Annotated in this window: 62 protein-coding genes (2 of these 62 only partly in view); all 62 read left to right on the forward strand. The window is 40.8% G+C overall.

All coding sequences use genetic code 11. The features are described 5' to 3' along the window. A protein-coding gene (locus ACIQ0C_RS09680; protein ID WP_048684915.1) for a KH domain-containing protein crosses the window boundary here: on the forward strand, positions 1 to 226 show its 3' portion. 5 nt of this gene lie to the left of the window's left edge; 226 of the gene's 231 nt are visible here — the last part of the coding sequence; the start codon falls outside the window, past its left edge; it ends in the stop codon at positions 224 to 226. 221 nt (positions 227 to 447) lie between these two features. Beyond that, entirely contained in the window at positions 448 to 834 is a 387-nt protein-coding gene (locus ACIQ0C_RS09685) for a YlqD family protein (RefSeq protein WP_034313711.1), read from the forward strand. 10 nt (positions 835 to 844) lie between these two features. Then, positions 845 to 1363, forward strand: coding sequence for a ribosome maturation factor RimM (gene rimM / locus ACIQ0C_RS09690; RefSeq protein ID WP_402839554.1), 519 nt, complete (start codon positions 845 to 847; stop codon positions 1361 to 1363). Beyond that, positions 1363 to 2097 carry a tRNA (guanosine(37)-N1)-methyltransferase TrmD gene (gene trmD, locus ACIQ0C_RS09695; protein ID WP_403059266.1) on the forward strand — a complete coding sequence of 245 codons (735 nt, stop codon included), beginning with the start codon at positions 1363 to 1365 and terminating at the stop codon, positions 2095 to 2097. Before rimM ends, trmD begins: the two co-directional genes overlap by 1 nt. Positions 2098 to 2227: 130 nt before the next feature. Next, positions 2228 to 2575 carry a 50S ribosomal protein L19 gene (gene rplS, locus ACIQ0C_RS09700; protein ID WP_034313702.1) on the forward strand — a complete coding sequence of 116 codons (348 nt, stop codon included), beginning with the start codon at positions 2228 to 2230 and terminating at the stop codon, positions 2573 to 2575. A 216-nt stretch (positions 2576 to 2791) separates the two neighbouring features. After that, positions 2792 to 3352: a signal peptidase I gene (gene lepB, locus ACIQ0C_RS09705; protein WP_239860673.1), complete on the forward strand. Its 561-nt coding sequence runs from the start codon at positions 2792 to 2794 to the stop codon at positions 3350 to 3352. Positions 3353 to 3369: 17 nt separating this feature from the next. Continuing rightward, a complete protein-coding gene (gene ylqF / locus ACIQ0C_RS09710) occupies positions 3370 to 4242 on the forward strand; it encodes a ribosome biogenesis GTPase YlqF (protein ID WP_403059269.1) in 873 nt (290 codons plus the stop codon). Between the two features lie 154 nt (positions 4243 to 4396). After that, the gene (locus ACIQ0C_RS09715) at positions 4397 to 5179 is read left to right on the forward strand and encodes a ribonuclease HII (protein ID WP_403059450.1); all 783 of its coding nucleotides are present in this window, start codon (positions 4397 to 4399) and stop codon (positions 5177 to 5179) included. 13 nt (positions 5180 to 5192) lie between these two features. Further along, positions 5193 to 7112, forward strand: a complete 1920-nt coding sequence (locus ACIQ0C_RS09720; protein WP_403059271.1) for a hypothetical protein — start codon at positions 5193 to 5195, stop codon at positions 7110 to 7112. Then, positions 7109 to 7381 carry an EscU/YscU/HrcU family type III secretion system export apparatus switch protein gene (locus tag ACIQ0C_RS09725; protein WP_403059273.1) on the forward strand — a complete coding sequence of 91 codons (273 nt, stop codon included), beginning with the start codon at positions 7109 to 7111 and terminating at the stop codon, positions 7379 to 7381. Before ACIQ0C_RS09720 ends, ACIQ0C_RS09725 begins: the two co-directional genes overlap by 4 nt. A gap of 475 nt (positions 7382 to 7856) precedes the next feature. After that, entirely contained in the window at positions 7857 to 9017 is a 1161-nt protein-coding gene (sucC, locus tag ACIQ0C_RS09730; protein WP_402839538.1) for an ADP-forming succinate--CoA ligase subunit beta, read from the forward strand. A gap of 18 nt (positions 9018 to 9035) precedes the next feature. Further along, positions 9036 to 9938 carry a succinate--CoA ligase subunit alpha gene (gene sucD / locus ACIQ0C_RS09735; RefSeq protein ID WP_402839536.1) on the forward strand — a complete coding sequence of 301 codons (903 nt, stop codon included), beginning with the start codon at positions 9036 to 9038 and terminating at the stop codon, positions 9936 to 9938. A 117-nt stretch (positions 9939 to 10055) separates the two neighbouring features. Further along, positions 10056 to 10922, forward strand: a complete 867-nt coding sequence (gene dprA / locus ACIQ0C_RS09740; protein WP_403059275.1) for a DNA-processing protein DprA — start codon at positions 10056 to 10058, stop codon at positions 10920 to 10922. 266 nt (positions 10923 to 11188) lie between these two features. Beyond that, the gene (gene topA / locus ACIQ0C_RS09745; RefSeq protein ID WP_402839532.1) at positions 11189 to 13264 is read left to right on the forward strand and encodes a type I DNA topoisomerase; all 2076 of its coding nucleotides are present in this window, start codon (positions 11189 to 11191) and stop codon (positions 13262 to 13264) included. 424 nt (positions 13265 to 13688) lie between these two features. Further along, positions 13689 to 14996 (forward strand): FADH(2)-oxidizing methylenetetrahydrofolate--tRNA-(uracil(54)-C(5))-methyltransferase TrmFO, encoded by a 1308-nt coding sequence (trmFO, locus tag ACIQ0C_RS09750; protein ID WP_403059277.1) that lies wholly within the window; start codon positions 13689 to 13691, stop codon positions 14994 to 14996. Positions 14997 to 15055: 59 nt separating this feature from the next. Continuing rightward, on the forward strand, positions 15056 to 15958 hold the full coding sequence (gene xerC, locus ACIQ0C_RS09755; RefSeq protein WP_402839529.1) for a tyrosine recombinase XerC: 903 nt from the start codon (positions 15056 to 15058) through the stop codon (positions 15956 to 15958). Between the two features lie 20 nt (positions 15959 to 15978). Beyond that, positions 15979 to 16506: an HslVU peptidase proteolytic subunit gene (hslV, locus tag ACIQ0C_RS09760; protein WP_403059279.1), complete on the forward strand. Its 528-nt coding sequence runs from the start codon at positions 15979 to 15981 to the stop codon at positions 16504 to 16506. Between the two features lie 12 nt (positions 16507 to 16518). Beyond that, positions 16519 to 17928, forward strand: coding sequence for an ATP-dependent protease ATPase subunit HslU (gene hslU, locus ACIQ0C_RS09765; RefSeq protein ID WP_402839525.1), 1410 nt, complete (start codon positions 16519 to 16521; stop codon positions 17926 to 17928). A gap of 107 nt (positions 17929 to 18035) precedes the next feature. Continuing rightward, complete coding sequence (codY, locus tag ACIQ0C_RS09770; RefSeq protein ID WP_034313657.1) at positions 18036 to 18815, forward strand: GTP-sensing pleiotropic transcriptional regulator CodY; 780 nt, start codon at positions 18036 to 18038, stop codon at positions 18813 to 18815. A 753-nt stretch (positions 18816 to 19568) separates the two neighbouring features. After that, on the forward strand, positions 19569 to 19964 hold the full coding sequence (flgB, locus tag ACIQ0C_RS09775) for a flagellar basal body rod protein FlgB (protein WP_403059281.1): 396 nt from the start codon (positions 19569 to 19571) through the stop codon (positions 19962 to 19964). Continuing rightward, positions 19964 to 20422 (forward strand): flagellar basal body rod protein FlgC, encoded by a 459-nt coding sequence (gene flgC, locus ACIQ0C_RS09780; protein WP_403059283.1) that lies wholly within the window; start codon positions 19964 to 19966, stop codon positions 20420 to 20422. The genes flgB and flgC overlap by 1 nt, the downstream gene beginning before the upstream one ends. A gap of 22 nt (positions 20423 to 20444) precedes the next feature. Further along, entirely contained in the window at positions 20445 to 20753 is a 309-nt protein-coding gene (gene fliE, locus ACIQ0C_RS09785; protein ID WP_403059285.1) for a flagellar hook-basal body complex protein FliE, read from the forward strand. Between the two features lie 92 nt (positions 20754 to 20845). Further along, the gene (gene fliF / locus ACIQ0C_RS09790) at positions 20846 to 22444 is read left to right on the forward strand and encodes a flagellar basal-body MS-ring/collar protein FliF (protein WP_403059287.1); all 1599 of its coding nucleotides are present in this window, start codon (positions 20846 to 20848) and stop codon (positions 22442 to 22444) included. A 12-nt stretch (positions 22445 to 22456) separates the two neighbouring features. Beyond that, positions 22457 to 23476 (forward strand): flagellar motor switch protein FliG, encoded by a 1020-nt coding sequence (gene fliG / locus ACIQ0C_RS09795; protein WP_403059289.1) that lies wholly within the window; start codon positions 22457 to 22459, stop codon positions 23474 to 23476. Then, positions 23469 to 24233: a flagellar assembly protein FliH gene (gene fliH / locus ACIQ0C_RS09800; RefSeq protein WP_403059291.1), complete on the forward strand. Its 765-nt coding sequence runs from the start codon at positions 23469 to 23471 to the stop codon at positions 24231 to 24233. Before fliG ends, fliH begins: the two co-directional genes overlap by 8 nt. A 2-nt stretch (positions 24234 to 24235) precedes the next feature. Further along, positions 24236 to 25555 carry a flagellar protein export ATPase FliI gene (gene fliI, locus ACIQ0C_RS09805; RefSeq protein ID WP_403059293.1) on the forward strand — a complete coding sequence of 440 codons (1320 nt, stop codon included), beginning with the start codon at positions 24236 to 24238 and terminating at the stop codon, positions 25553 to 25555. Positions 25556 to 25557: 2 nt separating this feature from the next. Next, the gene (gene fliJ, locus ACIQ0C_RS09810) at positions 25558 to 26004 is read left to right on the forward strand and encodes a flagellar export protein FliJ (RefSeq protein ID WP_402839759.1); all 447 of its coding nucleotides are present in this window, start codon (positions 25558 to 25560) and stop codon (positions 26002 to 26004) included. Between the two features lie 4 nt (positions 26005 to 26008). After that, positions 26009 to 26626 carry a MotE family protein gene (locus ACIQ0C_RS09815; RefSeq protein WP_403059295.1) on the forward strand — a complete coding sequence of 206 codons (618 nt, stop codon included), beginning with the start codon at positions 26009 to 26011 and terminating at the stop codon, positions 26624 to 26626. Between the two features lie 25 nt (positions 26627 to 26651). Continuing rightward, on the forward strand, positions 26652 to 27959 hold the full coding sequence (locus tag ACIQ0C_RS09820; protein ID WP_403059297.1) for a flagellar hook-length control protein FliK: 1308 nt from the start codon (positions 26652 to 26654) through the stop codon (positions 27957 to 27959). An 8-nt stretch (positions 27960 to 27967) separates the two neighbouring features. Then, positions 27968 to 28603 carry a flagellar hook assembly protein FlgD gene (flgD, locus tag ACIQ0C_RS09825; protein ID WP_403059299.1) on the forward strand — a complete coding sequence of 212 codons (636 nt, stop codon included), beginning with the start codon at positions 27968 to 27970 and terminating at the stop codon, positions 28601 to 28603. An 11-nt stretch (positions 28604 to 28614) separates the two neighbouring features. Further along, positions 28615 to 28785 carry a hypothetical protein gene (locus ACIQ0C_RS09830; protein ID WP_403059301.1) on the forward strand — a complete coding sequence of 57 codons (171 nt, stop codon included), beginning with the start codon at positions 28615 to 28617 and terminating at the stop codon, positions 28783 to 28785. After that, complete coding sequence (locus tag ACIQ0C_RS09835) at positions 28782 to 29006, forward strand: hypothetical protein (RefSeq protein ID WP_403059303.1); 225 nt, start codon at positions 28782 to 28784, stop codon at positions 29004 to 29006. The genes ACIQ0C_RS09830 and ACIQ0C_RS09835 overlap by 4 nt, the downstream gene beginning before the upstream one ends. A 72-nt stretch (positions 29007 to 29078) precedes the next feature. After that, entirely contained in the window at positions 29079 to 30344 is a 1266-nt protein-coding gene (locus ACIQ0C_RS09840) for a flagellar hook protein FlgE (RefSeq protein WP_402839500.1), read from the forward strand. Between the two features lie 26 nt (positions 30345 to 30370). Continuing rightward, positions 30371 to 30607, forward strand: a complete 237-nt coding sequence (locus ACIQ0C_RS09845) for a flagellar FlbD family protein (RefSeq protein ID WP_403059305.1) — start codon at positions 30371 to 30373, stop codon at positions 30605 to 30607. Then, a complete protein-coding gene (gene fliL, locus ACIQ0C_RS09850) occupies positions 30604 to 31032 on the forward strand; it encodes a flagellar basal body-associated protein FliL (protein WP_403059307.1) in 429 nt (142 codons plus the stop codon). Before ACIQ0C_RS09845 ends, fliL begins: the two co-directional genes overlap by 4 nt. Before the next feature lie 52 nt (positions 31033 to 31084). Further along, a complete protein-coding gene (fliM, locus tag ACIQ0C_RS09855) occupies positions 31085 to 32083 on the forward strand; it encodes a flagellar motor switch protein FliM (RefSeq protein WP_403059309.1) in 999 nt (332 codons plus the stop codon). Further along, the gene (fliY, locus tag ACIQ0C_RS09860; protein WP_403059311.1) at positions 32073 to 33287 is read left to right on the forward strand and encodes a flagellar motor switch phosphatase FliY; all 1215 of its coding nucleotides are present in this window, start codon (positions 32073 to 32075) and stop codon (positions 33285 to 33287) included. The genes fliM and fliY overlap by 11 nt, the downstream gene beginning before the upstream one ends. A 16-nt stretch (positions 33288 to 33303) precedes the next feature. Beyond that, positions 33304 to 33666 carry a chemotaxis protein CheY gene (cheY, locus tag ACIQ0C_RS09865; protein WP_323598855.1) on the forward strand — a complete coding sequence of 121 codons (363 nt, stop codon included), beginning with the start codon at positions 33304 to 33306 and terminating at the stop codon, positions 33664 to 33666. Between the two features lie 15 nt (positions 33667 to 33681). Continuing rightward, entirely contained in the window at positions 33682 to 34338 is a 657-nt protein-coding gene (locus ACIQ0C_RS09870) for a flagellar biosynthetic protein FliO (protein ID WP_403059313.1), read from the forward strand. Next, entirely contained in the window at positions 34335 to 35000 is a 666-nt protein-coding gene (gene fliP, locus ACIQ0C_RS09875; RefSeq protein ID WP_063596265.1) for a flagellar type III secretion system pore protein FliP, read from the forward strand. The genes ACIQ0C_RS09870 and fliP overlap by 4 nt, the downstream gene beginning before the upstream one ends. Before the next feature lie 14 nt (positions 35001 to 35014). After that, positions 35015 to 35284 carry a flagellar biosynthesis protein FliQ gene (fliQ, locus tag ACIQ0C_RS09880; protein ID WP_101224658.1) on the forward strand — a complete coding sequence of 90 codons (270 nt, stop codon included), beginning with the start codon at positions 35015 to 35017 and terminating at the stop codon, positions 35282 to 35284. A gap of 3 nt (positions 35285 to 35287) precedes the next feature. Then, complete coding sequence (fliR, locus tag ACIQ0C_RS09885) at positions 35288 to 36064, forward strand: flagellar biosynthetic protein FliR (RefSeq protein WP_403059315.1); 777 nt, start codon at positions 35288 to 35290, stop codon at positions 36062 to 36064. Between the two features lies 1 nt (position 36065). Beyond that, positions 36066 to 37148 (forward strand): flagellar biosynthesis protein FlhB, encoded by a 1083-nt coding sequence (gene flhB, locus ACIQ0C_RS09890; protein ID WP_403059317.1) that lies wholly within the window; start codon positions 36066 to 36068, stop codon positions 37146 to 37148. Positions 37149 to 37189: 41 nt separating this feature from the next. After that, complete coding sequence (gene flhA, locus ACIQ0C_RS09895; RefSeq protein ID WP_403059453.1) at positions 37190 to 39226, forward strand: flagellar biosynthesis protein FlhA; 2037 nt, start codon at positions 37190 to 37192, stop codon at positions 39224 to 39226. Further along, the gene (gene flhF, locus ACIQ0C_RS09900) at positions 39223 to 40380 is read left to right on the forward strand and encodes a flagellar biosynthesis GTPase FlhF (protein ID WP_403059319.1); all 1158 of its coding nucleotides are present in this window, start codon (positions 39223 to 39225) and stop codon (positions 40378 to 40380) included. The genes flhA and flhF overlap by 4 nt, the downstream gene beginning before the upstream one ends. Then, a complete protein-coding gene (locus tag ACIQ0C_RS09905) occupies positions 40364 to 41230 on the forward strand; it encodes a MinD/ParA family protein (protein ID WP_403059321.1) in 867 nt (288 codons plus the stop codon). The genes flhF and ACIQ0C_RS09905 overlap by 17 nt, the downstream gene beginning before the upstream one ends. Before the next feature lie 10 nt (positions 41231 to 41240). Beyond that, positions 41241 to 42338, forward strand: a complete 1098-nt coding sequence (locus tag ACIQ0C_RS09910; RefSeq protein WP_403059323.1) for a protein-glutamate methylesterase/protein-glutamine glutaminase — start codon at positions 41241 to 41243, stop codon at positions 42336 to 42338. Positions 42339 to 42359: 21 nt separating this feature from the next. Further along, a complete protein-coding gene (locus ACIQ0C_RS09915; RefSeq protein ID WP_403059325.1) occupies positions 42360 to 44402 on the forward strand; it encodes a chemotaxis protein CheW in 2043 nt (680 codons plus the stop codon). Positions 44403 to 44507: 105 nt separating this feature from the next. Beyond that, the gene (locus ACIQ0C_RS09920) at positions 44508 to 44963 is read left to right on the forward strand and encodes a chemotaxis protein CheW (protein ID WP_402839474.1); all 456 of its coding nucleotides are present in this window, start codon (positions 44508 to 44510) and stop codon (positions 44961 to 44963) included. Between the two features lie 4 nt (positions 44964 to 44967). Next, the gene (locus ACIQ0C_RS09925; protein ID WP_403059328.1) at positions 44968 to 45606 is read left to right on the forward strand and encodes a chemotaxis protein CheC; all 639 of its coding nucleotides are present in this window, start codon (positions 44968 to 44970) and stop codon (positions 45604 to 45606) included. Next, positions 45599 to 46102 (forward strand): chemotaxis protein CheD, encoded by a 504-nt coding sequence (locus ACIQ0C_RS09930; RefSeq protein WP_402839470.1) that lies wholly within the window; start codon positions 45599 to 45601, stop codon positions 46100 to 46102. Before ACIQ0C_RS09925 ends, ACIQ0C_RS09930 begins: the two co-directional genes overlap by 8 nt. Before the next feature lie 110 nt (positions 46103 to 46212). Continuing rightward, positions 46213 to 46977 (forward strand): FliA/WhiG family RNA polymerase sigma factor, encoded by a 765-nt coding sequence (locus ACIQ0C_RS09935; RefSeq protein WP_403059330.1) that lies wholly within the window; start codon positions 46213 to 46215, stop codon positions 46975 to 46977. Between the two features lie 253 nt (positions 46978 to 47230). Continuing rightward, positions 47231 to 47860 carry a DUF6115 domain-containing protein gene (locus ACIQ0C_RS09940; RefSeq protein ID WP_403059332.1) on the forward strand — a complete coding sequence of 210 codons (630 nt, stop codon included), beginning with the start codon at positions 47231 to 47233 and terminating at the stop codon, positions 47858 to 47860. A gap of 154 nt (positions 47861 to 48014) precedes the next feature. Then, positions 48015 to 48728 carry a 30S ribosomal protein S2 gene (gene rpsB, locus ACIQ0C_RS09945; protein ID WP_034313644.1) on the forward strand — a complete coding sequence of 238 codons (714 nt, stop codon included), beginning with the start codon at positions 48015 to 48017 and terminating at the stop codon, positions 48726 to 48728. A gap of 309 nt (positions 48729 to 49037) precedes the next feature. Beyond that, on the forward strand, positions 49038 to 49922 hold the full coding sequence (gene tsf, locus ACIQ0C_RS09950; protein ID WP_402839464.1) for a translation elongation factor Ts: 885 nt from the start codon (positions 49038 to 49040) through the stop codon (positions 49920 to 49922). 125 nt (positions 49923 to 50047) lie between these two features. Next, positions 50048 to 50770: a UMP kinase gene (gene pyrH / locus ACIQ0C_RS09955; RefSeq protein WP_034313639.1), complete on the forward strand. Its 723-nt coding sequence runs from the start codon at positions 50048 to 50050 to the stop codon at positions 50768 to 50770. Between the two features lie 3 nt (positions 50771 to 50773). Beyond that, complete coding sequence (gene frr, locus ACIQ0C_RS09960; RefSeq protein ID WP_252280415.1) at positions 50774 to 51331, forward strand: ribosome recycling factor; 558 nt, start codon at positions 50774 to 50776, stop codon at positions 51329 to 51331. A gap of 399 nt (positions 51332 to 51730) precedes the next feature. Continuing rightward, the gene (locus ACIQ0C_RS09965; protein WP_403059334.1) at positions 51731 to 52504 is read left to right on the forward strand and encodes an undecaprenyl pyrophosphate synthase; all 774 of its coding nucleotides are present in this window, start codon (positions 51731 to 51733) and stop codon (positions 52502 to 52504) included. A 25-nt stretch (positions 52505 to 52529) separates the two neighbouring features. Continuing rightward, positions 52530 to 53327 (forward strand): phosphatidate cytidylyltransferase, encoded by a 798-nt coding sequence (locus tag ACIQ0C_RS09970; protein WP_403059336.1) that lies wholly within the window; start codon positions 52530 to 52532, stop codon positions 53325 to 53327. A gap of 43 nt (positions 53328 to 53370) precedes the next feature. Then, the gene (gene dxr, locus ACIQ0C_RS09975; protein ID WP_403059338.1) at positions 53371 to 54531 is read left to right on the forward strand and encodes a 1-deoxy-D-xylulose-5-phosphate reductoisomerase; all 1161 of its coding nucleotides are present in this window, start codon (positions 53371 to 53373) and stop codon (positions 54529 to 54531) included. 7 nt (positions 54532 to 54538) lie between these two features. Beyond that, positions 54539 to 55807, forward strand: a complete 1269-nt coding sequence (gene rseP, locus ACIQ0C_RS09980) for an RIP metalloprotease RseP (protein ID WP_403059340.1) — start codon at positions 54539 to 54541, stop codon at positions 55805 to 55807. A 267-nt stretch (positions 55808 to 56074) separates the two neighbouring features. Beyond that, a protein-coding gene (locus tag ACIQ0C_RS09985; protein WP_403059342.1) for a proline--tRNA ligase crosses the window boundary here: on the forward strand, positions 56075 to 57671 show its 5' portion. Its footprint extends 104 nt past the window's final position; only the first 1597 of its 1701 coding nucleotides appear in the window; the start codon lies at positions 56075 to 56077; its stop codon lies off the right edge, out of view.

Genomic DNA, 57671 nt, shown 5'->3' on the forward strand with positions numbered 1-57671 from the left:
AGCACTTATTGAAACGATTGTTTCAGCACTTGTGGATTATCCGGAAGAGGTCATCGTGACCTCCAAGGAAGAATCCGACCGGATCGTTTATATCCTCTCTGTTCATAAAGAGGACATGGGCAAGGTGATCGGTAAACAAGGGCGTGTTGCTAAGGCGATTCGGACTGTGGTATATGCAGCAGGATCTTCACAGCAGAAGAAAATCTATTTGGAGATTTCCGAATAAGGAGGGTTAATACCCCTCCTTTTTTTGTACTTCAAGAAAGTGAAATTTCGACTTGGATCCTAATTGAATAGACCCGGACTTTAAACTTTACGCCTTTTTAAGACGCATCTTTTACCGATTTACGTTATACTTAAGAGAATGACCCCCATTTCAAAAAGATTACCCCATCATACATATTTTTTGAAGGAAATAAGAAATCATAGATAATAGGAGGTGCTGGAATGAAAATTCTCCAAAATGTAATCGTTAACCAAGTATTAACGGAATCCAGCAAGAATCAGCTCCTCGAGAAATACAAGTCAAAACGCCTTCAGCTTCAAAAAGAGAGTGAACAGCTTCGCTTTGAACTGAAAAAACTTGAAAAAACAAGAACTCTCCAACCTGCTAGTCTCCGTGCTCATTTTGAAAAAGAAATAAACCAGAGGCAAGAAAAAATTAAACTGCTTGAATTTCAAATGGAGCAGTTGGAGATCCTTCCCGCAGGTAGTGAATTGAAGGAACGGGAAGTTCAAAGTATCATTGATGTGGAAATTGGGGCAGATTGGGACGAAATCATGGCAACGAAGACCATTGTCATTAAAGATGGAATCGTCTCGGAAATTCGTTAGAGGTGAAAGAATGGAAAAATGGTTTAATGTAGGTAAAATTGTCAACACACATGGTCTTTTAGGAGAAGTCCGTGTTATTTCTTCAACAGACTTTCCAGAAAAACGATACAAAGTGGGAAATACTCTGTATTTGTTCAGGGACACGGAAAAAAAACCTTTGCCCCTCATCATCAGGTCGCATCGCACACATAAAAACTTTAACCTATTGACGTTCGAGAATTATTATAACGTCGGACAGGTCGAGGCTTTTAGAAACGGTGTCCTGAAAGTGAAGGAAGCGCAGCTTGGTAAATTGGACGAAGGTGAGTTCTACTTCCATGAAATCATCGGCTGTTCGGTATTTACGGATGAAGGCATGGAAGTTGGGGAAATCGTTGAGGTTCTCACGCCTGGGGCCAATGATGTTTGGGTCATTAAGAAAGCTGGCAGTAAGGACATCCTGATCCCGTATATTGAACAAATTGTAAAAGAAGTGGATATTTCCGCTAAAAAGGTCATCATTACACCGATGGAAGGACTTTTAGACTGATGAAAATCGATGTGCTTTCGCTTTTTCCAGAAATGTTCGAAGGGGTATTTGGTTCGTCAATCTTAAAAAAGGCTGCGGAAAAGCAGGCTGTCAGCTATAAGGTGACCAATTTTCGGGATTATGCAGATAATAAGCATTCGACGGTAGACGATTATCCTTATGGCGGCGGTGCCGGAATGGTATTAAAGGCACAGCCGATCTTTGATGCCGTGGAAGCTCTTAAAGGGCAAAGTGAGCTAACCCCAAGGGTAGTCCTGCTTTGTCCCCAGGGAGAGCGTTATACGCAGAAAAAAGCCGAAGAGTTTGCTGAAGAGGAACATCTCATTTTCATTTGCGGGCATTATGAAGGGTATGATGAGCGCATCCGGGAGCATGTCGTAACTGATGAAATATCTATTGGTGACTTTGTGCTCACTGGCGGGGAATTGGGCGCAATGGTCATTATTGACAGCGTCGTTCGCTTGCTGCCGGGCGTTTTGGGAAATGTTGACTCCCCGATCCTTGATTCCTATTCTTCTGGTTTGTTAGAGCATCCCCATTATACTAGACCTGCAGATTTCCGGGGGATGAAAGTTCCCGATCCGCTAATATCCGGGAATCATAAAAAAATCGATGAATGGCGGATGAAGGAATCTCTGCGCAGAACTTGGATTCGGCGTCCGGATTTGCTCGAAAGTTATGAACTATCGGAAGTTGAAAAAAAATTATTGTCCGAGATTAAAAAAGAAGACTGATGTCTATTGCATCGACGTTTAGAGTATGATAGGATATACCTTGTGACTTGGGCAAAATGCTCAGTCTTATAACGATGTTCCGCTGCAAACAATAAGTATTTGCAAGAGCGTCCAGGAGGAGTTGAAATCGATGCAAAATCTTATTAACGAAATCACAAAAGAACAACTTCGCTCAGATCTTCCATCATTCAGACCTGGTGACACAGTACGTGTACACGTAAAGGTTATTGAAGGAACTCGCGAACGTATCCAGTTGTTTGAAGGCGTTGTAATCAAACGTCGTGGCGGCGGAGTTAGTGAAACTTTCACAGTACGTAAGATCTCTTACGGCGTTGGAGTAGAACGTGCTTTCCCTGTTCACACACCAAAAATTGCGAAACTAGAAGTTATCCGTCACGGTAAAGTACGTCGTGCGAAACTTTATTACCTACGCGAACTTCGTGGTAAAAAAGCACGTATTAAAGAAATTCGTCGTTAATTCTTCGAATATCTTCATGCGGGTTTACCATGATCCACATAAGGTGAATAACCAAACAGTATCATGCAAAAAAGGGAGCTTGTTTATCAGGCTCCCTTTTTGCACTTTAAGAAACGATGAATGCACATACGGTGAAAACTATATAGAATCCTGCTCGCTATAGCATCCACAACATGTTAAAATATTGTTGATATGCTTCAAAAAGGGTGGGTAAGGATGGCGAAAAAGAAAAATGAATTGTGGGAATGGACAAAGGCGGTCATAATCGCGGTTATAGCGGCGACGCTGATTCGTTATTTCCTCCTGGCTCCTATTGTTGTGGACGGTAATTCCATGATGCCGACATTAAAGGATACGGACCGCATGATCGTAAATAAAATCTCCTATTCGATTGGCGAACCAAAAAGATTCGACATTATCGTTTTCGAAGCCCCAGAAGGAAAAGATTACATAAAGCGGGTCATTGGATTGCCAGGGGAAAAAGTGGAATATAGAAATGATACTCTTTACGTGAATGGAAAAGCTTATGATGAGCCATACTTGGATGAATATAAGAAACAATTGATTGATGGCGGGGCTTTGACGGAACCTTTTACATTAAGTGATGTCATAGAACAAGGAACGGTACCTGAAGACCACCTATTTGTCCTGGGGGATAATCGCCGTTTTAGTAAGGATAGCCGCCATATTGGGGTAGGTGTCGTTCCTTACGATAAAGTGTTAGGAAAAACTAAATTAGTTTATTGGCCGATTGAAGACTTTCGATTGGCGGAATAGTAGGAAGGTGGATTCCATTGACAATACAGTGGTTCCCTGGCCATATGGCCAAAGCAAGACGGGAAGTAACAGAGAAATTAAAACTGATCGACATCATCTTTGAACTTGTGGATGCCCGGATTCCGGCATCTTCACGAAATCCGATGATCGATGAAATCATTCAGCATAAACCGAGGGTTATCCTTTTGAATAAAGCAGATATGGCCGATCCGGCAAAAACGAATATGTGGCTTGAACATTATAAATCGCAGGGGAAAACGGCGATTGCCATTAACTCACAGGCAGGAAACGGTTTAAACCAGATTACAGCTGCATCCAAAAACCTTTTAAAAGAGAAGTATGAGCGGATGGAATCAAGAGGAATAAAGCCGAGGGCGATCCGTGCCATGATAGTCGGCATTCCGAACGTGGGGAAATCGACTTTAATCAATCGACTTGCCAAAAAGAACATTGCCAAAACAGGAAATACACCTGGCGTCACGAAAGCGCAGCAATGGATAAAAGTGGGTAAGGAATTGGAATTGCTCGACACGCCGGGGATTCTCTGGCCGAAATTCGAGGATCAAGAAGTAGGTTTGAAGCTTGCGTTGACAGGTGCGATCAAGGATACGATTTTAAACTTGCACGAAGTCTCATTATACGGCCTTCGCTTTTTGGAAAAAGAATATCCGGATAGATTGAAATCCCGTTATAACCTGGGTGTAATTCCGCAGGAGACGCTCGAATTGTTTGATGCTGTCGGAAAGTTCAGGGGCTGTTTAGCATCTGGGGGCTTCATCGATTATGACAAAACCGCAGAGTTGGTCGTACGTGAAATCCGTTCAGAAAAGATGGGCCCGCTTACGTTCGAGGTTCCTTCGGATTATGAAGAGGATGATATCCCCGAATAAGATTAACATTGACTTGATTGTTGTACTACGGAGCTGGAGTTGGGTGTCGAAAAGATTTTTTCTTTTTGATGTCTCTTTTCCGCTCCGTATTTTTGTCTGAACTGTAGAAAGAAGCAAGACTGCCGATAATTAAAATGATGGGTGATATAAGATGATAACTGCAATGAGTATTAAGGAAATCTCCTCAAAGTTAAAGACAATAAGAGAGCCCGATGATATATTTTTACAGAAATGCCGGGAGGATGGACGAAAGGGAGTAACCGACTTAGTAAATAAATGGCAAAGAACTTATGAAAAAGAACAACAGGTAAGGGATGCTTTCACGGAAATGACAGAGTTTGAAAGACAATTACGTAAACAGGGGTTTTCCATTCTGGCTGGTATCGATGAAGTGGGAAGAGGACCGCTGGCAGGACCGGTTGTGACGAGTGCAGTCGTCTTGCCTGATTCTTTTTATTTGCCCGGGCTTAATGATTCTAAAAAGATTCCGGAGTCAAAAAGGGAACTGTTTTATGAGATGATTTTTAAGGAAGCGTTATCCGTAGGTGTAGGTGTCGTACATAGCGAAGTAATTGATGAAATCAATATATATCAAGCCACGAAAAAGGCAATGGTGGCAGCAGTGAACGATCTGTCAGAACTTCCGGATCATCTGTTGATCGATGCGATGGAACTGGATGTGCCGATTCCGCAGCTGTCGCTCATAAAGGGGGACGCAAGAAGCATTAGCATCTCTGCGGCCTCCATAATAGCGAAGGTGACTCGTGATAGGATGATGAAGGAATATGGTCAAAAATATCCGGAATATGGTTTTGAAAAGCATATGGGTTACGGAACAAGCCAACATTTAGAAGCCCTCGACACGCATGGGCTTACACCATGGCATAGAAGAAGTTTTGCACCAGTTAAGGAAATCGCTGCACGATCGAAGGATTAAGGGGGGATGAGTGGTGCAATCCATAACAAGCAGTCAACCCGTATCTTCACCCATTGAAATAAAAGGAACTGCGAGTTTGAAAAACGGGCAAATCCTTTTCGGGAAGGTGAATAAGGTTTTTCTTAACCAAACGGCCGAGGTACAGATTGGCCATCAAAAAATGGTTGCCACTCTCGATATCCCGCTTCGGACAGGAGAAAAGTATTGGTTTCAAGTGCAGCACCCAATTGAGGGGGGTGTCGTGTTAAAAGCTTTAGATTCCCCCAGTTTGAACGTTTCCGGCTTAAAGGGAACAGCTGCACAATTGATAGCCCATCTCGGCATAAAACCCGAACCTTCCGCAACCAGGCTTTCCGAATACCTCCTGACAAATCGCCTCCCGATAACCAAGGAAACTTTTCAATCCGCTTTGCAATGGTTAAAGGCTGCTGATGCTGCAGAAGTTGGTCTGCCTGTAATAAAAACAATGTTCATTCAGCAACTGCCTTTTGTAAAAGCTGTATTTGATGCATTATATACGCAGTCCAAAAGTGAACCTTTCCACAAACTCCTCAGTGGCTTCAAGCAGCAGCTGCAGGATGGTGGGGCAGTAACGAAGACTGCCTCCAAGCTAATGGGTGTATTGGACTCTTTACATATTGCCAAACAGAACCAGCTTCAACAAAACGGTTTGCAAAAACTAGTGACCATTTGGCTGAATTCCGATTCAACGCCAGAAATGAAATCCGGTGCATTTTCCTTGCTTCAAAAGACGGGTTTCGTTCCAAAGGGAATGACGGAATCCGTCTTTATGGAAAGTTTAATTAATGGAGCTGAGGTTAGGTACGGCTTTCCTAAGAATTCAGCGATTGATAAATTACACCAAGGATTTCAGCTGCTTTCCGAGGCGAAAGGCGGAGCATTTGCAAAAGTTGAAGAAATCGAAATTGCTATTAATCGCATATTGAGTAGTCATGATCATGAGAAGGAAAAACTGCCAATTGTCATCCACTCGATGCAGAGAAAAAACATTTCTGCAGAAAAACTTTCCCCTCTTGCCTTTCATTTTCTCCAGAATGCTTTTGCCGAAGCGACAGCTAAAAAGGCAATAGGCGGAAAAACAGAAGTGAATGACCTTATAGGCTACTTGAATAAGGACACAGAGCAAGTAGATGAGTCGAGGGGGAAGGTAGCTGAATTGCTGTTTCGGTCGCTTAATAAGCTTCCGGAGGCCCAATACGCTAGGATTAATGAGAAGCTGGTCCTTTCACATGTATTGGAAGAGGAGTTTCAAACAATCGATTTCACCAATGGACCTTCTGTCGCACACCAACTGAAAGAAATGACCAAGATCCTTGGACTTCAGCTGGAACATGCACTCATTAATCTTCCTGGAGATGATATGGCGGATTTCCCGAAGGATTTAGAGACACTTAAACCGCTGCTGCTTAAATTGCTGAATGAGCAAATTCCGGCATCTATCAAGGAGATGGCAGAACAAATCCTAAATCGGATAACTGCACAACAGATCCTTTCACAAGAAAACGGGCCGATTCAGAATTTACTCCTTACACTTCCACTCAATCTGGGATCTATTCAAACGGATCTGACGTTACAATGGAGCGGAAGGAAAACAAAAGAAGGAAAAATAGATCCGGATTACTGCCGAGTCCTATTTTATTTAGAATTGGAGCGCCTTGAAGAGACGGTCATCGACATGCAGGTTCAAAACCGAATCATAAAAGTGACGGTCATCAATGGGCATGGTGCAATCCTTGAAGAGGCGGCCGGTCAATATCTTGACATCCTGAGAGAGAATCTTGGGAAAATGGATTACAGATTATCAGGAGTTTCATTTGTAAATCCCGTGAATGAAAAAGAGCGGGAACTTAAGGTGAACCGGCTTCCTTTTCTAGAAGCCGGTTCATATAGTGGAGTGGATATTCGAATATGATAAATGGTAAAAGAAAAGAAGCCATTGCCTTAAAGTATGATCAAAAGACATCCAAAGCGCCCGTCATATTGGCGAAGGGGAAAGGTAAAACGGCTGAAAATATTCTGGAAAAGGCCATGGAACTCGATATACCGGTCCAAAGGGACGAATCGCTTGCTGCACTTTTAGGCCAATTGGATATAAATCAAACGATTCCGGAAGAATTGTATGGAGCTGTTGCAGAAGTATTTGCATTCATTTATAAAGTTGACCAGGACATGAATCGGTAGGAGACTAACCATATGATTTCACCAAATGGGATTCTGTTGGTTTATGTAGAATATTAGGGAAATCACTGACGATTTTTCATTATATTAAAAAAATACTAAACTATTTGCAAAAGGACAAAGCCGTGGCTTTGTCCTTTTGCTTTTCCTTTGAACCAAGACCAGGATAACCGTGATTTTTCATGAAGATATCTCTGGGTTAATATATTGAAAAGGCTTTCATAGTAGTGTTTTTTAGAATTATGACTCTTTTTATAATAGAGTTTCAGAGTCAAAATAAATGATATTAGTAAGAAAAAAACACAACGGCGAAGAAGGTTTTTTCTATTTTACACAAGGGTATGGAAGTATATTATAATAATATTTTAAAAATTATGTGAAAGAATATTATGCACGAAGGAGAATTTTGTTGTAATATGATAGAGAAAACACGCATTAAATTTAAAAGTTGTTTTTTAGTAGATAAGGAGGATGGGAAATGAATATCCATGAGTATCAGGGGAAAGAGATATTGCGACAATACGGGGTATCCGTTCCAAATGGCCGGGTTGCCTTTACTGTTGATGAAGCAGTTGAAGCAGCGAAGGAGTTAGGTACGGAAGTTGTTGTCGTCAAAGCTCAAATTCATGCGGGCGGCCGCGGGAAAGCCGGCGGAGTCAAGGTAGCGAAGAATCTTGATGAAGCACGTACATATGCAGAAGAGATTCTTGGCAAGACATTGGTGACCCATCAAACGGGACCTGCAGGCAAGGAAGTTAAGCGTTTACTTATTGAAGAAGGCTGCGACATTACGAAAGAGTATTATATCGGGCTTGTCCTTGACCGTGCTACGGATAGTGTCGTATTGATGGCTTCTGAAGAAGGCGGTACGGAAATTGAAGAAGTGGCCGAAAAGACGCCAGAGAAAATTTTCAAAGAAGTAATCGATCCGGTTGTAGGCCTGACTGGTTTCCAAGCACGGAGAATTGCATTCAATATCAATATTCCGGCTTCACTTATAAATAAAGCTTCCAAACTGATGGTTAACCTATATACAGCTTTCGTTGATAAAGATTGCTCAATCGCAGAAATCAACCCATTAGTGGTAACGGGCGACGGCGATGTAATGGCGCTTGATGCTAAATTGAACTTCGATGATAATGCGATTTACCGCCATAAGGACATCGCGGAGTACCGTGATTTGGATGAAGAGGATGCGAAAGAGATTGAAGCATCAAAACATGGCCTTAGTTACATATCGCTTGACGGAAATATCGGATGCATGGTTAATGGTGCCGGGCTTGCTATGGCGACGATGGACATCATTAAACATTATATGGGAGATCCGGCTAACTTCCTTGACGTTGGTGGCGGCGCCACTGAGGAAAAAGTAAAAGAGGCTTTCAAAATCATCCTTTCCGATCAAAATGTTAAAGGCATCTTCGTTAATATCTTCGGAGGAATCATGAAATGTGACATCATCGCTACAGGCGTCGTGGCTGCTGCTAAAGAGCTTGGCCTGGATGTACCTCTCGTTGTTCGTCTTGAAGGAACGAATGTGGACCTTGGCAAAAAGATTCTAAAAGAGTCAGGTTTAAATATTACGGCTGCTGAATCAATGGCAGATGGAGCACAAAAAATAGTATCACTTGTAGGATAATAGGCAGGGGGGAACATAATGAGCGTTTATATTAATAAAGATACGAAAGTGATCGTTCAGGGAATCACTGGTGCAACAGCATTATTTCATACAAAACAAATGTTGGAATACGGCACGAAAATCGTAGGAGGAGTCACTCCGGGTAAAGGTGGAACAGAAGTGGAAGGGGTGCCTGTATTCAATACAGTTTCCGAAGCTGTCACTGAAACCGGAGCGAGTGCATCTGTTATCTATGTACCGGCTCCATTTGCTGCCGATGCAATTCTTGAAGCCGTAGACGCAGAACTTGATCTTGTCATATGTATCACGGAACATATTCCTGTCCTGGATATGGTCAAGGTGAAGCGCTACATGGAAGGTAAAAAAACTCGCTTGATCGGTCCGAACTGCCCAGGTGTCATTACTCCTGAAGAGTGTAAGATTGGTATCATGCCAGGGTATATCCATAAAAAAGGCCATGTTGGCGTAGTTTCTCGTTCTGGAACGTTGACGTACGAAGCTGTTCACCAATTATCGCAAGCTGGCATCGGGCAATCATCGGCTGTCGGTATCGGTGGAGATCCCGTTAACGGAACGGATTTCATTGATGTTTTAAAAGCGTTCAATGAAGATCCCGAAACACATGCGGTAATCATGATCGGGGAAATCGGCGGGACGGCAGAAGAAGAAGCAGCAATCTGGGTGAAGGAAAATATGACTAAGCCAGTTGTTGGTTTCATTGGTGGCCGTACCGCTCCTGCAGGTAAACGCATGGGACATGCTGGTGCCATTATCTCAGGAGGAAAAGGGACTGCTGACGAGAAAATCCGCGTTATGAACGAATGTGGAATTAAAGTTGCCGAAACCCCATCCGTAATGGGAGAAACATTGATCTCCGTCTTGAAAGAAAAAGATATTTACGAACCTTGTAAAACACATTGATTTAAGCTGGGCCGACCTTTTTTGGGTCGGCCTTTATTTCCTCGAAATTCCTCGGGAGAGACCAAGCGCATCACTATCAACCTACCTTTAAAAATATCCGATTAGGGGCGTTTCCAATTGAATAAAAAAGAAAAGTTAATCCATCTCCATCATTGCCGCGGAGCAGGGTGGAAAACAATCCAAGCAATCATGTCCAAAGACCCATCATTATCTTCCCTGTTCACGACGAATTACGTTGAATGGGCAAAAATGCTCCCTATCCCTTCAAATAAGCTTAACCTCTTTCTCAATGATTTACATTCATTCAATTCCATCGAAAAACTTAAAAAATACGAAGATAGCCAAATCCATTGTTTGACGGTCTTCGATGATGAATATCCTTTTTTGCTAAAGCAAATATTCGATCCTCCGTGGGTTCTTTATTTTAAAGGTGATAAGAAGCTTTTAACAAGGAAGAATACCCTAGGTGTTGTTGGAACACGTAAGCCAACCTCGTATGGTCTGGAGGCCTTAAAAACGATTCTATTACCGCTTGTAAAGAAAAAGTTCGTGATCATAAGCGGAGTGGCGGCTGGAATCGATGCAGAGTCACATAAGATCACATTAAGGGAAGACGGAGAAACGATTGGGATTTTAGGTGGGGGGCTTATGCAAATATATCCGAAATCCAATTTTACCCTTGCTGAAGAAATCATCAATAAAGGCCTGCTTATATCTGAGACTCCGCCGGAAGTGAAGGCGGAACCATGGATGTTTCCACTCAGAAATCGAATCATCAGCGGATTATCACAGGGAGTATTCGTGGTAGAGGCAAAAGAAAGAAGCGGTTCCCTTATTACGGCACAAGCCGCTTTGGAACACGGCAGGGAGGTTTTTGCGCTTCCTGGTAATGTTACCAGCCCTGAATCACTGGGAACCAATCAATTGATTTCCGATGGTGCCAAACTTGTTTTAAGCTCCAGGCAAATCGAGGAAGAGTTTTGAACAATATAATATAGAAGATAGACGGAGAATCAAACGGGAAAATTGAAAAAATAGGTGCTTTTTTAGAAGAGTGGGTTGAATTATTAGACAAAAAGGTTGAAAATATTGTAAAACTGTTATAAGTTTTGCAAATGGCACCTCTTGCCAGAATACCTATAGATAAATGAATCAGCATGCTTTGAAAAGTAAAGAGGTGTTGACAAATGATTTTTGAATGATTAATAATAGTGAAGATTTATATTACCTCTTTGAGGAGGATTTATTGGATGTCAGAATACTTAGTGATTGTGGAATCGCCCGCAAAGGCGAAAACAATAGAACGTTACTTGGGAAAAAAATATAAAGTAAAGGCTTCCATGGGGCATGTACGCGATTTGCCTAAAAGTCAAATGGGTGTCGATGTTGAACATGAATATGAACCTAAATATATAACTATCCGCGGCAAAGGCCCGGTTTTAAAAGAATTGAAAACCGCTGCAAAAAAAGCGAAAAAAATCTATCTCGCGGCTGACCCCGACAGGGAAGGGGAAGCAATTGCCTGGCATTTGGCTCACAGTCTTGATGTTGACGTTAACTCAGATTGCCGCGTGGTATTCAACGAGATTACTAAAGAGGCTATCAAGGAATCATTTAAATCACCGAGGCCAATAAATATGAAATTGGTTGATGCTCAGCAGGCAAGAAGGGTCTTGGACCGTTTGGTCGGATACAATATAAGCCCGCTTTTGTGGAAAAAGGTGAAAAAAGGCTTAAGCGCGGGACGTGTCCAATCGGTTGCTGTACGGATGATCATTGACCGGGAGAAGGAAATCAAAGATTTTGTCCCGGAAGAGTATTGGACAATCAAGGCTGATTTTGTAAAAGGAAAAGAACAGTTTGAAGGTTCTTTCTTCAGCCTTGGCGGCGAGAAGAAGGAATTAAATACCGAAGAGGACGTCAAAAAAGTGCTCGCTTCTTTAAATGGCGGCGAATTTACGATAGGAGCTGTGGCTAAAAAGGAAAGAAGGCGCAATCCGGCTGCACCTTTTACAACTTCTTCCCTGCAGCAGGAAGCGGCACGTAAATTGAATTTCCGTGCGAAGAAAACCATGATGCTTGCTCAGCAGCTTTATGAAGGAATCGAGCTTGGCAAGGAAGGTACAGTCGGGTTAATCACTTATATGAGAACCGATTCGACCCGTATTTCAGATAGTGCCAAAGATGAAGTCCATAACTTCATTCAAAATAATTATGGTAAAGAATATGTTCAGGTTGAACAGCGCAAGGAGAAGAAACAAACTAATGCCCAGGACGCGCATGAAGCAGTCAGGCCAACAAGCACATTACGTGAACCGGGTGTGGTCAAGGAGTTCTTATCCAGAGATCAATTCCGTCTTTATAAATTGATTTGGGAACGATTCGTTTCTAGTCAAATGTCTTCAGCGGTCATGGATACGATGAGCATCGACCTGCATAACGGGGATGTCATCTTCAGGGCAAATGGTTCAAAAATTAAATTTCCGGGTTTCATGAAGGTATATGTTGAAGGGTCCGATGACTCGGTGGAAGAAAAGGAAAATGCACTTCCGGATGTGAAAAAGGGAGATCAATTCTTTTCAAAAGATATCGAGCCGAAGCAGCATTTCACACAGCCTCCGCCACGATATACTGAAGCCCGTTTAGTCAAGACCCTAGAGGAACTGGGAATAGGCCGTCCGTCTACATATGCCCCTACCTTGGATACGATTCAAAAACGGGGCTATGTTACCTTGGATAATAAACGGTTCATCCCGACAGAGCTTGGTGAGATCGTTCTTGAATTGATACGCGAATTCTTCCCGGATATTCTCGATGCAGAGTTCACTGCCAAGATGGAACAGGAATTCGACAGCGTTGAGGAAGGCAATATTGAATGGATAAAGGTCATTGATGAATTTTATAAAGAATTTGCAATTCATTTGGCTAAAGCCGAAGTCGAGATGGAGAAAATTGAAATCAAAGATGAACCTGCAGGTGAAGATTGCGTGGAATGCGGACATGGGATGGTCTTTAAGATGGGACGTTATGGAAAGTTCATGGCATGCAGTAATTTCCCGGATTGCCGTAACACCAAACCAATCGTCAAAGAAATCGGTGTCAAATGCCCAAAATGTAAGGAAGGAAATATCATTGAAAGGAAAAGTAAAAAACGCCGCATTTTTTACGGGTGTGATACCTACCCTGGATGTGACTTCATATCTTGGGATAAACCGCTGCCGCGGAGTTGTCCAAAATGTGAAGGTACACTTGTTGAGAAAAAACTCAAAAAAGGTGTCCAGGTCCAGTGCATGGATTGTGATTTCAAAGAAATGCCCCAAGCATAGAAAAGGCCGTGAAATCGTTTACTTTCCCTTTGATCTATCGAAAAACCCCAAATATAAATTGACTCGGCATCTGCCGGGTTTCTTTATGTTCAGGAAAGTATGATATTATGAAGTTATGTGGATTTACTTCCAAGAAGAAAATGGATAAAGCTTGAAACTTTTTTATTTAGGCCATGTGATGTAAAATTCAGTGGACAAGTACATTCTTTTAAAGATATAATTCCTATTTGTGTCCGTTACCCTTAAAGTAAATATGGATTGCAGGAAGAATGCTGGCTTTGTGGCATATTTTTAAAAAAATCGTTAGCAGGAATGAGTATTTCGGGTATAAATACATAGATATCGTTAAAAATGAAACTTTTAGAAAGCAGTTTTAATGATAAATGATCCTGTCTTATCATATCTATACATGGAGGTTCGAAAAATGAAAGAAACAAAAGTAAGTGTAATCGGTGCTGGGCTAGCTGGAAGTGAAGCGGCGTGGCAGTTAGCTAAAAGAGGAATTAAAGTCGATCTATACGAAATGCGCCCTGTAAAACAAACGCCAGCCCATCATACCGATAAATTCGCTGAACTTGTTTGTTCCAATTCACTTCGGGCAAATACGTTAACAAATGCAGTTGGTGTATTAAAAGAAGAAATGCGTATACTGGATTCGGTCATCATGTCCGCAGCGGATGCTTGTGCTGTACCGGCTGGCGGTGCATTAGCTGTCGATCGTCATGAATTTGCCGGTCTTGTTACGGAAAGGGTCAAAAATCATCCTAATGTGACGGTTATAAATGAAGAAGTGACGGAAATTCCGGAAGGTCCTACCGTCATTGCAACCGGCCCGCTTACAAGTCAGTCACTATCTGATAGCTTAAAGCAAATCATGGATGAAGAATACTTGTACTTCTATGATGCTGCCGCACCAATTCTTGAAAAAGACAGCATCAACATGGATAAAGTATATTTGAAATCCCGTTATGATAAAGGTGAAGCAGCTTATTTAAACTGTCCGATGACGGAAGAAGAGTTTGACCGCTTTTATGATGCATTGATTGCTGCTGAAACAGTCCCGCTTAAAGAATTCGAAAAAGAAATCTTTTTTGAAGGCTGCATGCCGATTGAAGTGATGGCATCACGTGGGAAGAAAACGATGTTATTTGGTCCATTGAAGCCTGTTGGCTTAGAAGACCCAAAAACGGGAAAACGTCCTTTTGCCGTAGTTCAATTGCGTCAGGATGATGCGGCAGGAACACTTTACAATATTGTTGGTTTTCAGACACATTTGAAATGGGGGCCGCAAAAAGAAGTATTGCAGCTCATACCAGGATTGGAAAATGCAGAAATTGTCCGTTATGGGGTCATGCACCGAAACACTTTCATAAATTCACCTAATGTTTTGAAGCCAACGTACCAATTCAAGAATCGGGATGATTTATTCTTTGCCGGTCAGATGACTGGTGTCGAAGGGTATGTTGAATCGGCTGCATCGGGACTTGTTGCAGGTATCAATGCTGCAAGGATCGTCCAAGGTTTGGAGCCTATCATTTTCCCTGCGGAGACTACGATGGGCAGCATGGCAAGGTACATAACGTCGACGAATGGTAAGGGCTTCCAACCGATGAATGCCAACTTTGGATTGCTTCCAGACCTTGAAGTGAGAATCAAATCCAAAAAAGAACGGAACGAAACGCATGCAAAACGCGCTTTGGACACAATTCAGAACTTTGTGAAAAATTTGTAAAATATTTGCCTGCTGTTTTAAAGTATGATACTATTTATTAGCCTTTGCGAGGTGTTTCCATGATTAATCAAAAAAAGGCATTATCATCCTTCATCGAATATTTGCAAATTGAAAAAAACAGTTCACAATACACCATTGAAAATTACAAACGTGATATACACGAATTTTTTCTGTTCCTTAATGAACAGGGCATTGAGGATATCACGTCCGTTGAATATTTTGATGTCCGGTTATATTTAACGAGTTTATATGAGAAAAAACTTTCTAAGCGCACTGTAGCAAGAAAAACTTCTTGCTTGCGGAGCCTTTATAAATTTTTACTGCGTGAAGGTGATGTGAAGGATAATCCTTTTTCTCTGGCTTCTTTACCTAAAAAGGATCAAAGATTGCCACGTTTTCTTTATGAGAAGGAAATGAACCAGTTGTTTTCTACTTTAAAGAAAGATTCACCGATAGGAATAAGGAACAATGCCTTGCTGGAATTATTGTATGCTACAGGCATTCGCGTAAGCGAATGTTGTGAGATTAAACTTCAGGATATTGATCTTTCCTTAGGGACAGTACTGATCCATGGAAAAGGAAAAAAGGATCGCTACGTTCCGGTTGGTAGATATGCACAGGAAGCAATAGATTTATACATACGTACAGCCAGGATGGATTTGACTTCGTCTGAAGCCAAGGCGCATGTTTATTTATTTGTTAATTTTCGTGGAGACCCTCTGACACCTAGGGGAGTTCGCTATATATTGAATGAATTGATTAAAAAGTCAGCCGCAGATGGAAGTCTTCATCCCCATATGCTAAGGCATTCGTTTGCTACACACCTATTGAATAATGGGGCGGACATTCGCACGGTTCAGGAATTGCTTGGTCATTCTAAAATTTCATCAACGCAAGTGTATACGCATGTTACAAAAGACCAATTGAAAAAAGTCTATAATGCATCACATCCGCGGCCTTAAATGTTGAAAGGGGACACTTTATGACAACGATATTTGCAGTGCATCATAAAGGTGAATGTGCCATGTCCGGTGATGGGCAGGTTACTTTAGGAAATTCAGTAGTGATGAAGCATACAGCGAGGAAAGTAAGAAAAATCTTTAATGGTAATGTTCTTGCAGGTTTTGCTGGTTCCGTTGCAGATGCATTCACTTTATTTGAGATGTTTGAAGCCAAACTTGAGGAGTATAATGGCAATCTTCAGCGTGCTGCCGTCGAAATGGCAAAACAATGGAGAAGTGACAATGTATTGAGAAAGCTGGAAGCCATGCTAGTCGTGATGGATAAGAACCATTTGCTGCTCGTTTCCGGTACCGGGGAAGTAATTGAACCGGATGACGGAATTCTCGCCATAGGATCGGGAGGGAATTATGCACTGGCTGCCGGCAGGGCATTAATGCGGTTTTCCAGTGACCATTTAACGGCAAAGGAAATCGCTCAATCATCTTTACAAATTGCAGCGGAAATTTGTGTATTTACGAATACGAATATAATCGTGGAAGAGTTGTAAGGAGGAGCGCAAATGTCAAAAAAAGCTAATTTAACACCGAGGCAAATCGTTGAAAAACTGGATCAGTATATCGTTGGGCAGCGTGAGGCAAAACGGGCAGTGGCAGTGGCTCTTCGGAATCGCTACCGACGTTCCCTTCTCTCGGATCAACTTCGTGATGAAGTCGTTCCGAAGAATATATTAATGATTGGACCGACAGGTGTTGGGAAAACAGAAATAGCTCGGAGAATGGCTAAATTGGTAGGTGCTCCTTTTGTAAAAGTTGAAGCAACGAAATTTACGGAAGTCGGGTATGTCGGCCGGGATGTAGAGTCCATGGTTCGTGATTTGGTGGAGACTTCCGTCCGCCTCGTGAAGGAAGAAAAGATGGCCAGCGTAAAGGAACGGGCAGAAGAAAATGCAAATCGACGCTTAATAGAGCTATTAGTGCCATCAACAAAAAAACAGAGTAATTTCAAGAATCCTCTTGAAGTCTTTTTTGGAGGCAATAACAATCAAGACGATCAGGATTCGGAAGAAAATTCCGAAGATTTAAGTTTGCAGGAAAAAAGAAAAATCGTCGCTGAAAAGCTGGCTAATGGTGAGTTGGAAAGTGAAATGATAACGGTCGAAGTGGAAGAACAGGCTGCTTCGATGTTTGATATGCTCCAAGGTTCGGGAATGGAACAAATGGGGATGAATATGCAGGACGCTTTAGGAAGCTTGATGCCGAAAAAAAGCAAGAAGCGCAAATTGAAAGTAAGTGAAGCGAGAACCGTTTTAACAAATGAAGAAGCGGCAAAACTGATTGATATGGATGAAGTAACTTCAGATGCAGTATACGGGGCTGAGCAAAATGGGATTATCTTCATAGATGAAATAGACAAAATTGCCAGTAAGCAATCTGGAAGTTCATCAGCGGATGTATCAAGAGAGGGTGTCCAAAGGGATATCCTGCCAATAGTTGAAGGTTCAACAGTAGTGACTAAATATGGTTCAGTTAAAACGGATCATGTCCTATTCATTGCAGCAGGGGCCTTTCATATGGCTAAGCCATCCGACCTTATCCCTGAATTACAAGGTAGATTCCCAATTCGTGTAGAATTGAACAAACTGACCGTAGACGACTTTGTACGGATTCTTCATGAACCGGATAATGCCTTATTAAAACAATATGTTGCTTTATTGGAAACTGAAGGTATAGAAATTGAATTTTCTGACGATGCTGTTCGTAAGATAGCAGAAGTGGCCTTCGAAGTAAATCAAAACACAGACAATATTGGTGCAAGAAGACTTCATACCATCTTGGAACGGTTGCTTGAAGACTTATCTTTTGAAGCCCCGGAAATAACGATGGAGAAGATTACAATTACGCCCCAATATGTCGAAGGTAAGCTTGGTTCTATCGCCCGGAACAAAGATTTAAGCCAGTTTATCCTTTAATTAGAAACAATTTTGGCAATGATTTGCCTACGCAATGAACATAAAATTACGGAAATACAACTTCATAGTTATTGTGAACCATGGTATTTTTAGGAGGAACAAATCAAATGAACTTATTAGCAAAAACAAGAAAAATCAATGCAATGCTCCAAAAAGCAGCAGGTAAAGCAGTTAACTTCAAGGAAATGGCTGAGAGTTTAAGTGAAGTTATCGAAGCGAATGTATTCGTCGTCAGCCGCCGCGGGAAATTACTTGGCATAGCGGTAAGTCAGCAAATTGAAAACGAACGCATGTACAAAATGTTGGAAGATAAACAATTCCCTGAAGAGTACACAAAAAACCTGTTCAATATTCCTGAAACCTCTTCGAATCTTGATATCGAAAGCGAATATACTGCTTTCCCAGTCGAAAACAAAGAGCTTTTCTCAACTGGATTAACAACCATCGTACCGATTATGGGTGGGGGAGAACGTTTAGGAACATTGGTTCTTGCCCGTTTACAAGAAAAATTTCACGATGATGATTTAATTTTGGCTGAATATGGTGCGACTGTAGTCGGTATGGAAATCCTTCGTGAAAAATCAGAAGAGATAGAAGAGGAAGCACGTAGTAAAGCTGTCGTACAAATGGCGATTTCCTCGTTATCTTACAGTGAATTGGAAGCAATAGAGCACATCTTTGAGGAGCTTAAAGGTAATGAAGGTCTGCTTGTAGCATCAAAAATTGCGGACCGTGTTGGCATCACCCGTTCAGTTATCGTAAATGCCCTAAGGAAACTGGAAAGTGCAGGAGTCATTGAATCACGCTCCCTTGGAATGAAAGGTACTTATATCAAAGTATTGAACGATAAATTCCTTCTTGAATTAGAGAAGCTTAAAAATAATTAACATATAGAAAGGCAGTCCTTGAAAAGGGCTGCCTTTTTTTGTGATATTTGGATGTGTTGCTGTCTGGGACTAACAGGCAAATGCGGGTGAATGACATGGGTATTAAGGGAAAAGAGGTAATTCGGATTAAATGGAAATGTGAATATAGGCATGTTTTCTATTAGAAGTAGAAGAAATAGTTAAATATTTCTTGAAAAGGGTAATTATATTATTATAACTGTCGGAATGATGTAAATGAACGTTGTTGTAAGTTTTTAATTTTTTAAAAGTCTATTGATAACCGTTTTTCCCACTGGAGAATTTTGTCGAAAGGTTCACCACTTTGAAAAAAACGTTTTTTTTTAAAAAAGAAAATAAGCAATTATCTGTTGTTTTCTTATGAATCCTTTATTTTAAAGGGTGAAATCAACTAAAATAAAATAAATATTTGAAAGTAAATTTGAAAATTAGTTCTAAAGTATCAGGTATATGGATTGGTTTTTCGGTATGATATAAAAGCTAATGGAAGTAAAATTTGGTTAATATGTAGAATATCATATTAAAATGTAATATTACGTAATTTAATCCTATAATCATACTAAAAAAAGCGACAAATTTGAGCAATTTGTGACAATTTTCGACGATAATAGGTCTAAAGTCTATGTATTGTTTATGGACATAGTTATAATGTTTCTTTAAAATTAAAACGTAAATGCACTGGGTTAATTTATTGATAAAGTGATTATCTGTTAATTATAGAAAGGGGTGATCGATGTGGAATTATTTTCAAATACTTTTCAATCACTAGAAAATGCCCTTGATTATTCTAATGCAAAACAAAAAGTCATTTCACAGAACATAGCCAATTCGGATACGCCTAATTATAAAGCTAAAGAGGTCGACAAAACACAATCCTTTAAGGCAGAGCTGGAATCTTCCCTCGAGTCATATCGTACCGATGAAAGACATTTTACCTTCAAATCAGAGGGGGGGCATGATTCTCACATCGTTACGCAGAAAAATGTCCGATATAACAACAATGGAAATAGCGTGGACGTTGATAAGGAAATGACGGATCTTGCTGCCAATCAGATTTATTATAATGCAGTGACCGACAGGCTTTCAGGTAAGTTTCAATCATTGCAGAATGTAATTAGAGGAGGTAAGTGATGGGAATCTTCCAAAGTATAAACATGACTGGATCTAGCCTGACGAGTCAAAGGGTAAGGATGGATGTAATCTCTGCTAATATGGCTAATGCCGATACGACCAGGGCGGAATATGACGCCGGATCGAAAACATGGAAGCCATACACAAGAAAATCGGTTGTGCTGCAAAGTAAGGAAAACGGTTTTTCGGGTTTCTTAAACGCAGCATTCGGAAAAACGAGAGAGGTAGGGAATGGAGTGAAGGTGACTGGAATCGTAAAAGATAAAACACCTTTTGAACTGGATTACAATCCCGAACATCCTGATGCCAATGAAGATGGTTATGTTGAAATGCCAAATGTCGACCCGCTTAGGGAAATGGTTGATTTAATGAGTGTCACACGTTCATACGAAGCGAATGTGACAGTTTTAAATGCATCAAAGGGAATGATGATGAAAGCTTTGGAAATCGGAAAATAAAATTTTGAAAGGAGATGTTGTTATGGAGGGGATTTCTCTTTCGGCAGTGACCAATGCAAGTAATGTACTGAAAAAAGATCAAAGCAATACTAATACACCATACGAAGCACAGCGGAATTTTGCGTCGGTATTAAAAGAATCAATGAATAAAGTCAACGAAACACAAGTGGCATCTGATGACCTTACAACCAAATTGGTTAATGGAGAGGATGTTGAGCTTCATTCGGTGATGATAGCTTCACAAAAAGCCAGTGTTACCATGCAGGCTACATTAGAGGTTCGGAATAAGGTTGTCGAAGCCTACCAGGAAATGATGAGAATGAGTATATAGCATTCATTTTTTAACCTCATAATATAGAGAAAAGTGACTAGGGGGAATAGAATCCCCCAATCATAAATTCAGAGACTGACCGGGGGATTTAAATGAATGAAGTACTAGTGAATTTTAAGAACAAGATAACTGCTTACTGGACAGGCCGCAGTAAAAACCAAAAAATCATGATGGTTGGTTCAGCGGCATTAATTATCATCATCATTACGGCAGTTTCAATTTTAACCACGCGTACGACGCTGGTGCCCTTATATTCCAACTTAACTCCATCGGAAACGGGGAGCATTAAAGAAAATTTAGACAGTCAAGGGATTATGAATGAAGTTTCTGAAAATGGAACGACCATAAAAGTTCCTGAAGAAAGACTGGATTCACTTAAAGTGGAACTGGCAGCTGAAGGAATTCCGGAATCAGGCAGTATTGACTATTCCTTTTTTAGTCAAAGTGCCGGTATCGGAATGACTGAAAATGAATTCAATGTCATTAAATTGGACTCGATGCAAACGGAATTGGCCAGTTTAATAAAAAAGATTGATGGAGTGGAAGATGCCAGTGTAATGATCACTCTTCCTGATGAAGGAGTTTTTGTCAGTGATTCAGCTGGGGAAGCGTCAGCATCCATTGTATTGAATACGAAACCCGGTTATAAATTTGAAGAAAGTCAAATCAATTCCCTTTATCATCTTGTCTCAAAAAGTGTTCCGAATCTCCCTACAGATAATATCGTCATTATGAACCAAGAGTTTGAGTACTTTGATCTTGAAAATCAAAATTCTTCTTTTGCGTCCGCATTTGCTACTCAAAACGAAATAAAAAAAGAAATAGAACGCGATATTCAAAGACAGGTACAAAATATGCTTGGAACGATAATGGGAAGAGACAAAGTTGTTGTTTCAGTCACGACAGACATTGATTTCACTCAAGAAAATCGGGAAGAGAATTTAGTTGAACCGGTCGATGAAGAAAATATGGCTGGGATTGAGATTTCTGCGCAAAGAATCAATGAATCGTATAGTGGTGACGCAGCAGGTGCAGGAGGCGTTCCGCAAAGTGAGGATTCCTCAGATTCATTGGGAACCCAATATGTTGAAGGCACAAACGGTTCCGGTGATTATGAAAAAGTGGATGAAACGATTAATAGTGAAGTAAACCGAATCAAGAAAGAAATAGTCGAAAGCCCATATAAAGTTAAAGATTTAGGTATTCAAGTCATGGTCGAACCGCCCACAGCTGACGATCCGAATTCTTTATCTCAACAGAGTGTGGATGATATTACACAAATCCTAGGTACGATAATACGCACGACAATCGAGAAAAAAGCTGAAGGGGAAGAACTGACGGAAGAGGAGCTTAATAATAAAATTGCGATTTCAGTTCAGCCGTTTAACGGAAAAATGAAGTTGCAAAAAGATGAAACGAATCTTTCTTTACCAATATGGGCATACATCGTCGGCGGAGTGCTGATACTTGCCATTATCATTCTATTAATCTTATTCCTCCGGTCCCGAAAACAAGCTGAAATGGAAGAGGAGTACGTGGTTGAAGAGGAAGAAGTCGTATTCGATGTTCCGGATTTGAACAAAGAGAAGGAAACGGAAGCATCTTTAAAAAGAAAACAATTGGAGAAGCTTGCAAAAGAAAAGCCGGATGAATTTGCAAAATTATTAAGAAGCTGGATAGCGGAAGACTAGGAGGCTTGGAAAGTGACAGAAAGAAAAAAAAAGGCCGGATTGACTGGCAAACAGAAAGCTGCCATCCTCCTTATTTCCTTAGGCCCGGATGTTTCTGCATCCGTATATAAGCATCTTACTGAAGAGGAAATTGAGAGATTGACCCTTGAAATTTCTGGAGTGAGAAAAGTGGACTCCCATGATAAAGAAGAAATCCTGGAAGAATTCCATAATATTGCTTTGGCACAGGATTACATCTCGCAAGGCGGAATAGGATATGCGAAGCAGGTACTTGAAAAGGCATTAGGCAGTGATCAGGCAACCGCCATCATTAACCGTTTAACATCATCGTTACAGGTTCGTCCATTCGACTTTGCCCGAAAGGCAGATCCTGGACAAATCTTGAATTTCATCCAGAACGAGCATCCGCAGACCATTGCATTAATCCTGTCTTACCTTGATCCCACACAGGCTGGACAAATATTGTCTGAACTTCCGCAGGAGGTGCAGGCCGATATTGCAAGAAGGATTGCATTAATGGATAGCACTTCTCCGGAAATCATCAATGAAGTGGAGCAAATACTCGAAAGGAAACTTTCTGCGACCGTAACCCAAGATTATACACAGACTGGTGGAGTTGAAGCTGTTGTAGATGTGTTGAATGGTGTTGACCGTTCAACGGAAAGAACGATTTTGGACGCACTTGAAATCCAAGATCCGGAGCTTGCTGAGGAAATCAAGAAACGAATGTTTGTTTTTGAAGATATCGTGACCCTTGATGGCAGAGCGATTCAGCGAGTAGTCAGGGAATCTGATAACGAAGACCTTAAACTTTCCCTTAAAGTGGCTAGTGATGAAGTGAAGGAAATCGTTTTCCAAAACATGTCAAAACGTATGGTAGAAACGTTCCAGGAAGAAATGGAATATATGGGACCAGTACGTTTGCGTGATGTGGAAGAAGCACAATCAAGAATTGTCGCCGTCATCCGAAAACTGGAAGAAACTGGTGATATTGTGATTGCCCGCGGTGGAGGGGATGATATCATTGTCTAGGATTATCAAATCCCAGCAGGCTAACCAGGAGAAAAGCAAAAAGATTGCAATAAAAGTTCGTCCTTTCGACTTTCTTCAAAATGATGATGCAGATGAGCGGAAAAACCTTCATTATATTCAATCTTATGAATTTCTCAATGATGCTAAACAGGAAGCGGAAACGTTATTGCTCGAAGCTAAACAAAAAGCCCAAGCGATTGATGCTGAAATCCAGCTAGACCGAGAAAAATGGGAGAATCAAGAGAAAGCGAAGTTTATCGAACAAGCTCAAAAAGAAGGCTATCAGCAGGGAGTCGAAGATGGGATTCAAAAGGGTTATAACGAGATTGCAGCGGAAATAGCCTTCGCAAAAGAAGTGGTAGAGTCTTCTAAAAAAGATTATCGGGACCACATTGAATCATCTGAAACGGTTATTTTGAATCTTGCCATGAAAGTGGCAGAGAAAATTATCGGGCAACAGCTTGAAAAAGATGAAGATTCTTTTTTATCCATAGTCAAAAGAGCCATCAAAGAGGTGAGGGATTACCGTGAAGTGCAATTACATATCCACCCGATCCAATATCAATCGATTCTTTCTCATAAAGATGAGTTGATGGCAATCTTTCCGAAAGATACCGAGTTGTATATCTTTCCGGATGATGATCTTGAAAAAAGCAGCTGTATCATTGAATCCGAAAACGGAAGGATGGAAGCCAGTGTCGACAGTCAGCTGCAGGAAATAAAAGTGAAACTAACTGAATTGCTGGAAGGGGAGTAAAGATGAAAACTAGAGACCTATTGCCCTTGGTTGATGAAGTTGATCCTTTCAAACATTATGGACGGGTCAAACGTGTCGTGGGGTTAATGATAGAATCTCAAGGCCCTGAAAGCTCTGTAGGTGATGTTTGTTATATCTATACAGGTATACAAAAAAAGAAAAATCGAATCTTAGCTGAAGTTGTCGGATTCCGTGATGAAATGGTTATTTTAATGCCATTTACAGCAGTTAGTGATATTGCACCGGGGTGTATTGTGGAAGGGAGCGGACGGAGCCTTGAGATAAAGGTGGGAAGTGGGCTGATTGGCAAAGTAGTCGATCCAATGGGACATCCCATTGATGACTCAATGCTTCCCAAAGGTCTCGCGACAATTTCCGTGGATCAAGATCCGCCAAATCCGATGAAACGACCTCCCATTAATGAACCGATAGATGTAGGAGTTCGGGTGATTGATAGTTTATTAACAGTTGGAAAAGGACAACGTGTCGGTATCTTTGCAGGGAGCGGTGTCGGGAAAAGCACGTTGCTTGGTATGGTGGCAAGGAATACGACGGCGGACTTAAACGTAATCGGTCTTATTGGGGAACGTGGCCGTGAAGTTCGAGAATTCATTGAGAAAGACCTTGGACCAGAAGGGCTGGCACGATCAATCGTTGTAGTGGCGACATCTGACCAGCCAGCGTTGATGAGGATAAAGGGTGCTTTGACGGCAACTGCCATCGCGGAATATTTTCGTGATAAAGGATTGAATGTGATGCTGATGATGGATTCTGTCACGAGGGTTGCGATGGCCCAAAGGGAAATTGGGCTTGCCATCGGGGAACCGCCGACGACCAAAGGGTATACGCCATCCGTTTTTGCCATCCTTCCAAGGTTACTCGAAAGAACGGGAACAAATCAGCTCGGTACCATTACAGCTTTTTATACGGTTCTCGTTGACGGTGATGACATGAATGAACCGATTGCTGATGCTGTCAGGGGAATTTTGGATGGTCACTTCATACTGGACCGCAACTTGGCCAATAAAGGACAGTTTCCAGCACTCAATGTATTAAAGAGCATTAGTCGTGTCATGAACAATATTATTGGTGAAAAGCATAAAAACGCCGCAGAAATATTGCGGGCAAGTTTATCAACCTATATGGAGTCGGAAGATTTGATAAATATAGGAGCTTATAAGAAGGGTTCTTCCAAACAAATTGATAACTCAATTACACGCTATCCAGAAATCATTTCATTTTTAAAGCAAGGAACCCATGAAAAAGCTTCTAAAGATAATAGTATCAACGCCCTTGTCGAATTGATGGAGAAAGGTGATTAATGATGATTTATCAATATAAATTCGAGAAGATCCTGTCCATCAAAGAAAAAGAAAAAACCGATGCACTAGCTAAATATAATGCTGCTTTAAAAAAATTTGAAGAAGTGGCAGAAAAATTATATAAGCTTTTAAAGAAAAAAGAAGAGTTGCTTGAGTTTCAACAGGAGAAGCTGCGAAATGGATTATCCGTTCAGGATATTCGTCATCATCAGTTATTTATGGACAACTTGGAAAAACTCATAACCCTCTGTCAAGAGGAAGTCATTGAAGCGCGATACAAGATGAATATTCAACGGGATATATTAATGGAAAGAAATATCGAGGTTAAAAAGTACGAGAAAATGAAAGAAAATGATTTTCTTGAATTTCTCGATGTCATTAAGGAAGCTGAGAACAAAGAAATGGATGAAATATCTATCCGGCAATTCTTAAGTAAAGGCGTAAGGTGATGGAATGCGTAAAAAAAGTGAATCTAATGGATTGGAAGAATTGGAAGAAAGGAAGATAAGCAAGTTTCAATGGTTTCTTGTCATCTTCATTCCATTAATCTTTGCGGTAACTGTAGCGTTGATCGTTTTTACAGTTGCAGGGGTGAATGTAGTGGAAAAGGCAAAGGAAATGTCTGCGAAAATACCCTTCATTGAATCGGATCAAAAGGATGAAGAGAATGGTAAACCAGCGAAGAATGATGAGAAAGTTTCCATGAAGCTCGAAAAATTAGAAACCGAGATTGAAAATAAGGAAAAAGAGATAGAAAAGCTTGAGGGCATCATTGATACACGTGACAAGGCCATTGCGAAGGCAGAAGCGGAAAAACAGCAGTTTCAAACAGAAATGAATCAACTTAAGGATAGTCAGAATAATAGTAAACAAGCGTTCAAAGATATAATCCGTACTTATGAAACGATGGCTCCCAAGAGAGCTGCACCTATCATTACAGAAATGAATGATGAAGATGCAGTGGAAATTCTCTCAAGTATGAAAGCAGCCACTTTAGCTAAGGTTTTGGAGCAAATGACAACGGCTGATGCTGCAAGATTAACGAAGAAACTAACGGAACAAAGTTCTTAAGTGGAAAGAGTGAGGAGGTGGATATATGAATTCAGCCATTAATTCTTTACTTCCCTTGGCATCATTAAGTCTAAAGGTACCAATTAAGGCAAATCAGCAAACTAATTCAGGGTTCGGTTCCATCCTTCAGTCAGCCATGGGGGCAGAACCCTCCATTCCACCGGATATGACTGGCATCACTGAAGGAAATATGTCTGTAATAAAGGATTTGCTTGGTTTCTTGAAACTTGAAAGATTGAGTGACACAGTGGAAGATAGTTTTGCCGAAGCTCTTACAGTAAACCAACAAGACAACCGCCTTATTTTACAGATCCTAACAAATGTAGCTGGAAATGATGAGGGTGCCCTTGCTGATTTCTTTGCGAGCATCGAGGAACTGGATTTAGAACAAGAAGTGGATGACTTAAGCCTGGATCCACAAAGCTTGTTATCAGCCAATGTCATGGAACTGTATACAATCCTGAAAAAAGTTACTGTATTGAGCGAAGGAGAATGGCATGACCTCCCCTTATCTGGTGTGGTGAATCTTTTGAAACTGGTGAAAATTCAAGATCTTCTCTCGGAGAATAAGGATATGACACAAGATGAAGCGGCCATCCAGAAACAAATGAAACACCTGCTTGAAGGGATAACGGGAAAGCTGGAGAAATGGCTGTCCAATCAGTCAATATCAAAAACAGATGCTGACCGATCCACCACTTTGGAGAAAGGGCAAACCAAAGCAATAGAAATATTGAAAAGCGCATTCTCGCCATTATCCGCGAGTGACAAGGTAAATAAAGACGGGGCAGTGGGCAGCGGTGTGACTTTGCAAAGTCCGGATAGCGGTAAACATCAAGGGTCTGGTATGCCTTTACTCATGACAAAGCTGGAGCAATTCGTCTTGGCAGCTCCCAAAGGTGTGCAAACCGTCAACCAAGAAGAGTTTGTTAAGCAATTTGAAAATATTTTAAGTAAGGCTAACTTTAGCGGAACTAACGGTGTAAATAAACTGTTGATCAGATTGACTCCTGAACATTTAGGGTCCCTAAGAATCGAGTTGATTCAAAGGGATGGTATGCTGTCAGCCAAGATTCTGGCCACTACTGCCCAGGCCAAAGATATGCTGGAGAATCAGATTCATGGTTTAAAACAAGCCTTTAGCGGACAAAACATTCAAATTGAAAAAATTGAAATATCACAGGCCTTCAATGCTTTTAACTCTGAGAAATTCAGCCAGAAAGATGCGGATGAACATAATGAACAACAGGAGAGTAAGGAAGAGAGCAATGATGAGACGGAAAGCGAGTTTACGGGATCCCTTGCCGATGCTCTGTTAAATCTGGAAGTGTAGGTGAAAAAATGACGACCATCGATACGTCGCTATTATTATCAAAATCTCAAACTGAAAACAGAAAAACCGGGGATGCATTGGGAAAAGATGATTTCTTGAAATTGTTGCTTACCCAGCTTCAAAACCAAGATCCGTCAAGTCCGATGGACAATACGGAATTCATCGCCCAAATGGCCACTTTTTCTTCTCTGGAACAGATGATGAATATGGGAGCCCAAATGGAAGAAATAATCGGGATCAATCAACAAAATAGTTTAATGAACTATAACTCTTTTGTAGGGAAGGAAGTCACTTGGCACAAATTGGATGAAGGCGATGATGACCTTGCGATAGAAGAAGGGACAGGCATCGTTAAATCCATTCAATATAAGGGTGATGGTGTTTATTTTCTTTTAGAAGATGGCACAAAGCTTGAACCCGCAAATATTTCGGCAATGAAACAAACAAGTTCCATGTCGAATAGCCTGACGGCGGCCAGTGAATTAATAGGCAAGCGCGTTTCCTGGATGGACGAAAAAAATGGGGAGTCGTCCGCAGTCGTAATCTCGGTATCCATGAGTAATGGCAAGCTGCAAATTGAAGTGGATGATGAAAACAAAACCAAATTATCATCAGAGCAATTGATGAAAATCGCTGAAGCTTAAGGGGCAGGAATATGAATAAACTTGATTTTCAAGCAAATTCCGCTCAGCTGATGTCACAAACCAAATTACCGTTTTATGCAAGGGCAGATGACCCAACGAGGCTTTCAACAGCATTTTCAAGCTGCTCTGTCTCCACAAATCAAAAATTGATCATTAGTAAACATGCGCTCAATTACGGATGAGTCATAGGAATATAGATATAGCACCGCAAACCTGGGGCAAAATAGCCCATAAAGCCAATGAGGCCAAAAAGATGGGTGTAACCGAATCTCTTATCATTACAGATAATGCGGCACTCATAGTAAGCACGGTAAACAACAAGGTCATCACGGTCATGGACAGGAATGAAGCAACATCACAAATTTTCACGAACATCAATGAAACCATAATTTTAGATAAATAGGCTGGACTTGGAAAAGGAAGCCTGGACTGTGGAATGACGGAAGCAGTCGTTATATGAAAGGGGAGCTTTTACATGCTTCGTTCAATGTATTCGGGAATAAGCGGATTGAAAAACTTACAAACAAAATTGGATGTTATCGGTAATAACGTTGCCAATGTCAATACATATGGTTTCAAAAAAAGCCGTGTGACATTCAGCGATGCGATGAACCAAACGGTATCTGGTGCAAGTGCAGCAACAGCCAATAAAGGCGGAACCAATTCTAAACAAATTGGATTAGGCTCCACGATTGCTACAATCGATACGATCCATACACAGTCAAGCCTGCAAACCACCGGCCGCGATCTTGATTTAGGAATTTCCGGTGATGGCTATTTCGTCGTTAAGCAAGGTGATTCGCTTTCATATACACGTGCAGGTAACTTTTATCTGGATGATAATGGTACGCTTGTTAACGCGAATGGTTTGAAAGTACAGGCTTACAAGATTGATGAAAACGGGAAACGATCAAAAACGATTGGCGACGTTGCTGTTAACGTCAATGCGATTTTACCTGCCATTACCACTACTAAAATATCAGTAAGTGGAAATCTAGCTTCTGACGCAATTGATGGTACCGTATTTAGCCAGCAAATGAAAGTTGTGGATGAAAAAGGAAAGGAACAAACGGCAACTATCTATTTCCAAAAAAACGGAAATGATAAATGGGAGCTTTTTGATGAAGAACCTGCTGCTTTGGGGGATACATCAACAACTAAACCAAAACCGTTCACTTCGGTGAAGTTCGATGCTAATGGTCAGATAGTGGCAGCTGATAAAACCCAGGCAGGTCAAACCATAAACATTTCAAGCGGCAAAGAGGATGACTCGGATACAGCAGTTGATGAAAGCATTCAAAAAGTTAATTTGGATTTTGATTTCTCGAATCTTACTCAAGTTAAAGGTTCCACTACTGCTCTTGTCAATCCGGATGGTAATAAAGAAGGGAAACTGGAAAGCTTTAACATTGGTTCATCAGGAGAAATAAATGGCGTTTATTCCAACGGACTTATCACAACCTTAGGCCAGCTGGCCGTTGCCAAGTTTTCCAATGCATCAGGCTTGACGAAAACGGGTGGTAACACTTTTCAGGAATCAATCAATTCAGGTACTGCAAACATCAATATCGCAGGTGAAGGGCGCGGAGTGATTGCATCAGGTTCATTGGAAATGTCCAATGTGGATTTATCCGAAGAATTTACTGAAATGATCGTTGCTCAACGTGGTTTCCAGTCGAATTCAAGGATCATAACGACGTCGGATGAAATTTTACAGGAATTGGTTAACTTAAAACGATAGGTTAAGGGAGGGAGGAGCCAGGTCTTTTGCTCTGGCTCCTAAATATCATTATCAAAGTCAGAAGGCTCAATGGAAAATGCTTTCATATAAATGCATTGTACATAGACACAGTCGAGACATTGCCAGATACGACCATTACTTTTACAAATGGTAAGAAAATTGTTGTGCTAGAGAAGGAAGAGGAACTGGTTGAAGCCATTATACAATTTTATCGTACCGTTAATATTCTCGGTTTTCGTAAGGATGTGGAGGAAAGTTCATGAAAAAAAATCTATTGACTATTATGTTGATTATACTCGTGGCTATAACGCTTGTTGGTGTCATAGCGGTCGTGGTTGTGACAAAGTTATCTGATCCCATATCTGCCGAAGATAAACCTAGCATTGACGAAATTGTCAAATCATCAGTTGAGGTTCCTGAAATTACTACGAATCTTGCTGGCAATGATTATATTAAAATCTCATTTATGGTCCAAACAGAAAATAAAAAAGCAAAAGAAGAGTTGGAAAAAAGAAATTTTCAAGTGAAGAATATCATCATTACCGAACTATCCGAAATGAAAGCGGAAGAGTTAACCGGTAAAAAAGGCAAGGAAAAGCTTCAAGAAGCCTTAAAGACAAGAATGAATGAATTAATGGAAGAAGGAAAAGTTGAAAAGGTTTATATAACTTCCTCGATTCTGCAATAAGAACATCCTTGCTTCATTAAATAAGAAGGGGAAGCTTTGGAGGTGAGTGTTAATGTCCGGGGAAATATTATCGCAAAATGAAATCGATGCTTTGTTATCGGCCATTTCCACAGGTGAAATGGATGCAGATGATTTAAAAAAAGAAGAATTAGAAAAAAGAGTGAAAGTATACGACTTTAAAAGGGCGCTTCGGTTTTCAAAGGATCAAATCCGGAGTTTGACTAGGATACACGAGAACTTTGCAAGGCTGCTGACCACATACTTTTCTGCTCAGCTTAGAACATATGTCCAAATTTCCGTTGCTTCGGCAGATCAAATACCATACGAAGAATTTATCCGGTCGATTCCGAAAATGACCATCATGAATGTTTTTGAGGTACCGCCCTTGGATGGCCGAATCATTCTTGAGGTCAACCCGAATATCGCCTATTCCATGATGGATCGTGTTTTGGGCGGGCGGGGCATAAGCGCGAATAAGGTAGATAGTTTAACGGAAATAGAAACGAAAATCATGTCGAATTTATTCGAGAAGGCTTTTGAAAATTTACAGGAGGCTTGGGGAACGATTGTTGAAATCGAACCGGTGATGACTGAGTTCGAGGTGAATCCACAATTCCTGCAACTGGTTTCGCCCAATGATACAGTTGTGGTCATTTCCTTGAATACACAAATAGGAGAAACGAGCGGAATGATTAATGTTTGCATTCCTCACGTCGTATTGGAACCGATCATACCAAAGTTGTCTGCTCATTATTGGATGGAGAATTCCCAAAAGGAAAAAATCCCAGAGGAAATCATGATTTTGGAAAAACGTATCCGAAACGCAGACCTTCCCATTATTTCCGAACTTGGTTCTACGGATATCACCATCCAGGATTTTTTGCTGCTTGATGTTGGCGATGTCATCGATTTAAATAAGGCAATCGATGAACCTTTGACGATTACAATTGGTGGGATCCCAAAATACAGTGGGCAGCCAGGAAAAGTAGGAAAAAAACATGCTATCCAGATTCTTGATATTTTGAAAGGGGGAGACGAAGATGGTAAGTGATGAAATGCTTTCACAAGACGAGATAGATGCCCTTTTAAAAGGTACAAGTGATATAGAAGATAAGGTGATCCCTCTCTCGATTGACGATTATTTATCAATGATGGAACTCGACACCCTCGGTGAAATTGGTAATATCTCCTTCGGAAGTTCGGCCACTGCCCTATCCACGTTGTTGAATCAGAAAGTGGATATCACTACCCCGACGGTTACTTTAATTGAAAGGGGACAGATTGCGGAAGAATTCCCGCATCCATATGTAGCGATTCAAGTGCAATATACAGAAGGTTTTTCAGGTATAAATATGCTGGTAATCAAGCAGAGCGATGCAGCTATCATTGCAGATTTGATGCTTGGCGGAGATGGGGAGAATCCGTCTGACCTGCTTGGGGAAATTCAATTGAGTGCTGTCCAGGAAGCCATGAACCAAATGATGGGTTCTGCTGCGACATCGATGTCGACCATTTTCACTAAAAAAGTGGATATTTCACCACCCAGCGTAGATTTACTTAACTTTTTAAATGGTGTAGGTGAAAATGCAATACCTGACGAGGATTTATTTGCAAAAATCTCATTCCGCCTCCGTGTCGGCAACTTAATTGATTCCAACATTATGCAATTGTTGCCATTAGAGTTTGCTAAAGGGTTAGTTTCTGAATTATTAAGTGGGACGAGCGAAAGCCAACCTGCCGATATGAAAACCCAAATAGCACAAAGTGATCCAGTAATGAACATTCCAACTCACGAGCCGGCATTCCAGAATAACCGATCTGATCGTTCGGCAAGTGAAACTCATGGAGAAGGCGGTCACCAAACCCAACCTACGAACCAAATACCGAATGTACCACAACATTTTGGAGTTTCATACGTATCAACAGGACAGCCGGTTAATGTTCAGCCTGCCAGTTTCACTAGTTTTCAGCCTTATCAGCTTCAGGAGCCTGAAACGAAAAATCTCAGCATGCTGATGGATATCCCCTTGCAAGTGACTGTGGAACTTGGAAGAACGAAACGCTCCGTAAAGGATATTTTGGAGCTGTCCTCCGGATCGATCATCGAATTGGATAAATTAGCAGGAGAGCCAGTGGATATCCTTGTAAACAGCCGCTTGATAGCAAAAGGCGAGGTAGTGGTGATTGATGAGAACTTTGGGGTACGTGTTACGGATATCATGAGTCAAAGTGAACGATTAAATAAAATAAAATAATTTGGGGGACGAAAAAATGGCTAATAAAATTTTAATTGTGGACGATGCAGCATTTATGAGAATGATGATAAAGGATATCCTTTCTAAAAATGGTTTTGAAATAGTCGGGGAAGCAGCAGATGGCGCTCAAGCAGTGGAGAAATATAAAGAAACCCATCCGGATCTTGTAACGATGGATATTACCATGCCCGAAATGGATGGAATTACAGCGTTAAAGGAAATTAAAAAGATAAATCCTCAAGCTAAGGTCATCATGTGTTCAGCGATGGGGCAGCAAGCCATGGTCATCGATGCGATCCAGGCCGGTGCAAAAGACTTTATCGTGAAGCCATTCCAGGCAGACCGTGTTTTGGAAGCCATAAATAAAGCATTAAGTTAAGAGGGTGTCTTCATATTGTTAATTAAAAAATGGCTTCAGGTCTCACTGATGATAGCAATATTCTTCTCTGGGGCCATACAGGCCCATGCGGAAGATCTTGAAAAATCAGTGAAGGATGTTTATGAACAGCCAGATGATTTAAAGGTGGATAAAGGTGAATCAATAGACTCGAAATCTACCAAACAGGAAACGAATCCTGACAAAGTGGGGATAACCGTCTGGGAGTTTCTGAGGATGATATTTGCTACTATTTTTGTAGTGGCCCTTCTATATATCCTATTAAAGTTCATCAATAAAAAAAGTAAATCGTATCAAAAGGCAAATTCAGTGGAGAATTTAGGCGGTACGGGCCTTGGTGCAAACCGTTCTGTTCAGCTTGTTAAAGTCGGCCGGCGAATATTGGTGATCGGGGTCGGCGAAAACATTCAGCTATTGAAAGAAATAGATGATCCCGAGGAATATGAACAGCTTTTGAAAGATCACAACGATAAGATCGATCAAATGATCCAGCCTGGGGAACTTGCAATGAAGTTGAAAAATAAGTGGTTGAAGAAAAGCGGATCCGAAACCGGTAGTTTCTCTGCAGAGTTCAAAAATCAACTTGATCAAATGTCTGATAGCAGAAAAAAGCTGTTAAAGGAGCTTGATAGGAAAGGAAGAGACAATGAATGAATGAGTTCATGGAGTTTTTTAATAACAGTGATCCCACTAATGTCTCTACTTCCGTCAAACTTGTTCTTCTGATGACTGTCTTATCGTTGGCTCCAAGCATATTGATCTTGATGACCTGTTTTACAAGAATCATCATTGTCCTGAGCTTTGTGAGAACATCGCTAGCTACACAGCAGATGCCGCCGAATCAGGTGTTGGTCGGCTTGGCGCTTTTCATGACATTTTTCATAATGGCACCGACTTTTCAGGAAGTGAATGAAAAGGCATTAACCCCGTTATTTAATGAAGAGATAGATTTAGAAGAGGCATATGTACAGGCGTCGATACCATTCAAGGAATTCATGAGTGCCCATACGAGGCAAAAGGATCTGGCGTTATTTTTGGATTATGCCAAGGTGGATAAGCCTGAAACGATACAGGACATTCCCTTGACTGCCTTTGTACCTGCTTTTGCGATCAGTGAAATCAAAACAGCTTTTCAAATAGGTTTCATGATTTTCATTCCCTTTTTGGTTATTGATATGGTCGTTGCAAGTGTTCTGATGTCGATGGGGATGATGATGTTGCCGCCAGTCATGATTTCCCTGCCATTTAAAATCCTCCTTTTCATTCTTGTTGACGGGTGGTATTTAGTGGTGAAGTCTTTATTACAGAGTTTTTAAGCAGGTGAGAAAAAATGAGTGCAGATTTTGTTATTGATATAGCAGAAAAAGGAATTTATATGGTATTGATTATCGCTGGCCCATTGATGGTAATCGCTCTTATTGTAGGACTATTAGTAAGCATCTTTCAGGCGACTACACAGATACAGGAACAAACCTTGGCATTTGTTCCGAAAATCGTCGCAGTCTTATTGGGACTCATTTTATTGGCTCCATGGATGCTGAGCCACCTATTATCATATGCAAATGAAATATTCGGCAATCTGAATCGATTTGTAGGGTAGGGCATGGAGGAATTATTTCCGCACTTTCCAGCCTTTTTATTAATTGTTGTCCGGGTCACTACATTTTTCGTGGCCATGCCGATTTTTTCGTACCGTTCAATACCGGTACAACATCGGGTCGGGCTTGGAATCTTCCTTGCCTGGATCATGTACTACACCATCGATGCTCCGGTTCTGGAATTGGATGTGACGTTTTATTTATTGATCATGAAGGAAGCGCTTGTTGGCCTTTTCATTGGGTTTGCAGCGTATATGATTTTGTCGGCCGTTCAAGTCGCTGGCGGATTGATTGATTTTCAAATGGGTTTTTCAATAGCGAATGTCATCGATCCCCAAACGGGTGCACAAAGCCCGTTGATGGGACAATACCTTTATACTGTCGCTTTATTATTCTTAATGAGCACTAACGGTCATCATTTGCTTTTGGATGGAATTTTTTATAGTTATCAGTTCATCCCAATTGACCAATTATTTGTACCATTCGGAGATCATGCACTGATAGAATATTTGGCCAAAGCTTTCAGCAAAGCTTTCATGATTGCTTTTCAAATGTCCATACCTGTAGTGGGAAGTATTTTCTTAGTGGATGTCACGCTAGGGATCCTTGCCAGGACAGTCCCTCAATTAAATGTGTTCGTTGTCGGAATTCCAGTGAAAGTCATTGCCGGCTTAGCGGTTATCATACTGGTAATGGGGATGATGATGACAGTTGTCACCCAACTCTTCAATTTCTTGCTTTTGACCATGCGTCATCTAATGCAGTTGATTGGAGGCGTTTGATATGGAGAGATTTCAGTTGGATTTGCAGTTTTTCGCTGGTGAGAAGACCGAAAAGGCGACTCCCAAAAAACGCCAGGATTCGAAGAAAAAAGGTCAGGTGGCAAAGAGTCAGGATGTAAATACCTCTGTGAATTTACTTGCAGTGTTTTCAGTATTATTGCTTATGGGACCGTACATGTATAATCATCTGCTCGGTCTCATGAAAGAATATCTGCAACATTTTACTTTGACTGGATTCAATGAGGAAAATATGCAAATTATCATGATTGAGGTTTTAAAGGAGATGGGCCTTATCCTGGGACCCGTTTTCGCAGCAGCGCTAGTGGCTGGGATATTGGCTAATGTCATGCAAGTCGGATTTTTGTTTTCGACTGAATCCATTCAGTTCAAACTTGATAAATTGGATCCCATTAAAGGATTCAAGCGTATTTTTTCAATGAGGGCAATTGTTGAATTATTGAAATCCATTCTTAAAATATCATTTGTTGGTTTTGTTGCCTTTTATGTACTATGGCAGCGCATGGATGAGATTATGATTTTATCACAGGTTTCTGTGGAAGAAGCGATGGCAACATTGGCGGATATTACGATTAAAGTAGGATATTATGCTGCTGTGGCTTTATTGTTCATTGCTCTATTAGACTATTTGTATCAAAAGTATGACTTTGAAAAAAACATCCGGATGTCCAAACAGGATATCAAGGATGAGTATAAAAATTCCGAAGGGGACCCGCTCATCAAATCCAAGATAAAGCAAAAGCAGAGGCAGATGGCCGCTCAAAGAATGATGCAGGAAATTCCCGATGCGGATGTCGTCATCACTAACCCGACGCATTTTGCTATTGCTTTAAAATATGATGAAGAAAAAGCTGAGGCTCCGTATGTAGTGGCAAAGGGCGTTGATTTTGTTGCTCAGAAAATTAAATTCATTGCTAAAGAAAACGATGTGATCATGGTGGAAAATCGGCCTTTGGCCAGGTCTTTATATGATCAAGCTGAATTAGGCCAGGCGATACCTGAAGAGTTCTTTAAAGCGGTCGCTGAAATACTGGCCTTTGTATATAAAACCAAAGGTAAACTGTAAAGAAGTAATAGGGTAACCCGCTAGTTAGGAGAGAAAAAAACATACGAGCAAGAGATTTAGTTGTTATATCGAGCGTCATCATGATCGTTGCCATGTTGGTCATTCCATTGCCAACATGGTTGTTAAGCATTTTACTCCTTTTAAATATCTCTCTTGCGTTGCTGGTTCTATTGACTACGATGAATATGAAAGAACCTCTCGAATTTTCAATCTTTCCTTCCTTGCTCCTTTTACTGACATTGTTCAGGCTGGGGTTGAATGTTTCGACGACTCGTGCCATTTTGACCTATGGTGATGCTGGGGGAGTTGTAGAAACCTTTGGGTCATTTGTAGTCGGCGGTAACGTGCTTGTAGGATTAGTTGTATTCATCATTTTGGTCATCATCAATTTCATCGTCATCACGAAAGGTTCCGAACGGGTCTCGGAGGTAGCGGCAAGGTTTACGCTTGATGCGATGCCAGGGAAACAGATGGCCATCGATGCAGATTTAAATGCTGGGATGATCTCCGAAAATGAAGCACGTGCCAGAAGGGAAAAAATTAGTAACGAAGCAGACTTTTATGGATCCATGGATGGAGCGAGTAAGTTTGTTAAAGGGGACGCCATAGCGGGCATCATCATTGTCATCATTAACTTGATTTTCGGTATGATCATTGGCGTCATGCAATTGGACATGAGCTTTGGAGAAGCGGCCGTCCATTTTTCCATGTTGTCGGTTGGTGACGGTATCGTGAGTCAGGTACCTGCTTTATTGATTTCTACAGCTACGGGAATAGTCGTAACCCGGGCAGCCTCAAATGGAAACCTCGGAGCGGATATTGTTGAACAGTTATTTCAATTTCCCAAAATGCTTTACCTAACAGCAGCAACCATTTTCCTTTTAGGGTTATTCACTCCCATTTCTGACTTATTCACCATTCCGATTGCTGCTTTATTAGTCGTTGGAGGGTATACAATTTCAAGGATACCAAAGCAGGATGAAAGTGAAATACAAGAAATGGAAGAAGTGTTGGAAACCGATGAAATGAAAAGTCCAGAAAGCGTCGTTAACCTTTTAAGTGTCGATCCGGTCGAATTTGAGTTTGGATATGGATTGATTCCGCTTGCGGATGCCAATCAAGGGGGAGACCTGCTGGACCGGGTCGTCATGATCCGCAGGCAGCTTGCAATTGAATTGGGACTCGTGATCCCTGTCGTCAGGATACGTGATAACATTCAGTTGAATCCCAATGAGTATCGGCTGAAGATTAAAGGAAATGTCATGGCAAAGGGGGAATTGCTTCTTAATCATTTCTTGGCCATGAGTCCAGGGATGGAGGATGATTCAATCGAAGGAATCGATACGATAGAACCGTCTTTCGGTTTACCGGCCAAGTGGATCACGGATGACATGAAAGAACATGCCGAGTTGTTGGGTTATACAGTTGTGGACCCGCCAAGTGTTGTATCCACTCATTTGACGGAAGTCATAAAGGCCAATGCGCAGGAATTATTGGGCAGGCAGGAAACGAAACAATTGATCGATCATCTTCACGAATCGGCACCTATACTAGTGGAGGAAGTCACACCGAATCCTTTGACTATAGGAGATGTACAAAAGGTATTGGCAAAATTATTAAAGGAAAAAGTTTCAATAAGGAACTTACCGATCATTTTCGAAACACTTGCTGATTATGGCAAGTTATCGACAGACACCGATTTGCTTACTGAATATGTAAGGCAGAATTTAGCCAGACAAATAACGAATTCTTTTATTACGGATGAAAATAGAATTAAAGTCATAACATTATCGGGGAAAGTGGAAAAGACCATCGCTGATGGTGTACAGCAAACCGAACATGGTAATTTTTTATCATTGGATCCAACTATATCGCAATCCATATTGGAGGCGATTGCAGCCAAATTGGAAGAGTTGACCCTAATGGACCACCAACCGATCTTACTCTGCTCTCCAGCAGTAAGGATGTATGCACGGCAATTAACTGAACGTTATTTTCCTAATGTACCGATTCTTTCATACAATGAACTCGAATCGAATGTAGAAGTACAAAGTGTAGGGGTGGTGAATTTCGATTGAAGGTAAAGAAATATTTGGCACCATCAATGAACGAGGCAATGAAGCGAATAAGGGAGGAACTAGGCAGTGATGCGGTAATCTTAAGTTCAAAGGCTGTATATACTGGTGGTTTCTTAGGATTATTCAAGAAGAGGAATATTGAAGTCATTGCAGCCATAGACCCCGTGTCCCAGTCTATCCAAACCGTAACCAAACAAAAATCGAAGAAGTTGCCAGCAAAGCTGGAAATGGCAAGTCACGTCCTTGAACCTAATGAAGGCAATAGGGAAAGTGCTGACTTATTAAAAGAAATCGAAGGTTTGAAAGATATGATAAAGAGCTTGCAAATCTATTCACCTGATCGAAAATATCCTGGGAAACTGCAGAAGATCCACGAATACCTAACCCAGCAGGAAGTGGATATTTCACTTCGGTCCCAAATCATGGATGAGCTGTTTGAAAAATGGTTCGTTTTTAAACAACAATCCACTGATGAAGAGGTTCAAGTTTGGTTGGAAGAAGCCATGTTCGGGATTTTGGAAAAAGTCGAAAATGGAAAAACAGGGCTGCAAAAAAAGTATATTAATTTTGTTGGCCCAACAGGTGTGGGAAAGACGACGACCCTGGCAAAAGTGGCTGCAGAAACCATGTTGAAGCATGATAAAAAGGTGGCTTTCATTACGACGGATACGTACAGGATTTCTGCAATAGATCAACTTAAGACATACGCCAAGATCTTAAACGTTCCCATAGAAGTCGCTTATAATCTGGAAGACTTCAAAAGGGCGGCTGAACGCTTCTCCCATTATGATTTTGTTTTTATTGATACGGCCGGAAGGAATTTCCGTAACCCGCAATATGTTAAGGATCTTAATGAAATCATCCATTTTACAGATGAGATGGAAACCTATTTAGTGTTGTCATTGACTTCTAAACAGAAGGATATGGAAGATATTTATCGACAGTTTGCTGCCATATCGATTAAACAGGTCATTTTTACAAAAGCCGACGAAACTTCCACTTTCGGGCCGATATTCAATTTTATACACACTCATAAATTAGGAGCAGCCTATATAACAGATGGACAGAATGTACCGGACGATATTGAAATAGCTACATCATCACAGCTAATGAAAATGGCTTTTGGGGCTAAAAAATATGAAAGATCAAGCTGAGAATTTACGAAGGAGATTGAAAGCCCGCCAAAATCAATCAATGGCCAAAACGATTGCCGTTTTAAGTGGTAAAGGTGGAGTGGGAAAATCAAACTTTTCTTTGAATTTTTCCATTGCCTTATCCCAAAAGGGGAAAAAAGTACTGTTGTTCGACATGGATATCGGAATGGGGAATATTGATATTTTGATCGGGGAACACTCGCCCTGCAGTATTATTGATTTTTTTGAAAAAGAATGTAGTTTGAAGGATATCATCATGTCAGGACCAGGAAATATTTCAATCATTACAGGCGGAACAGGAGTGACGAATCTCTTTTCACTTGATGAAGATAAGTATACCCGCTTTAATGAAGAATTCAGTTTGTTGTTGGCGAATTACGATTATATCTTATTTGATATGGGTGCAGGCATCACTGAGGATTCCATGAAATTCCTGTTATGTGTGGATGAATTGGTCGTTATCACGACGCCTGAACCTACTTCTATCATGGATGCATATTCCGCAATGAAATATATTCATTCAGTAAACAAAGAGATTCCATTGTTCCTAGTCTGCAATCGTGTTTTCTCGAGTAAGGACGGCAAAGAAACGATTAAACGGCTCCAAAATGCGCTAGTGAAATTTTTGGGTCTGGAAGCTGTAGCTCTAGGTTATTTGCCAGATGATAGAACCGTACCCAAATCCGTTACCAAACAAATGCCCTTTCTCCTTTTCGATTCCGAAGCCGATGTATCCAAAGCCATCATGGACATTGCTTCGAGATATGCAAATCATTCATTTGGGGAAGAATTGACTTTGCAAAAAAGCCGTTTCCTCCAAAATATGAAGAGATATTTTTTGGGAAAGTAGGTCTCCTTAGATGGATAAAGTAAAAGTGCTGATAGTGGACGATTCTGCATTTATGAGGAAGTTAATTTCAGAGTTTTTAGCAGAAGATAGCAGGATGGAAGTCATCGGGACTGCCAGGAATGGAAGAGATGCCATAGACAAAATAAAGGCTTTAAAACCCGATGTCGTGACTTTGGATGTGGAAATGCCGATTATGGACGGATTGGAAGCATTAAACCGGATCATGAATGAATGTCCAACCGCTGTAATCATGTTATCAAGCACAACGAAAAAAGGAACGGAAAATACATTTTCCGCTATGAACAGTGGAGCCTTTGATTTTGTGGCTAAACCTTCGGGAGCCGTTTCATTGGACTTACATAAAATCAAGAAAGAACTCCATGAAAAAGTTATGGCTGCCAGCAGGGCAAATGTTCACAAACTAGAAAAAAATGCGATAAATATTGAAAGAAGCCCATCGGTTTGGAAAAAATATAGTAAAATAGATTCATTAGAATCATCAATAAACAAAAAAAACCGAAGTGTATGGTCCGATGGATATAAGAAAATAATAGTCATCGGTACATCAACAGGAGGCCCGAGAGCTCTGCAGACCGTCTTGACAGGACTCCCAGAAGAAATTGATGCACCCATACTCATTGTCCAGCATATGCCCCCCGGTTTCACAAAATCCTTGGCTACACGCCTGAATTCATTATGCAAGATAAAAGTGAAGGAAGCTGAAGAGGGTGAACTGATTCAAAAAGGTGTCGCCTACATCGCACCTGGAGGCTTTCACTTGAAAGTGAGGAAAGTCGGAATGAGCTGGGCAATCCTTTTGGATCAATCCGAATTGCGTAATGGACATCGCCCGTCGGTTGATGTGCTAATTGAATCGGTAAGTGAAATGAATGATTATGCGAAAATAGCCGTTATCATGACCGGGATGGGGATGGACGGATCGAAGGGGCTTACCAAGCTTAAACAAAAGGGTCCTTTAAAAGCGATAGCCGAATCACAGGAAACTTCAATCGTTTTTGGTATGCCTAAGGCTGCAATCAATACCAAGTTAATAGATAGCATAGAGGATGTAGAAAAAATAGCTAGAGCGGTAATAAGCTATTGTTAACACGTGGAGGTGTGAGATTGTATGGATATGAATCAGTATTTAGAGGTATTTATTGAAGAAAGTAAAGAACATCTTCAAACGTGCAGCGAACAGTTGCTGGTACTCGAAAAGAACCCGGAAGACCTCTCGATAGTAAATGAAATCTTTCGTTCCGCCCATACCTTAAAAGGGATGTCGGCAACTATGGGGTATGAGGACCTAGCCAATTTAACTCATAAAATGGAGAATGTGTTGGATGCGATCCGAAACAGTCAAATCGTTCTTTCACCTGAATTGTTTGACGTGATATTTTTAGCGGTGGATGATTTAGAAGCGATGGTCATGTCCATTGCTGAAGGTGGAGATGGAAAAAGAAATGTGATGGGGGTTGTCCATCAGCTGGAAATGATTGAAAAAGGGGAGTCGCCCGTTTCTTCAACCATTGCAGAAGTTGCAGCAGCTTCTGCGGTCCTTGAAAAGGAGGAAATGACTGTTGGAGAGTACGATGAATTTGAATGGACAGTACTTCAGCAGTCAAAAGATCAAGGATTCAACAGCTTCGAAATTTCGATAGGGTTGCGTGAGGACTGTCTTTTAAAAGCTGCCCGGGTGTTTATGGTTTTTGAGGTGCTTGAAAAGTCAGGTGAAGTAATCAAGTCACATCCACCCGTCGAACTTTTGGAAGAAGAGCAATTCGATCAGCGATTTACAATCACGATGGTAACAACAGAATCGAGTGATGAGATAAAGAAAAAAATCATGAAGGTTTCCGAAGTGGATCAAGTTGTTGTAAATGCACTTGATCTCGAACGCTTGCGGGATGCATCCCTTTCTAAAGAGGATAAAGTTACTGAAAACCCAAAACATGAGACAAATAATGCCGCGCTTCCTACTGAATATGATGATAGGAAAAAACAGGCACCCGTTAAGACGGCATCAAGCAAGACCATTCGGGTGAACATTGAGCGGCTTGATATATTAATGAACTTATTCGAGGAACTGGTAATCGATAGAGGCAGGCTTGACCAAATATCCAGTGATTTGGATAATCAAGAATTGCATGAAACAGTAGAAAGAATGTCCCGTATAACCAGTGATTTACAAACAATCGTATTGAATATGCGGATGGTGCCCGTGGAAACTGTATTCAATCGTTTTCCTAAAATGGTACGTCAATTGGCAAGGGACTTAAACAAGAAAGTCAATTTGGATATCACCGGTGCCGAAACGGAACTTGATCGTACAGTCATTGATGAAATCGGTGATCCTCTCGTCCATTTAATAAGGAATGCCATGGATCATGGAATTGAAACACCTGAAGAACGTTTGGCGAAAGGAAAGAATGAAGAAGGTAAAATCCTGTTAAAAGCATATCACAGCGGTAATCATGTTTTCATTGAAATCGAGGATGACGGCGCAGGAATCAATAAAGATCGAGTCTTGAACAAGGCGCTATCCAATGGGATATTAACTAAGGAAACTGCCTCCACCCTAACGGATAAGCAAATCTATGAATTGATATTCGCTTCTGGTTTCTCAACCGCGGAAACCATTTCAGATGTATCGGGACGCGGTGTGGGGCTCGATGTAGTTAAAAATACCATTGAGTCCCTCGGTGGATCTGTCACGATCGATTCCAAAGAGAATGAAGGATCCATCTTCCTTATTCAGCTTCCACTTACATTGTCCATAATTTCTGTCATGCTGGTTGCAATCCAAAACGAAAAATATGCCATACCGCTTTCTTCCATTATAGAAACAGCAATCATAAAAAAATCAGATATCTTGAATGCCCATAATCAACAGGTCATTGACTTCAGGGGAAAGATTCTGCCGCTTCTGTTCTTGAAAGATATATTTGAAGTGCCTATCAGTCAGGAAGAAGAAGAGTCCCTCTCTGTGGTCATTGTAAGAAAAGGCGATAAATTAGCCGGATTAGTCGTTGATTCATTCATCGGGCAGCTGGAAATCGTTCTTAAATCACTGGGTAATTATTTAACTAGTGCATTTGCAATATCGGGGGCAACGATACTTGGTGATGGTCAAGTTGCTTTAATCATAGATTGCAACACATTGATTCATTGATGATAGATAAATGGGACACGTAATGGGACGTTGGTTCAACCGTGTCGATTCGGATTTCGTCAATACTACACACCAATGATGAGTTTATTAAAAGGAGGGGAATAGATGTCGGAGGATATGAAAGTGATCGTATTTCAAATTAAGGATAAAGAATATGCGATTCCAGTGGATAAGGTCAGCGGTATCGAAAAGCTACTGCATATTACCAGAGTTCCAAAGGCTGTGAAGTTTGTTAAGGGAGTCATAAATTTAAGGGGGGTAATCACCCCAATTATTGATTTACGGGTTCGCTTTGGTTTTGAAGAGGTGGAATACGATGAAGCAACAAGGATTATCATCGTCATTCTGGATGATATGGAGGTTGGGTTAATAGTGGACTCTGCCAATGATGTTTTGGATATTCCAGTGGAGAGTATCGAACCTCAGCCTGAAGTTGTGGGACATTTGGCTTCAGAATACATTAGCGGAGTGGCTAAAATTGAAAAGCGACTGCTTGTCCTAATTAATTTGGAGAAGGCCTTAAGTCTGGAAATGACTGAAAATATGTTAAGAGAAGGATAATCATATGTCGTTCATTGAGAAAATCAACCCTCTTCAACTCGATATTTTGAAGGAAATCGGTAATATAGGTGCAGGAAACGCAGCAACTGCGCTTTCTGCCATCCTTAATAGGAAAATTGATATGAATGTTCCTAATGTCCGAATCGTTTCCTTTGATGAAATGATGGAAATGGCTGGCGGGGCCGATCACGTCGTGGCCAGCGTTTTCCTTAGAATAGAAGGTGATGCTTCAGGGAGTATGTTTTTTATCCTTTCACTGCCTGTAGCCCAATACTTGATTCGTAAGATGACAGGTGATGAGACCTTTTTGATAGATTCAGCACCCTATACTGAATTGGCGCTCTCTTGCCTTCAGGAATTAGGGAATATTTTATCGGGATCTTATCTCTCTTCCCTTTCTGATTTCACCCGATTGAATATCCATCCATCCGTTCCATCCTTGAGCATCGATATGGTAGGGGCAACGATCAGTTATGGGTTATTGGAATTATCTCAAGTAAGTGACGCAGCCATCGTTATTGATACTGTACTTGAAAAGGACCAGCTTTTTGCTGACTCCATTAGTGGTCATTTCTTTCTATTACCTGATCCCGAATTTTTTGATATCATTTTTTCCGCTTTAGGAGTGTCACATAATGACTGAATCGGTAAAGGTCCAGGTTGTTAAGGTTGGAATAGCGGATATGAATATAATAAAACCTCCCTATACGATTCGTACTTCCGGGTTGGGATCGTGTGTCGGTGTTGTGATTTATGATGAAAAAAAAGAAATTGCAGGTTTGGCCCATATCATGTTGCCTGACTCTTCACTCGCTAAATCGGGACAGATCAACGTTGCCAAATTTGCAGATACGGCGATAAAGGAATTAGTGCAGGTCTTAGTGAAAGAAGGCGCAAGAATGCCATTCCTAAAAGCGAAGCTTGCTGGCGGAGCACAAATGTTTCAATTTGCCTCCGGAGGGGATTTAATGAGAATCGGACCACGGAATGTGGAAGCTGTCCGGAAAGAGTTATCTGACTTGCGGATTAGAGTCGTTGCTGAAGATGTTGGCGGGAATAGCGGGAGAACGATTGAATTCAATTTAAATGATTGCTTGCTAAATATACGGACCGTTACAAAAGGGACTAAAAACATATAGGACGGATTCAAAAATATGACAGATGCATTTGCATCCGAATTATTATTGCATTTATGGCTTTAAGGGCCGTTTTGATCACAAATCGTATAACAATGTTAGGAGGATGTCCAATGTCTCATCTGACCATCGAAGAAGAGCAGTTATGTTGGAAAAATTGGGTGGATTGCAGAGATCCGCAAGCCGGGGACATTTTGGTAAAGAAATACATACCTCTCGTATCGTACCATGTTCAACGTATTTCAGTAAGTCTTCCTAAAAATGTGAGCCGGGATGATATAAGGAGTTTAGGGATGATGGGGTTATTCGATGCCCTGGAACGTTTTGATACGAAGCGTGACCTCAAGTTTGACACATATGCATCATTTAGAATTCGTGGTGCCATTTTAGATGGATTAAGAAAAGAGGATTGGCTTCCACGGAGTGCAAGAGATAAAGCCAAGAAAATTGAATCTGCAATAGAGAGGCTGGAGCAGCGATACATGAGGAACCTTTTGCCAAATGAGATTGCCGCTGAATTGAATATACCGGAAGATGAAGTATATGCTGCATTAAATGAGAATTTCTTTGCCAATGTACTATCAATGGATGAAAACCCCCAAGAGGATGATAAAGAAAGCGCGAATTTTCATATTAAAGATGAAAAGGCGGATTTACCTGAGGAACATGTGTTAAGGGAAGAACTGTATGAGGAATTAGCCAAAGTCATAGAAACCCTAAATGAAAAGGAACAATTGGTTTTACAGCTTTTTTATAAAGAAGAACTGACCTTAACCGAAATCGGACAAGTGATGAGCCTATCTACGTCCCGGATATCCCAAATTCACTCGAAAGCGATTTATAAATTAAGAAACACGATGCAAGATCATAAGATTTAATCATGATATTTTCATTGAAGAGGGTCGTGGGGTCTGGAAAGCATAAAGATCCCAATTGAACGAAGAAAGCAGCTATAAATCAATTCTTACGGATACCCGCATCCGTAAATGTTTTGAAATCACAGAATGTTCGAACTGTACTTTGTCAAGAAGAGAGTAGAGAAAGTAACCAAGAAAAAAACAACAGTGAAAAAAGATCCCCATCCGTATAAAAGGTAATAGGATTGACTATTCCCGTTAATTAGGAGGCAACATGTCAGCATTTTTTATATTTCTGTTGTTTGTATTGAACATGTTCACCATTTTCGCCATCATCGTTTTATATCTTCGTCAAAATCGTTTAAGTAAGTTGGAAAAAGACCAAAAAGCCATCATTAGAGAAATGGAACAACTTTTGTCTGGTTATTTAATGGAGATGAAAGAAGACAACGAGACATTGGTAAAGGCAATCACCAATTCGGTGGCAATGAATCCAGAGCATGGACAAAAAGGACAAGAAAATGGTTCAATCAAAGAAACAAAGGAAGAAAAACAAGAACAAAACATTCTGCTAGAGTATAAAGTGGGAAGCCGTGCCGCGGCTAAAAAGCAGGCGATTAACGCTTATAAAATAATGCCTGAAGAAAATGAGGCAAATGCTTTACCCGTAAAAGTCGAGGACAAATTGGAGCTTGCATCGGCTGCCACTTCCCCTCAAAATCAGGGGAAGCCGGCTGGCATGGAATTTTCGGACATGCTGCAGGCTTCGTTAAATGAACGGTCATTAAATGAAAAAGTGGATATGTTAGCGGATCAAGGACTTTCAGTAGAGGAAATCGCCAAAAAGTTAGGTCGCGGTCAAACGGAGGTAGAGCTATTACTAAAGTTTCGAATGAATAGATAAACTTATCTCTTGATTGTGCAGAGTCATTATGATATATTATGAAATGGTGTTAATACACACGCCCCGTGATTCTTGCAGATGGTGCTGTTACGACAGTTTCTGTATGAAAATGATCGGTGCGGAGGAAAAACAAAACCATTTAGGAGGAACTAAAATGTCAGTCATTTCTATGAAACAATTGCTTGAAGCTGGTGTGCATTTCGGACACCAAACACGTCGCTGGAACCCGAAAATGAAGAAATATATCTTCACTGAGCGTAACGGCATCTACATCATCGACCTTCAAAAAACAGTTAAAAAGGTTGAAGAAGCTTATAACTTCGTGAAAGAACTAGCTGCTAACGGTGGTACTGTTCTTTTCGTCGGAACTAAAAAACAAGCTCAAGAATCTGTTAAAGAAGAAGCTATCCGTTCTGGTATGTACTATGTAAACCAACGTTGGTTAGGTGGAACTTTAACAAACTTTGAAACAATCCAAAAACGTATCGCTCGTCTTAAAGATATCGAAAAAATGGAAGAAAACGGAACTTTCGAAGTACTTCCTAAAAAAGAAGTTATCCAACTTAAAAAAGAATGGGATCGCTTAGAGAAATTCTTAGGCGGTATTAAAGATATGAAGACTCTTCCAGATGCGATCTTCGTTATCGACCCACGCAAAGAGCGTATTGCTGTTGCGGAAGCACACAAATTACACATTCCACTTGTTGGTATCGTTGATACAAACTGTGATCCGGATGAAATCGATGTAGTTATTCCTGCGAATGACGATGCAATCCGTGCTGTTAAATTATTAACAGGTAAAATGGCAGATGCTATCTTAGAAGCTAAACAAGGCGAAGAAACAGCAACTGAAACAACTACTGCTTAATAAGTAAAAAAGGTTGCTTATTCAGTAAGAAAAAAAGGTGATAAGAGGATAATGCCTTTTATCCCTTTTTTTTGCACTAAATAAACATACATAAAATCACTGTACGGAATGTCTTTTTAAAAAGGTATGGGCGATTTTTAAGGGATGAAAATCATCAGCTGATTTAGTTCCGTCATATTGACTGAAAAAGTGGATGTTTATCAGAAATATTGTCAAGGCTCGTCATTTTCTTTGAAGGTAACAAGTATTTTTTGGCAATAATGGGTAAAGATTGAATAAACTGCATTTAATTTGAGGAGGATATATATTATGGCAATCACTGCACAATTAGTTAAAGAATTGCGTGAAAAAACTGGTGCCGGTATGATGGACTGTAAAAAGGCACTTGTACAAACAGAAGGCGATATGGAAAAGGCAATCGATTTCCTACGTGAAAAAGGAATTGCGAAAGCTGCTAATAAAGGTGACCGTATTGCTGCTGAAGGTTTAACTTCAATCGTTGTTGAAGGAAACCAAGCGGTTATTCTTGAAGTGAACTCTGAAACTGATTTCGTCGCTAAAAACGAAGGCTTCCAAATTCTTGTTAAAGAATTGGCTGGGTTCCTTCTTGCCAACAAACCTGAAAGCGTTGAAGCTGCTCTTGAGCAAACAATGGAAAATGGAGCAAAAGTTGCAGACCATATCAATGCTGCTGTTGCTAAAATCGGGGAAAAATTAACTCTTCGCCGTTTCCAAGTCGTTTCTAAAACAGATAACGACGCATTTGGTGCATACCTTCACATGGGTGGACGCATCAGCGTACTATCAGTTCTTGAAGGTACAACTGACGAAGAGGCAGCTAAAGGCGTTTCAATGCATATTGCTGCAATTAACCCTAAATATATCTCTCGCGACCAAGTGGATGCTAGCGAATTAGAACGCGAACGCGAAGTTCTTACGCAGCAAGCTCTTAATGAAGGAAAACCTGAAAAAATCGTTGCGAAAATGGTTGAAGGACGCATCAATAAATTCTACGAAGAAATCTGTGTTAACGAACAAGCTTTCGTTAAGAACCCTGATCAAAAAGTGGGACAATTCGTTGAATCAAAAGGCGGAAAAATCCAATCATTCGTTCGTTATGAAGTAGGGGAAGGTCTTGAAAAACGTCAAGAAAACTTTGCTGAAGAAGTAATGAACCAAGTTAAAAAAGACTAATTGTCAGATAGTTAATAATGGGGAACACTCTTGTGTTCCCTATTTTTTGAAATGTCATGAATTTTTGGCAGTATTGCAAGAAAGCATGATGAACGAATGAAAAGATTACATAGTTGGAGGTTCTCATGAGTAACGCTAAATATAAACGTGTCGTTCTAAAACTAAGTGGTGAAGCATTAGCCGGTGAAGAAGGATTTGGAATTAATCCTGCAGTAATTAAATCCATTGCTGAACAAGTCAAGGAAGTGGCAGAGCTTGATGTGGAAGTGGCTGTCGTTGTCGGAGGCGGAAACATTTGGCGCGGGAAAATAGGCAGTGAAATGGGCATGGATCGTGCTAATGCCGATTATATGGGTATGCTGGCTACAGTCATGAACTCATTGGCATTACAAGACAGCCTTGATCAGCTTGGAATTGAAACGCGCGTGCAAACTTCCATTGAGATGAGACAAGTCGCAGAACCATACATTAGACGCCGGGCAATCAGGCATCTTGAGAAAAAGAGAGTGGTGATTTTTGCAGCTGGTACAGGTAATCCATACTTCTCAACGGATACCACTGCCGCCCTGCGTGCTGCAGAAATTGAAGCTGATGTCATCTTGATGGCGAAGAATAATGTGGATGGCGTATACAATGCAGATCCGGTTAAAGACAAAAATGCAGTGAAGTATGATAAACTTTCCTATCTTGATGTGATCAAAGAAGGGTTAGAAGTAATGGATTCAACTGCGTCCTCACTATGCATGGACAATGATATTCCATTGATCGTCTTCTCAATCATGGAAAAAGGTAATATTAAACGGGCCGTTTTAGGCGAAACGCTTGGAACTATTGTAAGGGGGAAATAAAAGATGCCGAAACAAGTTATTTCGAATGCGAAAACGAAAATGGAAAAAGCCATTGGAGCGTACACACGTGAATTAGCAAGCATCCGTGCCGGAAGGGCAAATGCCTCATTGCTTGATAGAATCTCGATTGATTATTATGGTTCGCCGACACCAGTAAATCAGGTGGCTGGTATTTCTGTCCCTGAAGCTAGGCTATTAGTCATTCAACCATATGATAAAACGGTATTGGGTGAAATCGAAAAGGCGATTTTGAAATCAGACTTAGGCTTAAATCCTTCTAATGATGGATCGGTCATCAGGATAGCCATCCCGGCGTTAACTGAAGAGCGCAGAAAAGAGCTTGTGAAAGTTGTGAAAAAAGAAGCGGAAGAGGCGAAAATAGCTGTCCGTAATGTGCGTCGCGATGCTAATGATGATTTGAAAAAGCTTGAAAAAAATGGTGAAATCACTGAAGATGATTTACGTGGCTATGCTGATGACATCCAAAAGATGACAGATGGCAATATCACGAAAATCGATGAAATTACAAAAGATAAAGAAAAAGAAATTTTGGAAGTATAATTTCCAATGAAGAATTGATTATATAAAGAGGGCCGAATCCATACTGGGTCATGTCTTGGTGCTAACATATAGGTGTGCTTAAAGGAGAAAACTGTTATAATAAGGTTTCTCCGATAATGATTACTCCTTGAGTTAGTATGTTGCATGCAAACGTTGGAGGTGGTCCTTTTTTGCATTTTTCATGGCAGTCATAACCGGTTTTAGAAAAAAAGAAGTAATGATTTCACTCTTTCAAGCTTCTAATGAAGAAATAAATTTCATAATAATAATATGAGAACCAGTTTTTTTTTGATATTATAATATAGATTCTTTTTAAGCGGCAGAAAGCTTGATATACATAGTGCACGAAAAACTTTGCCTTTGTAGAGAGATAAGTACAACCTGATGGGGGACTAACATATGTATTCACTTTGGAAGCGTTTCGTTAAAAAAGATGCTTCTTCCGATGTAACAAATAGGATTCAGCATATTAAACAGTTTGATGTTCCTCAGCATATCGCCATCATTATGGATGGGAACGGCCGTTGGGCCAAAAAGCGTGCATTGCCACGTGTGGCGGGTCATCATGAAGGAATGAAAACCGTTCGTAGAATTACGAAAGTTGCCAATAAATTAGGGGTCAAAACTTTGACGGTCTATGCGTTCTCCACTGAAAATTGGAAACGTCCGAAAAGTGAAGTCGACTTTTTGATGAAGCTTCCCCAGGAATTTCTTGGGACATTTTTACCCGAGCTCATTTCCGAAAATGTAAGAGTTGAAACGATTGGGGACTTGTCACTCATTCCGTCACATACTCAAAGTGCCGTTAAACGGGCAATGGAAGACACGAAAGACAATGATGGGATGATTCTGAATTTTGCCCTGAATTATGGAAGCCGTGGGGAGATTGTATCTGCAGTGAATAGCATCATTCAAGATGCTAAGAATGGTATAATAAAGGAAAATGTAACTGAGGAAATGCTATCCAATTACCTGATGACCAAACATTTGTCGGATCCTGATTTACTGATCCGTACAAGCGGTGAAATCCGTTTAAGTAATTTCATGCTTTGGCAGTCGGCTTATACGGAGCTGTGGTTTACTGAAGTGCTATGGCCGGATTTTAGTGAAGAGCATTTATTGCAGGCAGTTGAGGAGTATCAAAAGCGTTCACGAAGATTCGGTGGCGTTTAATGTAGAAGGCGAGGAAAATGGAATAATGAAACAACGAATTATTACGGCGGTCGTAGTTGCCGCTATCTTCATTCCACTAGTCATTTTAGGGGGCACTCCCTTTTTACTGACGGTTTATCTGTTAGCTTCAATTGGTTTGTATGAACTGATGAAAATGAAAAAGTTACGTGTACTATCTTTTGAAGCATTTCTTTCTCACATATTATTGTGGGTGCTTTTATTGCCTAATGAGCATACCGCTTTTTTGGCAGAAATAAATTACGATAAAGTTCAAGTCTTCTTAATCGGGGTTTTGCTGCTGTTACTTTATACAGTCGTTTCAAAAAACCGTTTTACCTTTGATGACGCAGGCTTTCTAGTGATTTCAATCCTATACTTGGGGATAGGTTTCTACTACCTATTTGAAACACGTGACTCTTTGGGGTTGGGGCTGATCTATATCCTGCTTACCCTATTTACGATCTGGGCAACCGATTCCGGAGCCTACTTCATTGGTAAATCACTTGGTAAAAGAAAGCTATGGCCAGAAATAAGTCCAAACAAGACCGTGGAGGGATTCATCGGCGGGTTAATTTCCGCGATGGTAGTGGGTGTTCTGTTTTACGTCTTCTCCAGCCTTGATTACACGTTATTACAATTATTATTGATTTCATTAATCATTGGGGTATTCGGCCAATTGGGTGATCTCGTCCAATCGGCGTATAAACGTCATTATGGCGTTAAGGATTCAGGGAAGCTTCTCCCTGGACATGGTGGAATTTTGGACAGGCTTGATAGTGTGATATTCATTTTACCGATTTTGCATTTATTGCATGTTTTATAATATAAATATAGGCAAGCGTTATATGAATTAGGAGATGAACAATTTGAAAAATATCAGCCTTTTGGGCGCGACAGGATCGATTGGTCAACAAACAGCGGATGTAGTTAGGTCCCATCCAGATCAATTCAAGATCGTGGCGCTTTCTGCTGGAAAGAATATAGAATTGGTCAGGACTTATATACAAGAGTTTGAACCGAAACTGGTTTCAGTCCAGACGGAAGAAGATTATCATGTTTTGAAAAGTGAATTCTCCAGCCGTAAAGATATCGAGTTCATGTATGGAGATGAGGGGTTGACTGCTGTTGCTGTTTATGATCAGGCGACGATATTGGTCAATGCCGTCATCGGAAGCGTGGGTCTTTATCCGACACTTCAAGCAATAAAGGCTAAAAAAGATATTGCTATCGCCAACAAGGAGACTTTGGTGACGGCAGGACATTTAGTCATAAGTGAAGCAAAAAAAGCGGGGGTCAGATTGTTGCCGGTTGACAGTGAGCATTCCGCTATTTTTCAGGCATTGCAAGGTGAAAAGGAAAAAAATATAGAACGTCTTGTCATTACTGCTTCAGGAGGCAGTTTTCGAGATCGGACCAGGGAAGAATTGAAGGATGTAACGGTGGAAGAGGCACTGAACCATCCAAACTGGTCAATGGGAGCTAAAATTACGATCGATTCAGCATCAATGATGAATAAAGGGTTGGAAGTCATTGAGGCCCACTGGCTATTCGATCTTCCCTACGATAAAATTGATGTATTGCTACATAAGGAGAGCATCATCCATTCCATGGTTGAGTTTCATGACTCCAGCGTGATAGCACAACTGGGGACACCGGATATGCGGGTGCCGATACAATATGCACTTACTTATCCAGACCGCATTCCGCTAGCAGGTCGCAAACGACTTAACCTTGCTGAAGCAGGCAAACTGCATTTTAGGGATATGGATTTCACTAGATATCCTTGTTTGCAATTCGCTTATAAAGCAGGTAAAATGGGCGGAACGATGACTACTGTGTTGAATGCTGCCAATGAAGCCGCAGTCTCTGCATTCTTATATGGAAAGGTAACCTTCCTTGAAATAGAAACGTTAATTGAAAAAGCGCTGAATCAGCATTCCGTCATAGCCCTTCCAGATTTAGAAACAATTCAGGAAGTCGATATTATGACAAGGCAGTATATAGAATCTTTAGTGAAAGATAGGTGACCGGAACATGCAGACTTTAGAAACGATTATAGCGTTCATCATCATTTTTGGAGCTCTAGTATTTTTCCATGAGCTTGGGCACTTAGTGTTTGCAAAGCGAGCAGGAATTTTATGCCGTGAGTTCGCAATCGGTTTCGGGCCAAAAGTATTCACATATAAAAAGAAGGAAACCGTTTATACCATCCGATTGCTTCCTCTTGGCGGTTATGTGCGTATGGCTGGTGAAGACGCAGAAAATATAGAGTTGAAACCCGGCTATCGGGTGGGATTAATGTTTGATAATGATGAGAATGTTACAAAGATCATTTTGAACAATAAAGATAAATATCCTGATATTCGTCTTGTGGAAGTTGAAGTGATCGACCTGGATCATAAACTGATCCTTACTGGTTATGAAGAGGGCGAGGAAGATACACTAAAAACGTTTGCTATTCATAAAGAAGCTGTGATCGTTGAAAATGGTGTAGAGAACCAGATTGCTCCATTTGACCGGCAATTTGCCTCAAAGTCGCTTGGGCATCGTTTTCTGACGATTGTAGCTGGTCCGGCAATGAATTTCGTTTTGGCTTTTGTCATTTTTGTGTTGATCGGCCTGTTTCAAGGAGTGGTGGTGGATGAAGCGAAACTTGGTGAGTTGACTCCAGATGGTTCGGCTGTAAATGCCGGTTTAAAATCGGGGGATGTCATTCAATCCATAGAAGGGACGGAAGTCTCCACTTGGGGAGATGTTCAGGAAAGCATTCAAAAGAACCCTGGGCAAGAAATCGAGTTCGTCGTTGACAGGGACGGGAAAACATTAGAAGTATCGGTTGTTCCACAAGAAGTGGAAAGGGAAGGCAAGAAAATCGGGATTATCGGTGTATACCCGCCGGTTGAAAAAGCACCGATTAAAGCTATACAATATGGTTTTACAGAAACGTATTTTTGGACAAAACAAATCTTCATCATCCTTGGTGACCTCGTAACAGGTGGGTTTACGATCGACAGTTTATCTGGTCCTGTAGGAATATATAAATCAACAGAGGAAGTGGCGAAACAAGGTTTATTCACGTTAATGAAATGGGCAGGGCTGCTCAGCATAAACCTGGGAATCATGAACCTGCTTCCGCTACCGGCATTGGATGGAGGAAGACTGTTATTCTTTGTGGTCGAATTCTTAAGAGGGAAACCAATTGATCGTCAAAAAGAAGGAATGGTCCACTTCATCGGCTTTGCTTTGCTGATGTTATTGATGATTGTCGTTACCTGGAATGATATCCAGCGATTCTTCCTGTAAACATGTTTAGATAATGAAAAAAAAGGCCAGCAGAATTATCTGTTGGCCGTTTCCATATCCAAAGGGATTTCCTAGTTTTTTAACCGTTTTGGGGAAATTGTTTGTTTTCTAGGGAAATCGTAAGTATAATCGAGAATGAGTATATTAAATTAGCTTTTCTAAATAACGCGGAAAGTCTTTTTTGTATGAAATGACCGTATTAATGTTGCGGTGTCAAATTTACCGTAGCTGCAAGTAATTTAAAGGAAATATTGAAGAGGTGCAGATATGAAACAAAGTATGACGTTGATCCCTACATTGAGGGAAGTGCCTGCAGATGCTGAAATCAAAAGTCATCAGCTGCTATTACGTGCAGGATTTATGAGACAAAACTCCAGCGGGGTTTATAGTTTTATGCCGCTTGGAAAAAAGGTGCTTCAAAAGGTTGAGGCGATCGTTCGGGAAGAGATGGAAAATGCTGGTGCAGTAGAATTGTTGATGCCGGCTTTACAACAAGCAGAATTCTGGCAGGAATCTGGACGCTGGTATACCTATGGTCCAGAGTTGATGCGGCTTAAGGATCGCAACAACCGTGAATTTGCGCTTGGTGCCACTCATGAAGAAGTGATAACCAGCTTAGTTCGCGATGAAGTGAAATCCTATAAGCGTCTCCCGTTGACGGTTTACCAAATCCAAACCAAATTCCGTGATGAAAAAAGACCGCGTTTCGGATTGTTGCGTGGACGTGAGTTCATCATGAAGGATGCTTATTCTTTCCATGCTAATCAAGAAAGCCTGGATGCTGTTTATAAAAATTTATATGCGGCATATTCGAATATATTTAGCCGTTGTGGGTTGAACTTCCGTGCTGTCATTGCCGATTCTGGGGCAATGGGTGGTAAGGATACACATGAATTCATGGTCCTGTCTGAAATAGGGGAGGATACCATCGCATATTCGGATACTTCCGATTATGCAGCCAATATTGAAATGGCACCTGTCAGTGTAAAATATGAAAAAAGCAGCGAAGAACAAATTGCACTTGAAAAAATTCATACACCAGGTCAAAAATCGATTGAAGAAGTTGCATCATTCTTGAATACTGATGCAGCGAAACTAATAAAATCATTATTGTTTAAAGTGGATGAAAAGTATGTGCTAGTTTTGGTACGAGGAGATCATGAAGTCAATGATATCAAGCTGAAGAATTTCTATAATGCTTCAATTGTTGATTTGGTCGATCCAAATGAGACGAAGGAAGTCTTAGGGTGTACAATTGGATCACTTGGACCAATAAAAGTCACTTCTGAAGTGGAAGTGATTGCGGATGTTGCCGTCGAAGTCATGGTTAATGGAGTTTGTGGTGCAAATGAGGAAGACCACCATTATGTGAACGTAAATCCCGCTCGTGATTTTAATGTGGCCAATTATATAGATCTTCGTTTCATCCAAGAGGGTGATCCATCACCGGACGGAAACGGAAAAATCAAATTTGCCAAAGGGATTGAGGTAGGCCACGTATTCAAACTGGGAACTAAATATTCCGAAGCTATGAATGCGACATTCCTAGATGAGAATGGACGGTCGCAGCCTATGATCATGGGATGTTATGGTATTGGAGTTTCCCGTACACTTGCAGCTGTTGCTGAACAATTCAACGATGAAAAAGGATTGGTCTGGCCAGCAAATTTAGCGCCATACCAAGTCCATTTGATTCCAATCAATATGAAAGATGGGGCTCAGGCTGCCCTGGCAGAAGATTTATATAATGATTTAAAGGCACAAGGCATGGAAGTTCTAATGGATGATCGTCAAGAACGTGCGGGTGTAAAATTCGCAGACTCTGACTTGATCGGTCTTCCTGTCAGGGTGACTGTTGGTAAAA

Origin of the sequence: Peribacillus sp. NPDC096448 (assembly GCF_044762675.1) — a bacterium.
Classification (GTDB): Bacteria; Bacillota; Bacilli; order Bacillales; family DSM-1321; genus Peribacillus; species Peribacillus frigoritolerans_B.

Bases quoted from the DNA above. Each gene is read 5' to 3' on its own strand.
- ACIQ0C_RS09685 (WP_034313711.1), top strand. From the start codon at position 448: ATGAAAATTCTCCAAAATGTAATCGTTAACCAAGTATTAACGGAATCC.
- rimM (WP_402839554.1), top strand. From the start codon at position 845: ATGGAAAAATGGTTTAATGTAGGTAAAATTGTCAACACACATGGTCTT.
- trmD (WP_403059266.1), top strand. From the start codon at position 1,363: ATGAAAATCGATGTGCTTTCGCTTTTTCCAGAAATGTTCGAAGGGGTA.
- rplS (WP_034313702.1), top strand. From the start codon at position 2,228: ATGCAAAATCTTATTAACGAAATCACAAAAGAACAACTTCGCTCAGAT.
- lepB (WP_239860673.1), top strand. From the start codon at position 2,792: ATGGCGAAAAAGAAAAATGAATTGTGGGAATGGACAAAGGCGGTCATA.
- ACIQ0C_RS09725 (WP_403059273.1), top strand. From the start codon at position 7,109: ATGATAAATGGTAAAAGAAAAGAAGCCATTGCCTTAAAGTATGATCAA.
- sucC (WP_402839538.1), top strand. From the start codon at position 7,857: ATGAATATCCATGAGTATCAGGGGAAAGAGATATTGCGACAATACGGG.
- sucD (WP_402839536.1), top strand. From the start codon at position 9,036: ATGAGCGTTTATATTAATAAAGATACGAAAGTGATCGTTCAGGGAATC.
- topA (WP_402839532.1), top strand. From the start codon at position 11,189: ATGTCAGAATACTTAGTGATTGTGGAATCGCCCGCAAAGGCGAAAACA.
- trmFO (WP_403059277.1), top strand. From the start codon at position 13,689: ATGAAAGAAACAAAAGTAAGTGTAATCGGTGCTGGGCTAGCTGGAAGT.
- xerC (WP_402839529.1), top strand. From the start codon at position 15,056: ATGATTAATCAAAAAAAGGCATTATCATCCTTCATCGAATATTTGCAA.
- hslV (WP_403059279.1), top strand. From the start codon at position 15,979: ATGACAACGATATTTGCAGTGCATCATAAAGGTGAATGTGCCATGTCC.
- hslU (WP_402839525.1), top strand. From the start codon at position 16,519: ATGTCAAAAAAAGCTAATTTAACACCGAGGCAAATCGTTGAAAAACTG.
- codY (WP_034313657.1), top strand. From the start codon at position 18,036: ATGAACTTATTAGCAAAAACAAGAAAAATCAATGCAATGCTCCAAAAA.
- flgC (WP_403059283.1), top strand. From the start codon at position 19,964: ATGGGAATCTTCCAAAGTATAAACATGACTGGATCTAGCCTGACGAGT.
- fliE (WP_403059285.1), top strand. From the start codon at position 20,445: ATGGAGGGGATTTCTCTTTCGGCAGTGACCAATGCAAGTAATGTACTG.
- fliF (WP_403059287.1), top strand. From the start codon at position 20,846: ATGAATGAAGTACTAGTGAATTTTAAGAACAAGATAACTGCTTACTGG.
- fliI (WP_403059293.1), top strand. From the start codon at position 24,236: ATGAAAACTAGAGACCTATTGCCCTTGGTTGATGAAGTTGATCCTTTC.
- fliJ (WP_402839759.1), top strand. From the start codon at position 25,558: ATGATTTATCAATATAAATTCGAGAAGATCCTGTCCATCAAAGAAAAA.
- ACIQ0C_RS09815 (WP_403059295.1), top strand. From the start codon at position 26,009: ATGCGTAAAAAAAGTGAATCTAATGGATTGGAAGAATTGGAAGAAAGG.
- ACIQ0C_RS09820 (WP_403059297.1), top strand. From the start codon at position 26,652: ATGAATTCAGCCATTAATTCTTTACTTCCCTTGGCATCATTAAGTCTA.
- flgD (WP_403059299.1), top strand. From the start codon at position 27,968: ATGACGACCATCGATACGTCGCTATTATTATCAAAATCTCAAACTGAA.
- ACIQ0C_RS09830 (WP_403059301.1), top strand. From the start codon at position 28,615: ATGAATAAACTTGATTTTCAAGCAAATTCCGCTCAGCTGATGTCACAA.
- ACIQ0C_RS09835 (WP_403059303.1), top strand. From the start codon at position 28,782: ATGAGTCATAGGAATATAGATATAGCACCGCAAACCTGGGGCAAAATA.
- ACIQ0C_RS09840 (WP_402839500.1), top strand. From the start codon at position 29,079: ATGCTTCGTTCAATGTATTCGGGAATAAGCGGATTGAAAAACTTACAA.
- fliL (WP_403059307.1), top strand. From the start codon at position 30,604: ATGAAAAAAAATCTATTGACTATTATGTTGATTATACTCGTGGCTATA.
- fliM (WP_403059309.1), top strand. From the start codon at position 31,085: ATGTCCGGGGAAATATTATCGCAAAATGAAATCGATGCTTTGTTATCG.
- fliY (WP_403059311.1), top strand. From the start codon at position 32,073: ATGGTAAGTGATGAAATGCTTTCACAAGACGAGATAGATGCCCTTTTA.
- cheY (WP_323598855.1), top strand. From the start codon at position 33,304: ATGGCTAATAAAATTTTAATTGTGGACGATGCAGCATTTATGAGAATG.
- fliP (WP_063596265.1), top strand. From the start codon at position 34,335: ATGAATGAGTTCATGGAGTTTTTTAATAACAGTGATCCCACTAATGTC.
- fliQ (WP_101224658.1), top strand. From the start codon at position 35,015: ATGAGTGCAGATTTTGTTATTGATATAGCAGAAAAAGGAATTTATATG.
- fliR (WP_403059315.1), top strand. From the start codon at position 35,288: ATGGAGGAATTATTTCCGCACTTTCCAGCCTTTTTATTAATTGTTGTC.
- flhB (WP_403059317.1), top strand. From the start codon at position 36,066: ATGGAGAGATTTCAGTTGGATTTGCAGTTTTTCGCTGGTGAGAAGACC.
- ACIQ0C_RS09905 (WP_403059321.1), top strand. From the start codon at position 40,364: ATGAAAGATCAAGCTGAGAATTTACGAAGGAGATTGAAAGCCCGCCAA.
- ACIQ0C_RS09910 (WP_403059323.1), top strand. From the start codon at position 41,241: ATGGATAAAGTAAAAGTGCTGATAGTGGACGATTCTGCATTTATGAGG.
- ACIQ0C_RS09915 (WP_403059325.1), top strand. From the start codon at position 42,360: ATGGATATGAATCAGTATTTAGAGGTATTTATTGAAGAAAGTAAAGAA.
- ACIQ0C_RS09920 (WP_402839474.1), top strand. From the start codon at position 44,508: ATGTCGGAGGATATGAAAGTGATCGTATTTCAAATTAAGGATAAAGAA.
- ACIQ0C_RS09925 (WP_403059328.1), top strand. From the start codon at position 44,968: ATGTCGTTCATTGAGAAAATCAACCCTCTTCAACTCGATATTTTGAAG.
- ACIQ0C_RS09930 (WP_402839470.1), top strand. From the start codon at position 45,599: ATGACTGAATCGGTAAAGGTCCAGGTTGTTAAGGTTGGAATAGCGGAT.
- ACIQ0C_RS09935 (WP_403059330.1), top strand. From the start codon at position 46,213: ATGTCTCATCTGACCATCGAAGAAGAGCAGTTATGTTGGAAAAATTGG.
- ACIQ0C_RS09940 (WP_403059332.1), top strand. From the start codon at position 47,231: ATGTCAGCATTTTTTATATTTCTGTTGTTTGTATTGAACATGTTCACC.
- rpsB (WP_034313644.1), top strand. From the start codon at position 48,015: ATGTCAGTCATTTCTATGAAACAATTGCTTGAAGCTGGTGTGCATTTC.
- tsf (WP_402839464.1), top strand. From the start codon at position 49,038: ATGGCAATCACTGCACAATTAGTTAAAGAATTGCGTGAAAAAACTGGT.
- pyrH (WP_034313639.1), top strand. From the start codon at position 50,048: ATGAGTAACGCTAAATATAAACGTGTCGTTCTAAAACTAAGTGGTGAA.
- frr (WP_252280415.1), top strand. From the start codon at position 50,774: ATGCCGAAACAAGTTATTTCGAATGCGAAAACGAAAATGGAAAAAGCC.
- ACIQ0C_RS09965 (WP_403059334.1), top strand. From the start codon at position 51,731: ATGTATTCACTTTGGAAGCGTTTCGTTAAAAAAGATGCTTCTTCCGAT.
- ACIQ0C_RS09970 (WP_403059336.1), top strand. From the start codon at position 52,530: ATGAAACAACGAATTATTACGGCGGTCGTAGTTGCCGCTATCTTCATT.
- rseP (WP_403059340.1), top strand. From the start codon at position 54,539: ATGCAGACTTTAGAAACGATTATAGCGTTCATCATCATTTTTGGAGCT.